Origin of the sequence: Pseudomonas sp. Fl5BN2 (assembly GCF_009908205.1) — a bacterium.
Lineage (GTDB): Bacteria > Pseudomonadota > Gammaproteobacteria > Pseudomonadales > Pseudomonadaceae > Aquipseudomonas.
This window is the reverse complement of record NZ_JAAARL010000006.1, coordinates 168837-223596: the sequence shown is the minus strand read 5'-3', so window position 1 is coordinate 223596 and position 54760 is coordinate 168837. Positions and strand designations below refer to the sequence as shown.

The window sequence follows — 54760 nt, the reverse complement described above, 5'->3', positions numbered from 1 at the left end:
GCGTGGGGCCTTGAAACGTCTCAGGTGCTTTCCCGAACCCGCAGTTCGAAGCCCATGTCCACCACCGGCTCGGCCACGCTGTTGCCGGCCAACAGGGTCAGCATCTGTTCCGCTGCGCGGCGGCCGATGGCTTCTCGTGGCGTGCTGATGCTGCTCAGGCGCGGCACCATGTGCTCCGAGGAAGGCAGGTCGTTGAAGCCCAGTACTGCCACTTGTTGCGGGACCTTGATCCCGCAGCGCATGGCTTCCAGCAATGCTCCTTGGGCCAGGTCGTCGTTGCCGAAGAAGATCGCATCGACCTGAGGCTGGCTTTGCATCAGTTGCAGGAACAGTTCTGCCCCCAGTCCTACGGATGATGGACGCGGGGTCAGCAGCTCCAGGTCGGGGTTGTAGAGCCCCGCCTGCTGCAGGGCACGGCGGAAACCTTCGCCGCGCAGCAGGGTGCGCTGGTCCAGTTGCGCACCGACGTAGGCCAGGTGTTTGCGCCCACGAGAAATCAGGTGCTGGGCGGCGGTCTCCCCGGCATTCAACTGCGAGAAACCGACGCAATTGAGCCCGGCACCGGAGTCCAGGTCCATCATGTAGACGCAGGGAATGTTGTTCGCCTCAATCATCCGCCGGGAACTCTCGGTGCGGTCGAAGCCGGTCAGCAGCAACCCCCGGGGCTGGTAGGTCATGTAGTTGCGCAGCAGGTTTTCTTCTTCGTCCCGGGAATAGTGGTAGTTGCCGATCAGCACTTCGAAACCCTTGGGTCGCAGCACCTGGTGAATGGCCTCCAGGGTTTCGATGAACAGCAGGTTCGACAGCGACGGCACCAGTACCACCACCGATTGGCTCTGGGCCGAGGCCAGGGCGCGGGCGGCGGAATTGACCACATAGTTCAGCTCCAGTGCCGCCTGCTGCACCTTTTCCACCAGCTCGGTGGCCACGCTGCTGATGCCGCGCAGGGCCCGGGAGGCAGTGATCGGGCTGACACCGGCCAGGCGTGCCACTTCGTTGAGGGTCGGGCGACCCGTGGTGCGGGTATTTTTATCGTTCTTCTGGGTGGTCATCAGACGGCTTGCCAAACAAAATTCAAGTCACTAAGGTAGCGCTGTCCTGAAACAGCTGCAATGCGTGAGCGAGGTGTGCCTGACCCTCGCTCTTTGGTTTGACGGACTATATACGCGGCAACCCACAAAAATGACAAGAAGGCGTCGGCAGACACTGTTTTTGTACTAGGGTTTTCAACTAGCGAAGGTAGCGCTGTCTGCGCGCTGAGGTGTTACATGAGTCAACCCATCACCGCCCTGGTCATCATGGGTGTTGCCGGCTGCGGCAAGTCCAGCGTCAGCCAGGCCCTGTGCCTGCGCAGCGGCGCCACGGCCATTGAAGGCGATACGTTCCATCCTGCTGCGAACATCGCCAAGATGAGTGCCGGAATTCCCCTCGACGACGACGACCGCGCCGGCTGGCTCGACAGCCTGTGCGATGAATTGCGTCGTACCCTGGCTGCCGGCGAGCGCCCAGTGCTGACCTGCTCGGCCTTGAAGCGCAAATATCGCGAGCGCCTGCGCGCGGCGACGCCTGGCCTGGGCTTCATTTTTCTCGAACTGACGCCGGCAGTCGCCGCCGACCGTGTGGCTCACCGGCCGGGGCACTTCATGCCTTCGACGCTGATCGACAGTCAGTTCGCCACCCTTGAATCCCCCGTGGGGGAGCCGCTCACCCTGGCGCTGGATGCCAGTACCCTGAGCGTCCAGCGCCTGGCCGAACTGGCCAACCAATGGTGGCTGGAGAATGGCCTTGAAACTTCACATTAAGTGCTGGCTGGAAAAAGGTAGCGCTATCCCACTCGGCCCTTGTTTTTAACGCTTTAATAAAAACAACAAACCGGAGGCAACCCCCCATGTTTGGCATGTCCCAAGAGACCTTTCTGCTGGTTGATGCAGTGGTCACTATCATCGGGCTGATCGTCTTGATCACCCGTTTCAAGCTGCATCCCTTCATTGCGCTGACCATTGCTGCAGGCTTTCTTGGCCTGACTTCGGGTATGCCGGTGGACAAGATCCTCAAGGCGTTCCAGGACGGCTTCGGCGGGGTGCTGGGTTTTGTCGGCATCATCCTGGCCCTAGGCACCATGCTCGGCAAGATGATGGCCGAGTCCGGCGGCGCCGATCAGATCGCGCAGACGCTGATTCGCTCGTTCGGTAAAGAGCGTGTGCAATGGGCGATGATGTTCGCCGCGTTCCTGGTGGGCATCCCGCTGTTCTTCGAAATCGGCTTCGTGTTGCTGATCCCGCTGGTGTTCATCGTTGCCCGGCGCACCGGTGTCTCGATCATCAAGATTGGTATCCCGCTGCTGGCCGGCCTGTCGGCGGTGCACGGCCTGGTGCCGCCGCACCCGGGGCCATTGCTGGCCATCGGGGTGTTTGGCGCGGATATCGGCAAGACCATTCTCTATGGTCTGATCGTTGCCTTGCCGACCGCGATCATTGCCGGTCCGATCTACGGCACCTTTATCGCCAAATACATTCCGGGCCACCCGTCCCAGGAACTGGTCGACCAGTTGGCGCGGGAAAATGAAAACACCAACCTGCCAAGCTTCAGCGTGACCCTGGTCACCGTGTTGCTGCCGGTGTTCCTGATGCTGCTCAAGACCTTTGCCGATGTGATGCTGCCGGACGGCCACTTCTTCCGCATCTGGATGGACATGATCGGTCACCCGATCAGTGCGCTGTTGCTGGCCTTGCTGCTGTCGCTCTACACCTTCGGTCACAAGCAAGGCATCGGTTCCAAGCAGATCCTCAAGCTGTTGGATGCGAGCCTGGCGCCTACTGCCGCGATCATCCTGATCATCGGTGCCGGCGGCGGCTTCAAGCAGATGCTGGTGAACAGCGGCGTGGGTGATGTGATCGGCCACATGGCGGTCAATGCACAGATCTCGCCGATCCTCCTGGCGTGGTTGGTGGCGGCGGTGATCCGTATCGCCACCGGTTCGGCCACCGTGGCTACCATCACCGGTGCTGGCATCGTGGTGCCGGTGGTGGGGATGATCCCGGGGGTCAATCGCGAGCTGCTGGTGCTGGCCACCGGCGCCGGTTCGCTGATCCTGTCCCACGTCAACGACGCGGGTTTCTGGCTGGTGAAGCAGTACTTCAACATGACCGTGGCCGAGACGTTCAAGACCTGGACTGCGATGGAGACCATCCTCTCGGTAGTGGGCCTGATCTTCATCCTGTTGCTGTCGCTGGTGGTCTGAAGCATTTCGTCGGCCAGCCAGTTGCTACAGGCTTCCATTGCCTTTTGTAGGACTGGCTGATCAACGAAAGACCGGTACGCCGGGCACAAAAAAACCGCATCGCTGCGGTTTTTTTGTGGCTGATGGTTTATCCGTTTTTCGGCACCAGGCCATCGGCGCGGAACATGCCGCGGATGCCACGCACGGCCTGACGGATCCGGTCCTGGTTCTCGATCAGGGCAAAGCGCACATGATCGTCGCCGTATTCGCCGAAACCCACACCCGGAGAAACACAGACCTTGGCTTTGGCCAACAGCTTCTTGGCAAACTCCAGGGAGCCCAGGTGCGCATAGGCCTCGGGGATCTTCGCCCAGACGTACATCGAAGCCTTGGGGTTCTCTACCATCCAGCCCAGTTCATGCAGGCCCTTGACCAGCACATTGCGCCGCTGCCGGTATTGCTCGGCAATGTCTTTCACGCACTGTTGATCGCCTTCCAGCGCGGCAATCGCCGCCACCTGCAACGGGGTGAAGGTGCCGTAGTCGTGGTAGCTCTTGATCCGCGCCAGGGCGTTGACCAGCTCCGGGTTGCCGACCATGAAACCGATGCGCCAGCCGGCCATGTTGTAGCTCTTGGACAGGGTGAAGAACTCCACCGCGATGTCTTTCGCTCCCGGTACCTGCATGATCGACGGGGCTTTCCAGCCGTCGTAGACGATGTCGGCGTAGGCCAGGTCGTGGATCACCAGCACGTCGTACTGCTTGGCCAGGGCGATCACTCGCTCGAAGAAGTCCAGCTCCACGCACTGCGCGGTGGGGTTGGAAGGGAAGCCGAGGATCATCATCTTCGGCTTGGGGATCGAGCCGCGAATGGCCCGCTCCAGTTCGGCGAAGAAATCCACTCCGGGCACCAGCGGTACCGAGCGCACCTGGGCGCCGGCAATCACTGCGCCGTAGATGTGGATCGGGTAGCTGGGGTTGGGCACCAGCACCGTGTCGCCCTGGTCCAGGGTGGCCAGCATCAAGTGCGCCAGGCCTTCCTTGGAACCAATGGTGACGATGGCTTCGCTTTCCGGGTCGATGTCGACCTCGTAGCGGTCCTTGTACCAACGGGAAATCGCCCGGCGCAGCCGTGGAATGCCTTTGGAGGTGGAGTAGCCGTGAGTGTCTTCGCGCTGGGCGACGGTGACCAGTTTCTCGACGATATGCGGCGGCGTGGGACCGTCGGGGTTACCCATGCTCAAGTCGATGATGTCTTCGCCGCGCCGACGCGCAGCCATCTTCAGCTCGGCAGTGATATTGAAAACGTAGGGGGGGAGTCGATCAATGCGCGCAAAGCGGCGCGGCGAACCTTGTTCGGCCATTGTTGCCTCGAAAAGACGTAAGCGCCCGGAACCGTCCGAGCGACGTTGGCCACTGCGGTGGCCTGCGGGGCAGACGATAAGGGCCGCAGCGGCGGCTTGTCCAGAGGGCAGGGAAATTTTTTTCAGCGTGCCGGGGCGATTTGCGAAGGCGCGGGGTTTGCCGCTATAACGTGCACGTTTTTTGCCTGCAATGGCCGCGCCCGACGTTTGCCTGATCCGTTTAAGCGGGTTGATCGCCAGTCGGCACCTCTTCGAACAACAGCGTCAAACGGGATGAATGATGGAGTTTACCAGCGGCTTCTTGCTGAGCCTTTCACTGTGCCTGGACATCGGCGTGGCCAATATCGCGATGATTACCCTGGCCATGCAGCGCGGCTATTTCCAGGGTTTCTGCCTGGGGCTCGGGACCTGTGTCGGTGACCTGATCTATGCGTTGCTGGCCCTGGCCGGAATGACCGTATTGCTGCAGTACGAAAGTGTGCGCTGGGTACTGTGGATCGGCGGTTCGGCGCTGCTGGTGTACTTTGCGGCGAAGATGATCTACGCCGCTATCCATCACAGCGCGGTGCTGGCCGAGGCCGCTGAGGCGGACAACGGTTCGCCGCGCCGGGAATTCTTCCGCGGGATTTTCCTGGCCATGTCGTCCCCCAGCGCAATCCTCTGGTTCGCCGCGGTGGGCGGCACGCTGATTGCCCGATCCGGGGGCAGCACGATTGCCGACTCCGGACTCTTCCTTGCCGGCTTCTTCTGTGCCGGGCTGGTCTGGACCATGGGCCTGTGCCTGGCCGCGACCCAGGGTGGCAAGCTTTTGGGAGACAAGCTGTTGCGCTATTCCTACCTGGCATCTGCGGCGATCTTCTGCTATTTCGCGGTGTACGTGATTCTGTCCGGCTACCAGGAGTTTATCGTTGGTGCCGGGGTCGCAGACCTTCCGGCGCTCTGATCCTGGCCTGGCTGATTGGCTTCTATACTTGCAGCCGAACCCATCTATTCAGCGGCAGGAGTGGCATTCATGGATGAGCAAAAACAGGGCGCAGGTCCAGAACCACGCTTCGAAAGGGAGCGTTTTTTGCTGATCGCAGGTTTTAGCGAGCGATTTACTCCGGCGACTCTCCAAGACATCGGCCAGTTGTGGCAACGCTTCATTCCCCATATCGGCAAAGTGCCGGGGCAGGTCGATGAGGTGACCTACGGCATCTGCTGCAATCCTGATGGCCAGGGCGGGTTCGAGTACATCGCCGGGGTCGAGATCAGCAAGCTCGACGACCTGCCCGAGCGTTATCGCTGGATCGAAATGCAGCCGCAGCACTATGCGGTGTTCGAGCATGGGGGCTCGTTGCAGGACTTGCCCCGGACCTTCGACTACATCTGGACAACCTGGCTGCCTCAGTCCGGCCGCGAGGCCGTTGATGCGCCGGGGTTCGAACGCTACAGCGCGGACTTCAATCCGGACACCGGTGCCGGTGTACTGGAGATCTGGCTGCCGCTGAAAAGTGCCTGAGGCGTTCGGGGGCGCTGGCCCGCCCCCGACACCCCGCTGCATCAATCTATACGCCGTCTTAATACCGCCCCCCGCAATCAGTGTCCGACCTTGATACGCCCTCACCTAACCTGCGTGGCGCAGAGGAGCGCGGGGATTTGCCGTCCACGCCTCCCTGCCGGGGCCCGTTCACGGGCGCCCTGACCGGTTGCGTCCGGGCCGCGAGCTGCGGTTGCGGCGCCGCCTCAATGGATTAAGGGGAGCTGCCTTGCTGACACTGGAATTCATCTACGGCGCCAGCGGCCTTTGCGCCGTGCTGCTGTTTGCCTACCTGGGTTACGCGTTGTTTCGTGCCGAGAAATTCTGATGAGCGCACTCAGCGTTTCCCAAGCATGTTCATTTGCCCGTCCGGGCTTTATCGAGAAAGGAAACCAGCCATGTACGACCTGATCTTCGTGGGCCTGTCCCTGGGGTTCTTTGTACTGACGGCCCTGGTCATCGTCGCCATGGGCAAGATTTGAGCGGAGCATCGACATGTTGAGTACTGTGCTGGAATACGCGGTGATCCTCGGGGTAATGACCGGGCTCGCCGTGCTCATGGGCAAATGGCTGACCCGGGTCTTCAGTGGCCATGGGCATGCCTTGCCGGAGCGGGCCACCTACCGCCTGCTGGGGATCGACCCCGGCGAAACCATGGGCTGGGCCCGTTATGGCTCGGCGCTGTTGCTGTCCAACGCGGCGATGATGCTCCTGGGCTACCTGATACTGCGCCTGCAGGGCATGACGCCCCTCAACCCCCTGGGGCTGGCGGCGCAAACCCCGGACCTGGCGTTCAACACCGCCGCGTCCTTTATCACCAACACCAACTGGCAGGCCTATTCCGGGGAAAGCAGCCTGTCGAACTTCAGCCAGATGGCGGTGATCACCTTCCTGATGTTCGTCGGTGCTACCGCCGGAGTGGTGGCGGCCGCCGGCTTCATTCGTGGCCTGAGCCGCTCCAACTCAGCGGATATCGGCAACTACTGGGTAGACTTCACCCGCACCCTGTACCGGGTGATGCTGCCGCTGTGCCTGCTGATGGCCCTGGTCTATGTCTGGCAGGGCATGCCCCAGACCCTCAACTCCCAGGTCCTGGCTACCACCCTGGAAGGTGCCCAGCAGCAGTTGATCGTTGGCGCAGTGGCGAGCTTCGAATCGATCAAGCACATCGGCACCAACGGCGGTGGCTTCTTCAGCATGAACGCGGCCCATCCGTTCGAGAACCCGACGCCGCTGACCAACGTCCTGCACATTCTCAGCATGTTGCTGATCCCTTCGGCATTGACCTACACCTTCGGCAGCATGCTGCTGCGCCGGCGTCAGGGCTGGGTGTTCTTCGGCACCTTCCTGGTGATGTTCGTCGGCTTCCTGGCCATCGTCTTCACCGCGGAGCAGGGCGGTAATCCGCTGTTGACCCAGGCGGGCGCCGACCAGCAACTGTCGGCGACCCAGAGCGGCGGCAACATGGAAGGCAAGGAGCTGCGTTTCGGCATCGCCGACACTGCGCTGTTCGTTACCACCACCACTGGCGCCACCACCGGTTCGGTGAACGCCATGCATGACTCGCTGACCCCCATGGGCGGTTTCGTGCCCCTGGCGCAGATGATGCTCAACTGCGTGTTCGGTGGTGATGGCGTGGGCTTTATCAACCTGATCCAGTACGCCCTGCTGACGGTGTTCCTGGTGGGCATGATGATCGGCCGCAGCCCGGAGTTTCTCGGCAAGAAGATCGAGGCCCGGGAGATCAAGCTGGTGATGCTCTCGGTGCTGGCGCACCCCATCTGCATCCTCGGCTTCACCGCCTTGGCAGCCCTGTGGCCGGACACGCTGAACAGCCTCAACAACCTCGGGCCCCACGGGTTCAGCGAGGTGCTCTACGCCTACGCCTCGGGCACCGCGAACAACGGTTCGGCGTTCGCCGGCCTGAATGCCAACACGCCGTTCTTCAACACCACCATCGGTCTGGCGATGCTCATGGGGCGCTTCTTCACCATGCTGCCGATGCTGGCCGTGGCCGGTTCCCTGGCGGCGAAAAAGAACATTCCGGCCGGCGCCGGCACCATTCCCACCGCGACTCCGCTGTTCATGTTCCTGGTGGTGTTCGTGGTGCTGGTGGTCGGTGGCCTGACGTTCCTGCCGGCGCTCGCGCTCGGCCCACTGGTCGAGCAACTGCAGTTGCTGGCCGGCCAGACCTACAAGTAAGGGGTTGTGATGACTACGCAAATGCAAACCCAAGGCACCACCTCGGTGCTGTTCAAGGGCCTGTTGCGCCCGGTGCTGGTGGCGGCGGTGTTCTTCATGCTGCTGACCGGGCTGGCCTATCCGCTGGCTGCCACCTTGTTGGCCAACCTGCTGTTTCCGTTCCAGGCACAGGGCAGCCTGGTAGAGCGTGACGGCTTGGTGGTGGGATCACGGCTGATCGGCCAGGGGTTCACCCGGCCGGAGTATTTCCAGGGCCGCCCGAGCATGACCCTCGGCAGCGATCCGCTGGACCCGAGCAAGAGCGTGCCCCAGCCCTACAACGCCGGGGCCAGTGGCGCCAGCAACCTGGGGCCCACCAGCCAGAAGCTGTTGGACAGTGTGGCGGCGCGTGTCGCCGCCTACCGCCAGCTCAATGGTCTGGCGGCGGACACTCCGGTACCGGTGGACGCGGTGACCGCCTCGGCCTCAGGCCTGGACCCGCACATTTCCCTGGCCAACGCCCAGTTGCAACTGAGCCGGGTCGCCCGCCTGCGGCAGGTGCCCCTGGTCGATCTGGAGGCGCTGCTGCAGGACCACAGCGAAAACCGCACCTTCGGCCTGCTGGGCGAGCCCCGGGTCAATGTGCTGCAACTGAACCTCGCGCTGGATGCCCTGGCACCCGTGCATTCCTCGCCGCTTGCGGCCAGTGAGTAAGAGACAGCGACCATGAGTAAGAACGCTCGTACACCTTTGTTCGACCGTGGGCTGTTGCTCACGGCGTGCCTGGATGCCGTGAAGAAACTGCTGCCCCAGGCGCAGTGGAAGAACCCGGTGATGTTCGTGGTCTACCTGGGCAGCCTGCTCACCACATTGTTGTGGTTGCAGTCCCTGGGCGGTGAGGGTGAAGCCCCTAGCGGCTTCATCCTCAGCATCACTCTGTGGCTGTGGTTCACCGTACTGTTTGCCAACTTCGCCGAAGCCCTGGCCGAGGGCCGCAGTCGAGCCCAGGCTGCGAGCCTCAAGGGCATGAAGCGCCAGACCCTGGCCAAGCTGTTGCAGCAGCCCAGGCACGGTGCCGCCTGGCTGCCCATGGCCGCCAGCGAACTGCGCAAGGACATGGTGGTGCTGATCGAAGCCGGCGACCTGGTGCCCCTGGACGGGGAGGTGATCGAAGGCGTGGCCACCGTGGACGAGAGCGCCATCACCGGCGAATCGGCACCGGTGATCCGCGAGGCCGGGGGCGATTTTTCCTCGGTCACTGGCGGCACCAAGGTGCTTTCCGACTGGCTGGTGGTGCGCATCAGCGTTAACCCCGGCGAGTCGTTCCTGGACCGTATGATCTCCATGGTGGAGTCCGCCAAGCGCCAGAAGACCCCCAACGAGGTGGCCCTGACCATTCTCCTGGTGGGCCTGACCTTGCTGTTCCTGCTGGTGATCGTGACCCTGAGCCCGTACTCGATCTTCGCCGTGGCCATGAGCGGCACCGGCAATGTGGTCAGTGCCACGGTGATGGTGGCGCTGCTGGTGTGCCTGATCCCCACTACCATCGGCGGGCTGCTCTCGGCCATCGGCGTGGCGGGCATGAGCCGGATGATGTCGGCCAACGTCATCGCCACCTCCGGGCGCGCGGTGGAAGCGGCGGGGGACGTGGACGTGCTGCTGCTGGACAAGACCGGCACCATCACCCTGGGCAACCGCCAGGCCAGCGCCTTCCTGCCGGCTCCGGGAATCAAGGACAGCGAGCTGGCAGACGCCGCGCAACTGGCTTCCCTGGCGGACGAAACCCCCGAAGGCCGGAGCATCGTGGTGCTGGCCAAGCAGAAGTTCGACATCCGTGGGCGGGACATCAATACCCTCGGTGCAAGCTTTGTGCAGTTCACCGCGCAGACCCGCATGAGCGGCGTCGACCTGCCGGACGGACGCAGCATTCGCAAGGGCGCGGCTGATGCCATTCGCCGGCATATCGAGGCTTTGGGGGGCAGCTTCCCGCCGGCGTTGCAGGCCAAGGTCGATGAAGTCTCGCGCCGTGGCAGCACGCCGCTGGTGGTCAGCGACGGCGCCCAGGCCCTGGGCGTGGTGGAACTCAAGGACGTGGTCAAGGGTGGGATCAAGGAGCGTTTTGCCGAACTGCGGCGCATGGGGATCAAGACCGTGATGATCACCGGCGACAACCGCCTGACGGCTGCGGCGATTGCCGTGGAAGCCGGGGTCGATGATTTTCTCGCCGAGGCGCGTCCCGAGGACAAACTGCAACTGATCCGCGACTACCAGGCCAAGGGCAAGCTGGTGGCCATGACCGGCGACGGCACCAACGACGCCCCGGCCCTGGCCCAGGCCGACGTGGCGGTGGCGATGAACAGTGGCACCCAGGCCGCCAAGGAAGCGGGCAACATGGTCGACCTGGACAGCAACCCGACCAAGCTGATCGAGGTGGTGGAAGTGGGCAAGCAGATGCTCATGACCCGGGGCGCGCTGACCACCTTCAGCGTGGCCAACGACGTGGCCAAGTATTTTGCTATCGTACCGGCCGCCTTTGTCGCCACTTACCCGCAGTTGGGCGCATTGAACGTGATGCACTTGACCAGCCCCAACTCGGCAATCCTCAGTGCGGTGATCTTCAATGCCCTGATCATCGTGTTCCTCATCCCCCTGGCGCTCAAGGGGGTGAAGTACCGGGCCATCGGTGCGGCGGCACTGCTCAACCGCAACTTGTTGATCTATGGTCTGGGCGGGGTGCTGGTACCCTTTGCCGGGATCAAGCTGATCGACATGCTGCTGGCCGGACTCGGCCTGGTCTGACAGGACTGAAACAACGCGGCGCTCCCTGGAGCGCCGCGTTGTTCATTTAAGGAAAATCATGGCTGTGCTCGATGCTATTAACCCGCCGCGTGACGGCCGCCCCGATCCTGATGCGTTGCTGGAAAAGCTGCACCAGGATGAACAGGCGGCCCAGCGCGGCAAGCTGCGGATCTATTTCGGTTCCAACGCCGGGGTCGGCAAGACCTGCGCCATGCTCACCGCCGCCCGCGACGAAGTGGCCCTGGGTCGCGACGTGGTGGCCGGGGTGGTGGAAACCCACGGCCGTCGGGAAACCGCCGAGCTGCTCCAGGGCCTGGAGGTGCTGGAGCGCCACAGCCTGATGCACCGCGATTACGCCTTGCCTGAATTCGATCTGGACGCCGCCTTGGCGCGACGTCCCTCGGTGCTGCTGGTGGACGAACTGGCCCACAGCAACGTCCCCGGCTCTCGCCATCCCAAGCGCTGGCAGGACGTGGAGGAGTTGCTGCGGGCCGGCATCGATGTGTGGACCACCCTCAACGTTCAGCACCTGGAAAGCCTCAACGACATCGTCAGCGGGATCATCGGCATCCGCGTGCGTGAGACCGTGCCCGATCACTTGTTCGATGAAGCCCACGAAGTGCTGGTGATCGACCTGCCGCCGGATGACCTGCTGCGCCGCCTCAAGGACGGCAAGGTCTACATGGGGCCCCAGGCCGAGCGCGCTTCACGCAACTTCTTTCGCAAGGGCAACCTGCTGGCCCTGCGTGAACTGACCCTGCGCCGCACCGCCGACCGGGTCGATGCGCAGATGCGCGATTACCGTCGCGAGCGTTCGATCAATGCCTTGTGGCCGGCTCGGGAGCGGTTGTTGGTGGGCGTGGCCGGTGACCCGGCGGATGAGCGCCTGGTACGTGAGGCCGCGCGCCTGGCGCAGAAGCTCGAAGCCGACTGGATCGTGGTGCATGTGGCCTCGGCGCAACGGGGCGGCCGTGGCACCGGCGCCGGCCGTTATGCCGCGGCCATGAAGACCCTGGCCCTGGCCGCCGAGTTTGGTGCCGAGACCGCCACCTTGCCCGGCCTGGATGTGGCCGAAGCCCTGGTGGCTTGCGCCCGTGAGCACAACGCCAACCGCCTGGTGCTGGGGCATTACCCGCGCAAGGTCTGGCAGTTCTGGCATCAGTCGGTGAGCGACCGCATCAGTCGCCAGCACCCGGAAATCGACCAGATCGTGATCGCCAATGGCCCCTTGAGCCGACGCCAGGCACCTGTGGAAAAGCCCGAGGCCGGTTTGACCCCCAGTCGCGCGCCGGCCTACCTGTGGGCCAGTCTTGCGTGTTTTGCCGCGACGGCGGTGGCGGCGCTGTTGTTGAAGGTTTTCGACCCAGCCAACGTGGTCATGCTGTTCCTGCTCACCGTGGTCCTGGTGGCCCTGCGCTATGGACGCGGCCCGGGTGTCTGGGCGGCGATGCTGGCGGTGTTGTGCTTCGACTTCTTCTTCGTCCAGCCGGTATGGTCGTTCACGGTCAACGACACCCAGTATTTTTTCACCTTTGCCCTGATGCTCGGCATTGCCCTGATCACCGGCCAGCTCACCGCGCGCCTGCGTCATCAGGCACGCACCGCTGCCGAGGGCGAGCGCCGCGCCACTTCCCTGGCCGGCCTGGCTCGGGAGTTGTCGGCGGCCCTGACCGAGGAGCAGATCTGCGCCATGGCCCTGCGCACCTTCAGCGGGGTGTTCGAGGCCCGGGTCGGGCTGGCACTGCCGGATGCCGACAATCGCGTGCGGGCCTTGAGCGCCAACGTCTTGGCAATTGACGAGAGTATTGCCCAGTGGGCCTACGACCATGGCCAGCCAGCAGGGCGGGGCACCGATACCCTGGCGGCGGCCAAGGGTTGCTATCTGCCGCTCAAGGCGCCAATGCGCGTGCGTGGGGTGCTGGTGCTGGAACTGGCGGACGCTGAACGGCTCAAGGAGCCTGAGGAACAACGCCTGCTGGAGGCTTGCATGAGCCAACTGGCGATTGCCCTGGAGCGGGTGCATTACGTCGAAGTGGCCCAGAGCACCGTGGTGCAGATGGAAGGCGAGCGCATGCGCAACACCTTGCTGGCGGCCATTTCCCATGACCTGCGGACCCCGCTGACCACCATCATCGGGGCTGCCGACGCGGCGTTGCCCCACGCTCCGAGTGGCGTGCTGCCGCAACTGTTGCGGGGCATTCACGATCAAGCCACCTCGATGCAGCGGCTGATCGAGAACCTGCTGGACATGGCGCGGATGCAAGAGCGCGGAGTGCGCCTGAACCGTCAGTGGAACTCGTTGGAAGAGATTGTCGGCAGCGCCCTGCGTCAATTGCGCGAGCCCTTGGCCAGGCATGAACTGCGGGTTGTCATGGCGCCACATCTACCCCTGGTGGAAGTGGATGCGCTGCTGTTGGAGCGGGTGCTGGTGAACCTGCTGGACAATGCCGCCAAGTACACCCCGGCCGGAACCCTGGTGCAGATCACTGCCCGCCAGGTCGACCAGCAGATCATTCTGCAGGTCAGCGACTCAGGTCCTGGCTGCCCCAAGGGCAGTTCCCCGGACAGCCTGTTCGAGGCCTTCAGCCGAGGCCAGCAAGAGTCCGCCGTGGCCGGAATCGGCCTGGGGCTGGCCCTGGCCAAACGCATTGTCGAAGCCCATGGCGGACGTATCGAGGCCCAGCCTCACGCCGATGCCGGGCTGAGTTTTGTCATTACCTTGCCGGCGGGACAACCGCCTTCCATGGAAGCCCTATGAGCAGCGCACGCATCCTGATCGTCGAGGACGAAGCCAATATCCGCCGCTTTGTCGGCATCGCCCTGGAGGACGAAGGTTTCCAGGTGTTCGAGGCCGACAGCGTCAAGCGCGCCCTGATCCATGCCGCCAGTCGCCAGCCGGACCTGGTGATTGTCGACCTGGGCCTGCCGGACGGCGACGGCAAGCAGCTGATCAGTGAGCTGCGGGGCTGGCTGGCGGTGCCGATCCTGGTGCTCTCGGCGCGGGATCGGGAAGACGAAAAAGTCGCCGCCCTGGATGCCGGCGCCGACGACTATCTGGTCAAGCCGTTTGGTGTGCCCGAGTTGCTGGCGCGGATTCGCGCGCAACTGCGGCGTCACGGCCAGAGCGGCACGGCGGCGACCACCAGCAAAGTGACCTTCGGCAGCATCGAGGTGGATCTGGCCACCCATGAGGTGCGTCGCGATGGGCAGTTGGTGCATCTCACGCCGATTGAATACCGCCTGCTCTGCGCGCTGATCCGTGGCCAGAGCCGGGTCCTGACCCATCGCCAGTTGCTGCTGGAAGTCTGGGGCCTGGACTATGTCGATCGCGCCCATTACCTGCGGGTACACATGGCTCATCTGCGGCAGAAGCTGGAGGCTGACCCGGCTCAGCCCCAGCACCTGATCACCGAGTTGCAGGTGGGCTATCGCCTGGTAGGGCTTTGATCCTGCGGCGCGGCGTCGGTCGGCGATTGCTTGCCGCCGCGGCGCTCATGCAGGAAGTCGATGTACAAGGTGATGCAACCGAAAGCGCTGATGCCGAACAACATCAAAAGGCCGATCTGGGTATTGCTCATGATCAAGGTCCTGTGGGCAAGACGCAGTAGCTCCGGCCTGTTGGGGCCGGCCACGAGGCGTCGGGGAACTGATAGATAATCCCTTGGCGCAGGCCTTGCCAGGGCTTATATGAAAGCTTTACGGCGCTGCTGGCGATCCCTATACGTTGCATACGCCAAGCCGCCGAGCCCCCAAGTATTGGTAGAATCGGCCATCATTCACCGACTTCAGGTTGCCACCCATGACCGCTTCGACCCCGCTGATCCGCACCGTCCTGAGCACTGACCTGGACCGCTGCTTCGCCATCGAAACCCTGGCCTATGAAGGTGACGAAGCCGCGACCCGGGAAAAGATCGCCACTCGCATCACTGCCTGGCCCGAGGGTTTTATCGTCGCCGAAGTGGATGGGCAGGTGGCCGGCTTCATCAACTCCGGCGCTACCTTCGAGGTGCAGATGGCCGATGAGGCGTTCAAGGAGCTGATCGGCCATGACCCGGCCGGCTCCGAAGTGGTGATCATGTCAGTGGTGGTGCATCCGGATTTCCAGGGCCTGGGCCTGTCTCGGCAACTGTTGCAGTCTTTCATCGCGCGCATGGGCGAGCAGGGTAAGGCGCGGATCCATCTGATGTGCAAGGAGCGCCATGTGCCGCTCTACGAGCGCTTCGGCTTCGTCTATATCAAGGCTTCGGAGTCGGACCACGGAGGCATGGCCTGGCATGAGATGGTGCTGGACCTGGCGGTGCAATGAACCCAAGGCCCCCTGGATACGGCCTTTCTCATGCTCGTGAACAGAGCCTGAGTGGATTCCCAGGCGTTAAAACGCCAGCACCATCCTGCGCTCATAACCGATCCGGCCCTTGTAGGCCTCGCCGTTTTCGACCCAGCCCAGCTTGAGGTAGAGGTTGAACGCCACCTGGTTGTCGGCGTCCACCGCCAGCATCAGGCCCTTGAGGTCCGGCCAGGTCTGGCGCGCGACGGCGGGCACGGCCTGCAAGCAGGCTTTGCCAAAGCCCTGGCCCTGGACCCGCTGGTCCACTTGCAGGGCATGCAGGGTGGCGCTGTCGGCATCCGCCCAGGCCGGCAGGCACGGTGGGCGCTTGAGCAGCAGGAAGGCCACCGGTAGTGCATTGCTGAGCAGGGCGAAGCCCTTGGCCGCGCCCTCCGGGGCATTGGCCAGGGTATACAGCGCGCCGTGAATGTCCCCTGAAAATGCCTTTTGCCCTGGCTGTAGTTCAAAGTTCAGCAGGTGCGCCCGCTGTTGGTTGTCGAGCTGTTCATAAGGCACGAGACGAGTGTTCACTGGCTGCGGAGGTTCAGGTGGGGAAGGTGCGGATTTTAGCGATTTTGCCTGGGCAGAAAATATTTTTCTGCGGCCTGTCGATTGCTCATATGCCCAGGCGACTAAGGGGGAGCTGAGCATTCCAGTGGCTAGTTGCTGGGGGCTCAGTAGGGATTCATTCCACTCTTGAGGGGCTTCGCCTTGCTCAACCCATCCACCGAATCGCCGATCCCCACGCTGATCGACAGCTGGCAACAGGCGGTGATCGCCACGGACATCGAGCGTACCATCAGCTACATCAAGGGCCGGCATCCGGCTCCGCATAGCCACTGCTGCAGGGGGTGATCGGCAGGGGCGGCATGCCGTACGAAGAGGATGCGCGATTGATCATCCGGGCGGGATATTCGAGCAGGATCACTCCAGCATCCAGCCCAGCAACCAACTCCCCGCCGGCCCCGGTGGATGCAGGCGCGACCAGAGGGCATCCACCGCCACCGTGCGTGGCCAGCCCCGGACTTTCAGTTCCTGCAGTCTGCCGGCGCCAAAGCCCTCCACCAGCCAGCGCGGCAACGGTGCCCAGCCAAAGCCGCCCTGGGCCATTTCCAGCAGCATCAGGTAGCTGGGGGCTGACCACACGCGCCCTTGGCTGCGGCTGTCATAGGGGTTGAGCACCGTCGCCAGGCGCAGTTCGCGGTGCTGGCGCAGGGCCTCCTGGTCGACGCGATCCAGTCGGGCCAAGGGGTGCTCGCGGGACACGAACAGGGACATTTCACCCCGCTCATCCATGGTCCGGTGGTCCAGGTCTGCCGGGTAGTCGGTCTGCATCTCGGCGAAGGCAATCTGGGCCCGGCCACTTTGCACCAGGGCGATCAGGTCTTCGCACTCGGCAATCAGGCATTCCAGTTCCAGGTCCGGGTAACGCTGCTCGAAGGCACTGAGGCAGCTTTCAAAGCGATCCGACTGATAGGTGTCGGAGAGGGCCACGGTAAGTTTCGCCTCTATACCCTGGGACAGCTGGCTGGCGACCATTTCCAGGCGACTGGTGGCGGCGAGGATTTCTTCCGCTCGCTGCAGCAGTACATGCCCGGCCGGAGTCAGGCCAGGTTTGCGGCTGGTGCGGTCGAACAGTTGTACATCAAGATCGATTTCCAGGCTGGCCACCGCAGCGCTGATGGTCGACTGACTCTTGCCCAGTTTGCGTGCAGCAGCGGAAAAGGAGCCTTGGGTCGCTGCCTGGACGAACGCCAGCAGCACTTCATGTGAGGCCATGAACTATCGCCTTGATCGATGGTTATTGGTTATGAAGTATCGACGTACTCCTGGAGAATCGCCAGTACATTCACTCAAGGAGCAAGGTAATGAGCCTGCACAAGTCCCTTACCGAACGTATTTTCCAGGCCGTGGGCTTTGAGCTGCTGGCGGTGCTGATCTGTACCCCGCTGCTGTCCTGGCTCATGGACAAGCCCATGGCCGACATGGGCCTGGTAACCATCGGCATCGGCCTTTTGGCACTGGTTTGGAACGTGGTGTTCAACGGTCTTTTCGATCGTCTGCTCAAGCGTCTGCGCCTGGCACGCAACGGCTGGACCCGGGTCTTGCATGCCCTGCTGTTCGAAGGCGGGCTGGTGGCGGTGGGGGTACCGCTGATTGCCTGGTGGTTGAATGTCAGCCTGTTGCAGGCATTCATTCTGGATATCGGCGTCCTGTTGTTCTTCCTGCCGTATACCTACCTCTACCACTGGGCCTACGATGTGCTGCGGGACAAGTGGCAGCAACAGCGCCTGGCCCACTGAGCAGGGATGAGTGCTGAGGTTCGCCGGCCCCGGTCTTAGTCGGCGAAAATCTCAGGGGCGCCTATTATGGCGTAGACGTTTGTGTCGAGCCCTCAGACAAAACTGGACAGCGTCCTCGAGTTTTTCTGAAACTGTGCCCCCGCACAGCCTGAGTAGGGGCGGTCACTGAACCTACTGCCCCATCGACTATCAGAAGACCATGACTATTTCCCGCAACTGGATCATCTGCGAACACTGCGATTCGCTGTACGAATCGGTACCGCTCGGTAAAGGCCAGACCGCCCAGTGTTCACGCTGTGGTGGGTTGTTGGCCCGTGCCCGGCATTTGAGTGTGCAGCAACTGTTTGCCCTGTCGATCACCGCTGGGTTGTTGTTCGTCTTCGCCAATCTGTTTCCGGTGGTCAAGATCAGCCTCGAAGGCCTGAGCAACGAAGCGACGCTTTGGCAATCGGTGGAAGCCCTGGCCCAAGGGCGCATCAGCCTGATTGCCGCGGTTACCGGCCTGACCATTATTCTCGCGCCCTGCCTGCAGATCATCCTGCTGTGCTGGGTGCTGGGGTTCGCCTGTATCGAGCGTGCTGCACCGGGCTTCAAGGCTTGCATGCGGGCCCTGGAGCATTTACGCCCATGGAGCATGCTCGAGGTCTGCCTGCTGGGAATCCTGGTGGCCATCGTCAAGCTGGCGGGCATGCTCGACGTGCATCCAGGGCTGGGACTGTGGGCCCTGGCGATGCTCACGGTGCTGATCATCCTGATTTCCGGCAAGGATATCCGCTACCTCTGGGATGACCTGGAGGGTCGCTATTGATGAGCGCGCCGCCCTACGCCCGGGACCACCAGTTGATGCTGTGCCACACCTGTGGCCAGGTCTGCCCGCAGTCCGTGCACCGCTGTCCGCGCTGCGATTCGGTGGTGCATGCACGCAAGCCCAACAGCCTGGCGCGCACCTGGGCATTTCTCCTGGCCAGCCTGATCTTCTATATTCCTGCCAATCTGCTGCCGGTGATGCACACCAAGATCTTTGGCAGCGCCAGTGAAAACACCATCATGAGCGGCGTGGTGGAATTCTGGAAAGCCGGCGCCTGGGACATTGCCCTGCTGATTTTCATTGCCAGCGTGGTGGTGCCCTGCATCAAGTTTTTCGTCCTTGGTACCTTGCTGGTGACCTGTCAGCGCCGTTCGCGCTGGGCCCAGCGTGAACGTGCCAAGCTATACCGCTTTATCGAACTGATTGGTTACTGGTCGATGCTCGATGTAGTGGTGGTGGCCCTGGTGGCGGCCCTGGTGCAGTTTCGTGCCCTGAGCTCCATCGATCCGCGCCTGGGCATTCTGTTTTTTGGTTTAGTGGTGGTGCTGACGATGTTGGCGGCCATGAGTTTCGATCCCCGGCTTATCTGGGATGTAGAGGTTGAAGATGTCTGATCATCCAGGTTCCAACGCAGCAACTCCCCAGCCTGCCCCAGGTGCCCCGGTGGTGCACACGCGACGCTTCAATGTCTCGCTGGTGTGGCTGGTGCCGATTGTCGCGGCCCTGGTGGGGCTGTCGATGGTGGTCCACAATTCGCTGTCGGCCGGCCCGGAAATCTCCATCAGCTTCCAGACCGCCGAAGGCCTGGAAGCTAACAAGACCCAGGTCAAATACAAGAACGTGGTGATCGGCAAGGTCACGTCCATCGCCTTGAGCGACGACCGCCGCAAGGTGCTGGCCAAGGTCGAGCTGGACCAGTCTGCCGAACCCTTCACCGCCGACGACTCGATGTTCTGGGTGGTCCGGCCGAGGATCGGCGCCAACGGTATTTCCGGGGTCGACACCTTGCTGTCGGGGGCTTTTATCGGCGCCGACGCGGGCAAGTCGGAAAAGCGCAAAGACAGCTTCAAGGGCCTGGAAACCCCACCACCCATCACCTATGGGCAGAAGGGCAAGCGCTTCACCCTGCACACCGATGACCTGGGATCACTGGACATCGGTTCGCCGATCTATTACCGGCGCATCGAGGTGGGGCAGGTGGTCTCCTACCAGTTGGCCAACAGCGGCAAGGGCGTGGATGTGAAGATCTTCGTCAATGCGCCCAATGATAAATACGTGACCACCGATACACGCTTCTGGAATGCCAGCGGGGTGGATGTGACCCTTGGTGCCAACGGCCTCAAGGTCAATACCGAGTCGGTGTCCTCGATCCTTTCCGGGGGGATTGCCTTCGTCGAGCCCAAGTACAGCCCCGATGCCAAGTCGGCCGAGGAGAACGCCGAATACACCCTGTTCGGCGACCAGGACACCGCGCTGGCCCCGCCCGATGGCGCGCCGTACTACATCCGCATGCGCTTCGACCAGGCCCTGCGTGGCCTGGCCGTCAATGCCCCGGTGGAGTTCCTCGGAGTGAACATCGGCAAGGTGGTGTCCATGGACCTGGACTATGACGAGCAGCGCAAATATTTCCCGACCCTGGTGGGCGCGGTGATCTATCCCGAACGCCTGGGCAAGGCCCATGAAAAACTGCTGAAGCAGACCGGCGGCGAAGACGAGGCCCGCGGTGCGCAACTGATCGGCACCTTTGTCAAGAGCGGTCTGCGGGCCCAGCCCCGCAGCGGCAACCTGCTGACCGGACAGTTGTACATCTCCCTGGATTTTGTCAGCAACGCCAAACCGGTGGCCTATGACCCTACCGTGCGGCCGCTGGAGATTCCCACCGTGCCGGGCAGCATGGACAAGCTGCAGGAGCAACTGCAGGCCGTGGTGGACAAGATCAGCAAGCTGCCGATCGACAGCATTGCCGCCAACCTCAATGGCAGCCTGGTGGAGATGCAGAAGACCTTGAAGCAGGTCAACGGCGAAGTGTTGCCGCAGATGCGCGACACCCTGGAGCAGTCGAAGAAGACCCTGGCCAGCGCCAACGAGAGTTTCTCCGAGGATTCGCCACAGCGTCAAAAACTCAGCCAGGCCATGGAGGAAGTGCAACGCACGGCACGCTCGGTGCGGGTGCTCAGCGACTTCCTCGGTCGTCATCCTGAAGCGCTGATTCGCGGGCGCATCAAAGACCACCAACCGGATGCCTATCAGTCGCCATCCTCCTCTGTTCGCGAATCCGTACCGGAAGCCCAGCCATGAAAACCCGTGCCTTGTTGTTGAGCCTGACCCTGGGACTTGCCGCTTGCAGCTCCGCGCCCACCCATTACTACACCCTGCTGCCGCCGGTGACTGAAGGCAGTGGCGGTGCTCGGGCCGGGGCCATGCAGTTCGAGATGTCCACCGTGCGCATCCCGGTCCAGGTCGACCAGCCACAACTGGTGGTACGCCAGGACAGTGGCTCCCTGGCGATCCTGGAAACCCAACGCTGGAGCGCACCGTTGGTGGATGAATTCCACGACGCCCTGGCCAGCCAGATGGAGCAGCAGCTGGGTACACGCAACCTCGAAGGCTTGCCGAAACAGCCTGGGCGTCCGGTGCTGTCGCTGCAGACCGATGTTCGGCGTTTCGAGTCCCTGCCTGGACGCTATGCCTTGATTGACGTGGTCTGGAGCCTGCGTGTGCGAGGCGATGGCGGCTCACCCCGCAGCCTGACCTGTAGCAGCCAGATTCGCCAGCCGGCAGGTGTCGAGCTGAGCAGTCTGGTACAGGCTCACCAACAGGCCATTGCGCAGTTGGCCAGGCAGATTGCCGCCACCGCGCAACACTGGAGCTGTCCCTGAAAGTGATTTCGTCGGCGTTGCCTCAGCGGCGGGTGGAGAGCTGCTGAGGGGCAAGGAACGCGTCGTGGAAGTAGTCGCGCAAGGCCTGCATCGCCGGGGTAAAGGCTCGTTCGCGGTGCCAGGCCAGGCCGACGCTCATCGGCGTGACCGAGTCGCTGACGCTGAGGGTCTCGATGCGTTTGCCCTCCAGGGACCAGGGCCGGTGCACCAGGTCCGAGAGGATCGCCACGCCGCTGCCGTTGGCCACCATGCTGCGCACCGCCTCCACCGAACTGGTACGCACCCGCACCCTGGGCTGTTGCCCCGCCTGTTCCCAATAACGCATGGCGCTCTGTTCGGCCTCATCGACGGTCAGCAGGATGAACGGCTCCTCGGCCACGTCCGCCAGGCTGACACTGGCTCGTTCGCACAAGTGATGATGGGCCGGTAGCCACAGCCGGCGCTCGGAGTTGAACAGGGTTTCCGAGACGATATCCGGGTGCGTCAGGTTGGCCGTGAGCACCACGGCCATGTCGAAACGTCCGGCCAGCAACCCTTGCTCGATGGCCTGGCGTTCCTGTTCGTGGAGTTCGATGGTGACATCCGGGTGCCAGTGTTCCAGGCGCTGCAGGTGGTGCGGCAGGAAGTAGCCGATCACGGTGTAGCTGGCTGCCAGGTGCAGCACACCGCTGGCCCGATAGTCCGGCAGTGGGCTGTTCAGCGCATCGTCGACGCTGCGCAGGATCACGTAGGCGCGGTTGAGAAAGTGCCGCCCGGCATCGGTCAGGCTCATGCCCTGGGCCGAGCGTACGAACAGCTGCACGGCCAGCATCGCTTCCAGCTCCTTGATCGCCGTGGTCACTGCCGACTGGGAGATATTCAAGTGGATCGCCGCTTGGGAGATCTGGCCGATCTCGGCGGTAGCAACGAAGTAGCGCACCTGGCGCAACGTCAGCGACATCGAAAAATCCTCAGGTTGCACACTGCGATTGAAAGGCGAAACGGACCTTTTAGTAGGCGCAGCCTACGCCAGCGCTTACCGATAGTGTTATCTGTTTTTCAGAAGAAGCTCTATCTGATAATAGATCTTCCCAAGGGGTTAAGGCCGTTCTAATTTCCATTGCACGAAGTCACGTAAGTTGGAGCAACAGTGATGCAGGCAGTGGATTTCAATTCGGACATGGGCGAAAGCTTCGGCCCCTGGACCATCGGCGATGGCGTTGATAACGAACTGATGGGCTTCATCAGTTCGGCCAATATCGCCACCGGCTTTCACGCCGGCGACCCCGGCACCATGCGTCGCACCATCGAGCAGGCCAAGCGCCTGGGCGTGGCCATCGGCGCCCATCCGGGATTCCGCGACCTGGTGGGATTCGGTCGTCGGCACATCAATGCCCCAGCCCAGGAGCTGGTGGATGACATGCTCTACCAACTCGGCGCCCTGCGTGAGCTGGCTCGGGTCCAGGGCCTCAAGTTGCAGCACATCAAGCCCCACGGCGCGCTCTATATGCATCTGGCCCGGGACGAGGAAGCTGCGCGATTACTGGTGGAAAACCTGCGCAAGCTGGAGCCGGAACTGCTGCTGTATTGCATGCCCAACTCGGTGATCTGGCACGTTGCCCAGGAGTTGGGGCACCCGGTAATCCGCGAGTTCTACGCCGACCGCGACTACGACCTCAGTGGTTCCATCGTCTTCACCCGCCAGGTGCGTGCCCTGGATCCGGCCGTGGTCGCGGCCAAGGTGCTGCGGGCCTGCCAGACCGGCCTGGTGCGCACGGTTGAAGGCGAGGATTTGTTCATCGAGTTCGACTCCATCTGCCTGCACAGCGACACCCCAGGTGCCCTGGATCTGGTGGAAGCCACCCGCACAGCGCTGGATCAGGCCGGCATCGAGGTCCGCCCACCGCGTTGAACTACGCCATTCCGACACATCGCGCACAGACGCGGGTTGCACCCGGGTTTTGAATTTTTGCCTGCCTTTCTACAACTATTCCAAGAGGAACAGACATGGCCGAACACAGTGTTATCACCCCATTGCCGGGCACGTTCTATCGCAAGGCTACCCCTGAGTCGGCGCCTTTTGTCGAGGTTGGCGCCAGCGTCAGCGCCGATACCGTGATCGGCCTGATCGAAGTCATGAAGCAGTTTTCCGAACTGACGGCCGGGAGCGCGGGCCAGGTCAGTGCTTTTCTGGTGGAAGACGGTGATCCGGTGGAACCGGGTCAGGTCGTCGCGACGCTCGAACAGTGAGGGCCGGAACATGACTCAGTCGATCAAGAAATTGCTGGTCGCCAACCGTGGCGAGATCGCCGTGCGCATCATCCGCGCGGCCAAGGCCCTGGGGATTCCCAGCGTCGCTGCCTGCAGCGAGGCGGATGCCGATTCCATGGCGGCGCGGATGGCCGATGAGGTGCAGATCATCGGTCCGGCCCGGGCCGATAAAAGCTACCTGAATGTCGAGGCGCTGCTCGGCGCGCTGCACCACAGTGGCGCCAATGCGGTGCATCCGGGCTATGGCTTTCTTGCGGAGAACGCCGGGTTCGCCGATGCGGTGGTCAAGGCCGGGGCGATCTTCGTCGGCCCCAGCGCCGAGACCATTCGCCGCATGGGCGACAAGGCACAAGCCCGGCGCACTGCGCAGGCTGCCGGGGTGCCAGTGGTGCCCGGTTCTGCCAGTGAACTCTTCGAGCTGGACGCGGCGCTCAAGGCCGCTGAGGCGGTGTGCTATCCGCTGCTGATCAAGGCCAGCGCGGGCGGTGGCGGCCGGGGTATCCGACTGGCCCAGGATGCAGCGCAATTGCGGGAGGAGTTTCCCCGGGCCCAGCGTGAGGCCCAGACCGCCTTCGGCAATGGCGCGGTGTACCTGGAGCGTTTTATCGGCCGGGCCCGGCACATTGAAGTCCAGGTGCTGGGGGACGGCAAACACGCGGTGCATCTGTTCGAGCGCGAGTGTTCGCTGCAGCGGCGCCGGCAGAAGATCTTCGAGGAAGCGCCGTCGCCAGTGCTCAGCGATGCCCAGCGTGAACAACTCTGCAGCAGCGCGGTACGCCTGACCGAGGCCCTGGGTTACCAGGGCGCGGGTACCCTGGAATACCTGTATGACGACAGCACCGGCGAGTTCTTCTTTATCGAGATGAACACGCGGATCCAGGTGGAGCACCCCATCAGCGAGCTGATCACTGGCATCGATCTGGTCCAGGCCATGCTGCGCATCGCCGGGGGCGAACCCCTGGGCCTGCGCCAGAGTGATATCCAGCTCAACGGCGCGGCCTTGCAGATGCGCTTGAACGCTGAAGACCCAGCGCGGGATTTCTTCCCCAGTCCAGGCAAGGTCGAACAGTTGATCTGGCCACAAGGGGTCGGAGTGCGGGTCGATAGTCATCTGTACCCGGGGTATTGTGTGCCGCCTTACTACGACTCGCTGCTGGCCAAGTTGATTGTCCACGGGCGTGACCGTGGCGAGGCGTTGGCCCGGGCGCGGATTGCCGTGGATCAGACCACTTTGACCGGCATGGCCAGTACCTTGTCGTTGCACCGCGAGCTGTTGGCCGAACCCTGGCTGCAGCGTGCCGACTTCCATACCGGGACCCTGGAAACCTGGCTGGCCGAGCGCCGCGCCGGAGGTGTTGCATGAGTCAGCCAATCCGTTACAGCTTCGGTGCCGATGAGCACTTGTTCGCCGAAGTCAGCGACAGCATGTCCCTGGAGGCGTTCTTCAAGGGCATGGCGGTGACCCGCGCGGTGGAGCGCCTGGCGTTGGATGGGGTGCTGGATGTGTGCCTGGCCAATGCCTCGTTCCAGATCCGTTTCGACCCGGATCGCATTGCTCCACACACTTTGTTGGAGGCGGTCCAGCAGGCCGAGGCGGGGGCAGTGGCCGAACGCAGCCTGCACACTCGGATCATCGAAATTCCGGTGCTCTACAACGACCCGTGGACCCATGAAACCCTGATGCGTTTTCGCGACCGGCACCAGGACCCCAGCGCCACTGACCTTGAGTACGCGGCACGGATCAACGGCCTGGCGGACGTCGAGGCGTTTATCGCGGCCCACAGCGGTGCCCCCTGGTTCGTCTCCATGGTGGGCTTTGTCGCCGGCCTGCCGTTCATGTTCCAGATGGTCGAGCGGGAGCGTCAGTTGCAGGTGCCCAAGTACCTGCGACCCCGCACCGACACGCCGAAACTGACCCTGGGCCACGGCGGCTGTTTCGGTTGCATCTACTCGGTGCGCGGTGCCGGTGGCTATCAGATGTTCGGGGTGACCCCGGCACCGATCTACGACCCGCAGCAGCAACTGGCTTATCTCAAGGCGCACATGGTGTTCTTCCGTCCGGGGGACATCGTGCAGTTCAAACCGATCGACCGTGAGGCTTACGACCAGGCAGTGGCCGAAGTGGAGGCCGGGCGCTTCGACCTGCGCATCCGTGAGGTGGAATTTTCCCTGGATGCCTTTCTTGCCGACCCGGTCGGTTATCCCAAGTCGCTGCAGGAGGTGCTGGCATGATCAAGGTCATCAAACCGGGCCTGGCCACATCGGTGCAGGACCTGGGTCGTGAAGGTTTCTATCACCTGGGTATTCCGCCGTCTGGCGCCCTGGATCAGTACGCCCTGAGTGCGGCCAACCAGTTGGTGGGCAACCCGGCGGGTGCTGCGGGGCTGGAATGCACCTTGCTCGGTCCCGAGCTTGAGTTCAGCGAAGATGCCCTGGTAGCGGTTTGCGGCGCGCACATGACGCCCAAGCTCGATGGCGTGGACATGCACCTGGATACCGCCTTCGCGGTCAAGGCCGGGCAAGTGCTGCGCTTCGATTTTCCCAAGGCCGGGGCCCGGGCCTATCTGGCGGTGGCTGGCGGCATTGATGTGCCGCTGGTACTGGGCAGCCGTTCCACCTACGCGCTGGGTGCCCTGGGTGGTTTCCAGGGGCGGCGGCTGGCGGTCGGGGATGAGTTGCCGGTGGGTGTCGACCACGGCAAGAGTCGTCCCGGTGCCAGCCTGCCCATGGCCCTGCGCCAAGCCCTGGGCGGTGAAATCACCCTGCGAGTGGTACCGGGTCTTTACTACGAGCGCCTGAGCGACGTGGCCAAGGCCAGCTTCTTCGCCGAACCCTGGACCGTGGGTTCGGAGGCGGACCGCATCGGCTACCGCTTCAAGGGGGGGAGCGCCTTGAGCTTCCAGCCCCGGGAGCAACCGTTCGGCGCCGGTTCCGATCCGTCGAACATCGTCGACAGCTGCTACCCGATCGGTTCGATCCAGGTGCCCGCCGGGCTCGAGCCGATTGTCCTGCACCGCGATGCGGTGTCCGGTGGCGGTTACGCGATGATTGGCACGGTGATCAGCGCCGACCTCGACCTGATTGGCCAGATGCAACCCAACCAGAAGGCCCGCTTCATTGCGGTGACCCTGGAAGAAGCGCTCGAAGCCCGGCGCTCCTATAAGAAAAAGCTCAGCTGTCTGAGCAAACTGTTTCCTTCCTGACTCTGCCCGCCGCATCGCGCGGGCTCTGCCAAACGGTACGCCAACGCCGCACTTCGGTGCGGTGACGGCTGCCCGCGCTTCAACCCTTGATTGGTTCTGGAGTTCACGCATATGGCAGCTTTATCGCAATCGAAGCAAACCGGGCAGGCCCCGGCCAGCGTTGCCGTGCCGAGTGAGGCACGCATGGGCCGGCTGTCCCTGACCATGGCCTGGTGGGCGGTGTGCAGCGCGATGTTCTACATCGTGGTCGGTGCCTCCCTGGCCCTGTCCTACGGTGCCCGCAACGCGCTGATCGGCATGCTGTTATCGGTCATCAGCTACGGCCTGGTGAACAGTGTGCTGAGCCGCTTCGCGATGCGTAGCGGGCTCTCGGTGGCGCTGTTTTCGCGGCTGTTGTTCGGCAGCAGCGGGGCTTGCCTGGCGACCTTGATCTTCTTCTCCACGGCGATCTACTACGCGGTGTTCGAAGGCTCGGTGATTGCCGTGGCGCTCCATCACCTGTACCCGCAACTGCTGTATCCACTGGCCGCGCTGTTGGTGGTGGCCTACAGCGTGCCGCTGATCCTTGGCAGCGTGCAGCACTGGCTGGACAAGCTCAACGGTGTGCTGCTGCCGGTGTACCTGGGGGGGCTGCTGTTCGCCGTGGGCTTGTCCGTCGCTCGTTACGGCTATCAGCCGCAATGGCTGGATTTCGGTCCGGCGAGTCCCAGTGGCTCAGGCTGGTGGGACTGCTTCGTGGCCTACATGGGGGTATGGATCCTGATGCTCTTTACCTTCGACTACGCGCGTTTCGGCAAGCCTGAGGACGCCGCCTACCATGGCCGCTGGAACTTCGGCATGCCGTTCTACGCGGTGACCTTCTTGCTCAATGGCGCTGCGGGGATCTACCTGGTGAGCAGCATTCCCCATGAAGGTGCACTGAATGAAGTCTCGGTGGTGATGGCCATCCTGCAGTTGATGGGCTTGTGGGGGCTGTTGTTCGTCTGGGCCACCCAGACCCGGATCAATACAGCCAACTACTACCTGGCGACCCTGAACATGCAGGCGTTTTTCGGCCGCTTCGGCGTGCGCGGCTCCTACCTGATGTGGGCGGTGGCGGTGGGGATCATTGTCTACGGCTTGATGCTGGCGGATGTGTTCGCCTATCTGCTCAAGGCCCTGGCGTATCAGGGGATCTTCGTGGTCGCCTGGGTCGGTGTGGCCTTGGCGCAGATCCTGCTGGGGCGCACCCAGGTCGCGGCCATCGACAGTGTCTCGGCGTTCAACCCAGTGGGGCTCACGGCCTGGTTCGGTGGCACGGCCCTGGGATTGATGCTGATGTGGGCGGGAGGCGGCCTGGCGAGCTTCTCGGCGCCGCTGACCGGGATCCTGGCCTTTGCCCTGCAGGCTGGCCTGTCGAGCCGCATTCGCGCAAGGCTGCCGGAGTCGGTGTAGCCACTGGCTCCGGTTGCGATAAGGCCCGGAGGGCCCTGGTTGCTGCTCTGCTGCCGAACCGCGGGCGTCCTTGCTACGGTGGGGCGCAGGCGGCAGCGGTTGCGGAGCCCTTAGAACAGTTGGGTGAATAGCCAGTACAGGCTGCCGGACAACAGGATCGCTGCCGGCAGCGTCAGCACCCAGGCCATGGCCAGGTTGCGGATGGTGCGCATCTGCAACCCGCCGCCGTTGGCCACCATGGTCCCGGCCACCCCCGAGGACAGTACGTGGGTGGTGGACACCGGCAGGCCGAACATGTCCGCCGCGCCGATGGTCAGCATGGCCACGGTTTCTGCCGAGGCGCCCTGGGCGTAGGTCAGGTGGGTCTTGCCGATTTTCTCGCCAACGGTCACCACGATGCGTTTCCAGCCCACCATGGTGCCGAGGCCTAGGGCGATGGCCACGGCGATCTTCACCCACAGCGGGATGAAGCGGGTGGCGTTGTCGATCTGTTGCTTGAACAGCTGCAGCTTGTCCTGGGTGTCCTGGTCAAAGTGGCCGACCTGGTTCTTGTCCATCAGGCGGATGGCTTCGCTGGTCAGGTACATGTCGTTGCGCACGTTGCCCATGGCTTCGGCCGGGACCTTGGCCAGCGAGCCGTAACCCTTCACTTCACTGCCGATGGCTCCGGCCAGGGCGGCCAGGGCCGGGATCAGCTCAGGCGTCGCCTCTTTAGTGCGCATGTATTCGGAGAGCACCGCACGAGGCTCGGCCGGGGCCGCTTGCGGGGCGCTTTTCACCAGGGCCTGCTGGGTGACTTCGGCCACGGCGGCGAACTGCAGTGCCTGGTCGGCGGGCATGGTGCGGTTCAGGGCGTAGGCCATGGGCAGGGTGCCCACCAGGATCAGCATGATCAGGCCCATGCCTTTCTGGCCGTCGTTGGAGCCGTGGGCGAAGGACACCCCGGTGCAGGTCAGGATCAGCAGGCCGCGAATCCACCAGGGGGGCGGGGTATTGCCCTTGGGTGCCTTGTACAGTGCACGGTTCTTGACGAACAGGCGCAGGGCCAACAGCAGTAGGGCAGCGAACAGGAAGCCGATCAGCGGCGAGAACAGCAGGGCGTAGCCGACCTTGGTGGCCTGGCTCCAATCCACGCCGCTGGTGCCGTCGCGGCCATGCATGAGTGCATTGGCCACGCCAACGCCGATGATCGAGCCGATCAGGGTGTGGGACGAGGACGCCGGCAGCCCCAGCCACCAGGTGCCGAGGTTCCACAGAATCGCGGCGATCAGCAGGGCGAAGATCATCGCGAAGCCGGAGGAAGAGCCAACCTGCAGGATCAGCTCCACCGGCAGCAGGGCGATGATGCCAAAGGCCACCGCGCCACTGGACAACAACACCCCGAGAAAATTGAACAGGCCGGACCAGACCACGGCGAACTGCGGCGGTAGCGAGTGGGTGTAGATCACCGTCGCCACGGCGTTGGCGGTGTCATGGAAGCCGTTGACGAACTCGAAGCCCAGGGCGATCAGCAAGGCCACGCCCAACAGCAGGAACGGGGTCCAGGTGGTGACCGTGGCGCCCAGTTCGTGCATGTCGTGCACCAGGCTGTAGGCGGTAAACAGCAAGCCCATGGCGAGTACGGCGAAGAACATCACCAGGGCAAACGGTCCGTTCTTTTTATCCAGATGCGGTTTGACGTCAAGGCTGGGGGATGCGGCAGTCAGGGACGGGGTGGCCATTGCTGGACAATCCTGTTGCTGGAAGGAGTGTCACCCATGATCGTTGCCAAATGTTACAGGGAGACTGCCTCAGGTCAGTGTTTACGCGATTGAGCCGTTCCGTTGATCCATTCGAGCCCGCCGCCATCATGGCGGCCATCGCAATCATCGCGTAGGAGCTGGCTTGCCAGCGAAGAGGCCCTTGAACCAGCCGCCGGCCTTGTGCTCGCCTTCGCCGGCAAGCCGGCTCCTACAGGGGGGAGTTTCAGTAGTCCTGACGCTTGCGGAAGGCCCAGCGTCCGGCAATCACGGTGAAGGTGGCCACCAGCGCCACCAGGATCCAGAAACCCTCCGGGTCGCCGGAGAGGGGAATACCGCCGACGTTCATGCCGAAGAAACCGGCGATGATGTTGATCGGCAAGGCCAGTACCGTGACCACGGTCAGGGTGAACAGGGTACGGTTGGTCTGTTCGTTGAGGTTGGCGGCGATCTCTTCCTGCAGCAGTTTGATCCGCTCTCCGAGGACCGTGAGGTCGTTGATGATCAGAGCGAATTCTTCGGTGGACTTGCGCAGCTCCTTGACGTCTTCCTTCTGCAGCCATTGCGGCGGGCGGTTCAGCAGGCGCAGCAGCGAGCCCGGCTCCAGGGCCAACAGCCGTTGCAGGCGCACCAGCACCCGGCGCATGGCCCCCAGTTCCGCCCGGTTGCTGGAGACCCTTGCCGCCAGCAGTTGGTCTTCGATCTGGTCGACGCTGAGGCTGGTCTTGCGCACGATCTGGGTCAGCACTTCGCCCTGGTCCCGCAGCAGGTGTGCCAGCAGTTCCAGGGGTGAGCGAAAGCGTTCCCCGGCCTTGACCGATGAGCGCAGCTTGTCCACCGAGTGCAGCGGTTGCAGGCGGGCGCTGATGATCAGGTTGCTGCGCACGCAGACCCACAGGGTGGAGATGTCCGAGGAGACCATGCTGCTGAAGTTGAACACCACGTCGTTGACCACTGCCAGCAGAGCCGAGTCGACATGTTCGATACGGGTCGAGCGCGAGCCTTCGTGCAGGGCTTCGAAGAACTCGTCCGGCAGTTGCAGGTGGGCCTTCATCCAGCGTTCGCAGGCAGCGTGGGCCAGGTTCAGGTGCAGCCAGAGGAATTCATTGCTGTCTTGCGGTTGTTGCAGGGCTTGCAGGGCCTTGGCGGAATCCAGTTCACGGCCGCGTTCACCGCTACGAAAGCTGAAACCGTAGAGCAGGCCAAACAGATCGGAATCGCGGTGACTCTGGTCGATGCTGTGATTCATGGGGTCTCGCAGGAGGGACAGTGCCTGGCGCGAATTTCACCGGTTCACTTGGACCCCATCATGGCAAGGCTCTTTGACAGTTTTGTGACGTTTTGAAGTGCACCATGGGCCGTGACATACCGATGGTCGGCGGCGCTCAAGATTATTTCGCGGGTGCCGATCACGCTCACATGCAATACGCAGTCGATCCGCCTCGAATGTGCCTGACAGGGATGTCAGAACCTACGCAAGCCCCATCGGGCCTGCTCTATCCCTGCTATGAGATTTCCTCGATGTTTTTGCAAAAATCCCTGAGAGCGCAAATTCTTGCCCTGCTGAGCGGTAGCCTGTTGGCGATGCTGTTGATCGCCCTGGCGAGCTTTCACTTGCTGTCCGGTGGCGTGCAGAGCTACCGCCAGTTGATCGAGGGCCCGCTGCACAGTTCGCAGTTGATTGATGAGGCCAACCTGCAATTCAAGAGTCAGGTGCAGGAGTGGAAGAACGTGCTGCTGCGGGGCAAGCAGCCCCAGGAGATGAACAAGTACTGGCAGTTGTTCGAAGATCGTCAGCGGGATGTGCAGAACATCCTCGGTCAGCTGGCGCAGACCCCGGGGCTCGATGCAGTCCTCAAGAGCCGGGTACAGCGTCTGGCGGAGGAGCACCGGCTGTTGGCTGCGGCCTATCAGAAGGGGCGTGATGCCTATGTTGCGGGCGGGGCTGATCCGAGTGCCGGCGACGCCGCAGTCAAGGGCGTGGACCGGGCTGCCAGCGAGCAGATGAGTGAGCTGGTGACCGAGTTGCGCAAGCACGGCGAACAGCAATCGCAAGAGATCAGCGCAGCGGCCGACCGTACGGTGTGGCTGGGCATCCTGGTGATGCTCGCTTCTGGCCTGCTGATCGGTCTGCTCAGCCTGTGGCTGGTCAACCGCAGCCTGGTGCAGCCGATCCGCGAGTTGATCGATTATGTTGCGCAGCTCAGCCGTGGGCAGTTCTCCCAGCGGGTGGCCAGCGAGCGCCAGGATGAGTTGGGCAAGCTGGCGATGGCCGCCAATACCTTGCGCGATTTCCTCGCCCAGACCTTCAGCAGCCTGCAGCGCAGCGCTTCGGACCTAGACAGCTCCAGTGGCGAGCTCAACTCCATCGCCACCTTGATGTCCCAGGGCACCAACGAGCAGTTCAGCCGCACCGATCAGGTGGCCACGGCGATGAACGAGATGTCCGCCACCGCCCAGGAAGTGGCGCGCCATGCTGCCGATGCTGCACGCGCAGCGGACGATGCCGACCAGTCGGCGCAGCAGGGTGAGCAGGTGATGCAGAGCACCATCCACACCATCACCCAGATGCGTGGCGAGATCGCCAACACCGCCTCGGTGATCCGTCGTCTGGAAGCCGACAGTGGGCGTATCGGCAAGGTGCTGGAAGTGATTCAGGGGATCGCCGAACAGACCAACCTGCTGGCCCTCAACGCCGCCATCGAAGCCGCCCGGGCCGGAGAGGCCGGGCGTGGTTTTGCGGTGGTCGCCGATGAGGTACGCAGCCTGGCCCAGCGCACTGCCGCCTCGATTACCGAGATCAACCAGATCATCCAGACCGTGCAGACCGGGGCGGTGGACGCGGCCCAGGCCATCGAGAGTGGCCAGTCCCGCAGCGAGCAGAGTGTGCAGCAGGTGACCCAGGCCGGGGCCATGCTGGAACGCATCACCGAGGCGGTGGAAGCGATTCGCGACATGAATCGGCAGATCGCGACCGCTGCCGAGGAACAGACCTCGGTGGCCGAGGATATTTCCCGCAACCTCACCGAGATCACCTCCATTGCCAGTACCAATCTCGACAACGTTCAGCGCACTGAAGCGGCAAGCCGCAATCTGCATGGCCTGTCGGCACAACTGAACGAGGTGACGGCGCGTTTGAGCGCCTGAGGCCAGTCTTCCTGTATCGGCCTGCTTACCAGGCCGATACACGATCACTCTCAAGTGGCCGGGGCGTTTGTCGATGATCGGGTATCTTCCCGTATCAGGACACATGCCATGGTCAGCATCACTTCGATCTCGATCAACCAGACCCAGGTCAGCCCGACCAAGACCAGTATCGCCGGCAGCGGCAGCGCTACCAGCGAGACCTCCGCTACCACCACTGGCAGCACGACCACCGCCAGCGCTAGCGGCAAGGCGCCGGCGGCAGGGGGCGCGGCTGCGGGCGGCAGTGCCAGCAGCGAGGATTCGAGCAGCGATTCGGTGAAGGCGTTGCGCAAGCAGGTCGCCGAGCTGCAAAAGCAACTGCAGGAGCAGCAACAGCAGTTGCAGGCGGCCCAAGGCAAGCAGCAAAGCGCCGATGCCAAGGCCGCTGCAGTGGCGGCCGCGCAGTCTCAGGTGGCCAGCACCAGTGCGTCTTTGCAGACCGCTACAGCGGCCTTGCTCCAGGCACTGCAGGACTCCAGTGGCAGCACTTCGGGATCCTTGGTCAGTACCAGGGCTTAAGCCTTCAGGCTCAGTGGCAGGCTGAAACTGAACACGGTGCCTTGCTGCGGGTTGGAGACCACTTCCAATTGTCCCCCGTGGGCTTGGGCGATCTGCTGGGCAATGTACAACCCCAGGCCAAGTCCGGCCTGGGGCGTGTCGCTGACCGGGCGTGAGTAGGGCTGAAACAACCGGGGCAGGACTTGCTCGGGGATCAGTCCCTGGTTTTTCACTCGCAGCACCAACTGTTCAGACTGCTGTTCTGCCTCGACCTCTACCACGCCCTGCGCCGTACCATGGCAGATGGCGTTGGCCACCAGGTTGGAGAGCAACTGGGCGATACGTTGGCGATCGCAGTGAATACCCTGCAGGTCGTCGATCCGGCACTGGATGGTGCGCTGTGGGTGCACGTTCTGCACTTCGGCGATCACATGGCGCAGCACCTGTTCCAGGTCGGGGCAGGGCGCCAGGTCCAGGGTAATGCCCGGCCCCAGGCGGCCTCTGGCGAAGTCCAGGACATCCTCCACCAACTGCGCGGCACGGTTGCTGCAGGCCAGGATATGCTGCACCAGGGGATCGGTGTCGGGGCTCTGGTGTTTGCGCAACAGGCGTTCGGCCCCGACGTTGATGGCGAACAGCGGGTTGCGCAGGTCGTGGCCGAGCACGGCGATGAACTGCTCGCGCAACTCGGCGGTATGCCGCTCCTGTTGCAAGGCCGCTTCGGTCTGTTGCTGGCTTTCCTCGGCCTCGATCTGCAGCGACAGCAAGCGCGCGAAGGACTCCATGGTGCTCTGGATAGCGCTGGCCTTGAGGGGCAGGGGACTCGGGTCGAGGGCACAGATGGTGCCGAAAAAACGTCCATCGGTGCGAAACACCGGAACCGAAATATAGCTTTCGAAGCCGTACAGGCGCGGGGTGTGATGGTTGTGGTAAAGCGGGTCTTCACTGGCCTTGTCGATCACCACCGAAACATGGGCCGCACGGATTTCGTGGCACAGGGTGGTCACCACATCCAGTTCGCCGCCGACCTTGAGGCCGAAGTCCAACTGATCGAGTACGGCACAGACGTGCCAGGAGTGCTCGGTGACCCGGGCCACGGCGGCGAAGCGCAAACCGGTCATTTCCCGGATGACCTGGAGCATCGCCGGGACTGCACTGATCCGGCCGATGGTGGCGATGTCGACTGCTATAAGGCCCATTTCTGTCTCTGCATGGAATCTCGACGCCCTGCTGCGTCGACGGCCTGGATGATTCTAGCGAGCCGGGCGCGACAGGGGGCAGATACCTGGGGCCTGGCGAGAAATTTGTTGCTGGCGGCGATTTTCCAGCGGCCTAAAAAAACCGCCGCGTCCCCTGTAACAGGGACGCGGCCGTTGTGCCGGGGGGCTTACTTGTCTTGCTTGTTGCTCAGGACCTTGCCGGTCTTGGCGTCCAGGTCCACGTCCCACTCGATGCCTTTGCTGTCACGCAGTTCCACTTGATAGACGTAGGCGCCGGTGGCGGTCTGCTCCAGCTCGGTGTCGGTAATGCTGGCAGCAGTGGTGCCGGGGTGCTGGGCCAGGGCGGTCTGGTTGAGCTTTTCCAGATCCATGATGGCGCCGGACTTGATCAGGCCCGGGATCAGGTCCGGACGCACATCGGCCTGGGCCAGGCCGGCAGTCAGGGTTAGGGCGGCAGCGGCAAACAGAGCGGAGAACTTGGTCATGGGTTGCTTCCTTGAGGTGATGGGTTTCGATGGGCACAGGTTAGTCGCTGCAACTTAATTCACCCTTAATTCAGGTCACGCTTTGCGCCGTTTGTTCAAGCCAGGAAGCCGGGGCCAGCCGCAAGCTGGCGTCTCCCTCTACAGGAGACAACGTGGATGAAACGAATGCTTGCGTGGTTGTACGCCCCCTTGTTCTTTGGCGGGTTCATCGGCACGGGTCTGTGGTTGATGAGTGGGGGCAAGACCTTCCCTGGCGGGTTGTTGCTGTTGTTCATAGTGGCGCTTGGAGTGTCATTCCTGGCTGAGTGGGGCTTGCCTTACGAGCCTGTCTGGAACCGCTCCCAGGGCGATCGGCTGCGGGACATTCTGCATGCCCTGGTCAATGAGAGCCTGAACGTCGTGGGCCTGCTGGCGCTGCCGGGGCTGGTGGCGCTGCTTGGTCATGAGGGGTTGTGGCCCCAGGATTGGCCGCTCTGGGGGCAGTTGCTGCTGGCGATAGTGATCGCCGATTGCGGTATTACTCTGGCTCATTACGCCAGCCATCGCTGGGCCTGGCTCTGGCGCTTGCATGCGGTGCATCACAGTGTGCCGCGCATGTACGGCTTCAACGGTTTGCTCAAGCATCCCCTGCACCAGCTACTGGAGGCTTCGGCGGGATTGCTGCCGCTGCTGGTGCTGGGCATTCCACTGCCGGTGGCACAATTGCTGGCCCTGGCCATCGCCATTCAATTGCTGTTGCAGCATTCCAATGTCGATATGCGCCTGGGGCCTCTGCGGTGGGTGTTCGCCTGGGCGCCGCTGCATCGTTTCCACCATATGAAGTACGGACGCGCCGGGGATGTGAATTTCGGCCTGTTCTTCAATCTCTGGGACTGGTTGTTGGGCACCGCGTTCTATCGGGACGACTACTCGATGCGCCAGGGTGACCTGGGCATCGGCAGCCGTGCGGATTATCCCGTCGATTACTGGCCGCAGTTACTGGAGCCGTTCAAGACCCCGCGCTACACGCCAGAACCCAAGGTGCCCGAAGCGCTGCGTCGCCGGGTCAATCCAGCAGGCGGGGCCTGAGGGTTTTCAACGCCTGGCTGGCCGTGACGCCGAACAGTGCCTTCAAGGTACGGCAGAAATGCGCGGTGTCGGCGAACCCGGCACCGTGAGCCGCCTGGGTAATGGCTTGGCCCCCCAGCAACAGGGCCATGGCCAGGCGCAAGCGCCTCCATAGCACCAGGCGCCGTACCGGTAGGCCGACATCACGGGCGAACAGCCTTTCCAGCTGGCTCAGGGACACATTCGCCTGGACGGCCAGTTGCGTGGCCGCAACCTTGTCGCCCGGTGCGGTGTCCAGCACCATCAGCGCCCTGGCGACACGGCGGTCGGCAATGGGCTGGCGTGGGCAGCGGCGCAACGCCGCTTCCAGGCCGGGCAATGAGGGGGCCGCGTCGCGGACAGCCATCTGCAAGCTTTCGGCAGTCAGCAGCAGTGGCTCGGCATAGACCGTGAAGACCCGGTCGGGGGCCTGGATGATCGCGTGGCGGTGCAAGGCTTCGATAAACAGGTAATGGCCGGTTTGCCGGGTGCCATCGAGCTCCAGCGTGACCGGCTGCTCGGGCGCGATGATCAGTTGATGGGCGTAGTGGGCATGGGGTGCAGTGCACCCCATGGTTCCGTGGATCAGGCCAAAGTCATGGCCCAACCAGAGCTCGCCGCTCCAGGGTGAGAGGGACATTCAGTAACCGCTGGCCTCCAGCAGTTGGGCAACGCTGGCTGTGGCCGGGCGCTTGAAGTACTTGAGCAGTTCGGCGCTGCGGTTGGTGAAGACGCCATCGACCCCGGCGTCCATGACTGTCTGGAAGTCCACTGGCTCGTCGATGGTGTAGACGTGCACCAGCAGGCCCTGGTCGTGGGTGTATCGATTCATCCAGGGTTGCACCAGGTCCGAGTAGCTCTGGTCGCCTCCTGCTGCCAGGGCTGCAGAGGGGCCAGTGCCAATGGCGCCCTGGGCCTTGGCGTAGTCGACCCAGCGCTTGAACTCGGCCTGGTCCTTGGGTTGCTGCTTGGCGTAGAACACGGCCTTGTCGGTTTCGCCGCTGTTGGCGAAGGTCTGGCCGGAGGCCGGTTCGATGCTGCCGGCGCCCACCCACAGCAGCAGGACTTTTGGCACCTTGGGCATTTCCTTGTGCAGCAACTCCAGGCTGTGTTTGTCGAAGGTCTGCAACACCACCTTGCCTTTGCCCTGGCCCACCGCCAGTTCGCTTTTCGCCAACTTGGAACCGGCCGGGCTCAGCCAGCCGCGGTCCTGGAGTTTTTCCTTGAGTTCGTGCTCGATGCCGGGGAACAGCTGGGGCTCCTTGGTTTCGATGTAGAGCCCGGGCTTGTGCTGCGGATTACCCTGGGCGATGTCGATGATTTCATCCAGGGTGAGGATCTTCAGGCCGGCAAAACCTGGCCGGGCACGATCCGGGTGGGCGTGGTTGAACCAACTGCCGGCGTCGAGGGTTTTCAGCTCGGCCATGGTGAAGGCGGTGGCCGGGCTGTCCTTGCGCTCGGGGAATTTTTGCGCCACATCGGTGGTGCGTTGCAGGTTGTTGTCGTGCAGGGCGAAGAGCACGCCGTCTTTGCTGCGCTGCAGGTCCATCTCAAGGTAGTCGGCGCCCAGATCGCGGGCCAGGCGGTAGGAAGCCGCAGTGGATTCGGGGGCGTCGAAGGAGGCTCCACGGTGGGCGATCACGGCCGGCTGCGGGATCCCCTGGCGGGCCGCGAGAGCATCTGGATCAGGCTGTTCAGAGGCCTGGGCCAGGCCGCAACCGAGCATCAGGCCCAGTATCAGGGCACAAGGGGTGAAGGTTGCTGGCATGCTCGAAATCCTTTCGTGGAGGCAAGTACAAGGAGATATCTTTTAGCAACTCAATGACGCTTGTGCTATCTGCGCAGCGATATAAATCCCTCTCATTTACAGGTTTGAGGGTTTTTTCCGGTGCTTTGCAGTACTCTTGGGCGCTGCAGTTTCCCCATCAGAGGGAAGCCTGAAAAGAGCTTTTTCCTTGCCTCGCGTGTAGACCATCGATCACCAGTCCTGCGGGACTCACAGTGAGGTTTACCATGAGCATCACCTCCGAACTCATCTGCCAGGCTGCCGATCAGCTCAAGGGCTTTGTCGGCTTCAATCGCAAGAGCGGGCGCTACATCGTGCGTTTCAGCGAAGACTCCTTCGGCATGGATGTGGCCGACGACGCCATAGTGCCGGCCAACGAATTTGTCTGGGCGCCGGTTTCCGATCAGGCCATGAGCCTCAAGCGCGAGCAGATCCAGTTGCTGCTGGATCAGAATATCGACGACCGGATCAATATCAGCGAACCGTTGCGGGTGTACATGCGCCGCAGCGACCTGCCGGAAATCCAGGCCGTGCGCAATCTGTTGTCGACCGCCGAGGGCTGACGCCATTCTTGACCCTGAACCGCTGTCTCCGGTGGCTCAGGGTCTTGCCTTACACGCCGAAGCTGTAGGCGCGTTCGACCTTGCTCACCCGGGTATGAAAATAGGTGTACCAGTCGACGCGACCACGCTCGCGGGTGGTGCTGTGTTCGGCGTGATGTTTCCAGGCACGGATTGCCGCTTCACTGTCCCAGTAGGACACCGTGATACCGAAACCATCCTCGCCCCGTGCCGATTCGACTCCGAGAAACCCCGGTTGCTGGCGGGCCAGCTCGACCATGCGTGCGGCTGCCTGGTCGTAGGCGGAATCCGCTTCGCGGCGCTGGGAGCTGAAGATCACCGCGTAGTAGGGCGGGGCGGGTGTCTGGCCGATCACGTGCGCGCCTCCAGGCAGGCGGTGAGCAAGGCGGTGGTCAGGGGCGGCGTGCACCCCTGGAGGGCGGCGCGCTCGGGTTGGAACAGGGTGGCGATGAAGAACGGATGGCCATCCAGTTCCACGGCCCGCAAGTCACCGGCCTGATCATGGCCACTGGGGCGCAGGGCGCCGCTGAGCAAGGGCCCGGCGAAGTCCGGGTTGACCCCGTAGCGGCAGCGATAACCCTCCTCGATGTCTTGGGTGCCGTAGGCCCTGGCGATGCGGCTGCCGGCTTGCAGTCGAATCTGCTCGTGGGCCTCCACCAGGGCGCAGCTCAAGGGAGTAAGCAGCACTCGCTCGGCGTCGGGCGCGATCTCGCCGTGTTCGGCATCGGCCCAGCCCAGCACATTGCGAGCGTATTCCAGAACCGCGTGTTGAAAGCCGCCGCAGGTGCCAAGGAAGGGGCGTTGCTGTTCCCGCGCCATGCGGATCGCCAGCAGTGTCCCATGGATATTCAGATAGGGGCTGCCAGGTACGCACCAGATGCCATCGAAGCCTTCCAGCTGTTCTGCGTGGGTCAGCGCCTGGGTGGCCAGCCACTGGTAATCCACACGAATCCCGATGTCGGCAGCAGCCCGATCGAGTGCCAGGGGAATCGCCTGGTGCGCGGTGATCTGCGGATCATAATCCCCCACCAAGGCGATACGGATGGTTGGTGTCGGTACGCGTGCGTGCATGGGGCTCTCCCGTTATGGCGCTGACTTGTCGATTGCCTGAGGCCACTATAGATTGGCGCTTACGCAATCAATATTGGCGTTTACCCAAGTGATCAATGCAGCCACGCACTATCAATTGGACTATCCCGACCTGTCGCTGATTCTCGCCCTGGTCCGTGGCGGCTCCCTGGCCCGGGCTGCAGCCCTGCTCAAGGTCGATGTCTCGACGGTGTTTCGTGCCGTGCGCCGGCTTGAAGCCGGGCTCGGTCAGCAACTGTTCGACAAGAGTCGCGCTGGCTATCTGCCCAGCAGCCTGGCCCAGGCCTTGGCGCAGCAGGCCGAGCAGGCAGAACAGGCCCTGGATGCAGCGCGGATCGGTGTGGCCCAGGGCGGTGAGGTGATCAGCGGTACAGTACGCCTGACCTGTACCGACTCGGTGTTGCAAGGCCTGTTGCTACCGGCCCTGGCGCAGTTCATGCCGCAGTATCCGGCGCTGGTTATCGAGCTGTGTACCTCCAACGATTTCGCCAATCTCAACCGGCGCGATGCGGATATTGCCGTGCGCCTGACCGCGACACCGCCCGAGCATCTGGTGGGGCGCTGCCTGGGCGCGGTGTCATATCGCGTGTGCGCCAGCCCGGCGTACCGGCAACGGGTCGATTGCAGCGATCTGTCACACGTGGCGTGGATAGCGCCGGATGACTTTCTTCCCGATCACCCCACCGTGGCCTGGCGTCGCCAGCAGTGGCCCGGCGTACAGCCCAGCTACCGTTGCAACAGCATGTTGTCGGTAACCGAGCTGGTGCGTGCCGGCCTGGGGGTTGCCGCGCTGCCGGACTTTCTGGTTGGCAGCGGCGGACTGGAAGCGTTGGGCGAGCCAGTGGGTCATGAAACAGCCCTGTGGCTGCTGACCCGTCCGGACTGTCGGGCCCTGCGCTCGGTGGTGACGCTGTTCGATGAGCTGGGGCGCCACTTGCGTTGGGCCTGAAATCCTCAGGCCTGCGGTGGATCCTTGCGCACGAAGTGCTCGTGCATTTCGCTGGTGAGGGTCTCGATGCGTTCGGTCAGTTCTTTGGTCATTTCCGTCAGGCGGGTGTTCTGTTCCAGCAGAGCCATCAGTTGTGTGGTGGTCTGTGCGGCCTGGGCCTGGCGCTCGCTGTTGGCAACGGCCAGGGCTTCACGGTGTTGCGCATCCGCGTCAGCTTGGGCCTTGTCCCGGGCTGCCTGGCGAGTCTGGGCCAGGAGAATCAGCGGGGCGGCGTAGGCCGCTTGCAGGCTGAAAGCCAGGTTCAGGAGGATGAAGGGATAGACGTCGAACTGGGTGACTCCAGCCAGGTTCAGGGCGATCCAGACCACCACGATCAGGGTTTGCGCGCCGAGAAAGGTCGGGGTGCCGAAGAACCGTGCAAAGGCTTCGGCCTTCAAGGCAAAGCTGTCGTTGCCGAAGGTCGATGCCAGGTGGGCGTGGGCGCGGTGAAAGCGCAGATGGTCGATGACCGGGTCGGTTTTTTCCGGGGTGTCGCTGGAACTCATGATGGCCTCCGCCAGGCTCTGGGACGTCGGGTCACTATAGCCCCGAGGCTCGGCCCGGGGGCACTGTCGACCTGCGCAAAAGTGATCCTCAGGGTGTGCTGCGCGCGCCGGCGAACATGCTCACAGCCTGCACCGCATCACTGGCTCCATCGCGAATCTGCAGGATCACCGTACCGGCCTGATCCGCCAACTGGACACCCTTGGCCGCCCGCTCACGGGTGCCATCCATGCTCTTGATGGCTTGCAGCGTTTCGTTCTGGATCATCTCGATCATGCTGGAGATTTCCGCCGTCGAGCCACTGGTGCGTGAGGCCAGTTGCCGGACTTCATCGGCCACCACGGCAAAGCCGCGACCCTGCTCCCCGGCCCGGGCGGCCTCGATGGCAGCGTTGAGGGCCAGCAGGTTGGTCTGGTCGGCAATCGCGCGGATGGTGTTGACGATCGCGGTGATCTGCTCGGAGCGTTCACCGAGTTTGGCGATCAGCGATGAGGAGTCTTCGATGTTATCGGCGATCTGGCGCATTTCGCTGGCGGCCTGCTGGATCACCTCGGTGCCTTGCTCGGCGACTTTACGGGTTTCGACCGAGATGTGATAAGCCTGGCTCGCGCTTTGGGCGTCCTGCTCGTGTTTTTCCACCTGCTGGGTAACGTCGGCAGCGTACTTGACCACCTTGTACAGGCGCCCGCTGGCGTCGTAGACCGGGTTGTAGTTGGCTTCCAGCCACAGTGTGCGTCTGTGCTTGTCGATCCGTTCGAACTGGCCGTTGAAGAACTCGCCCTTGTTCAGGCGGCTCCAGAAGTCCTGGTAGGCGCTGCTGTTGACCAGGTCGGGTTTGCAGAACATCCGGTGATGTTTGCCCAGGATTTCGTTCAGGCTGTAGCCCGTGCGGCTGAGGAAGTTGGCGTTGGCGCTGATGATGCTGCCGTCGAGGTTGAATTCGATTACCGCCATCGCCCGGTCAATGGCTTCCAGTTTGCTCCGGGCCTCGACTTCCGCTTGCACCTTGGCGGTGACGTCGAGTGCGTATTTGACTACTTTGTATACCGCGCCGGATTCGTCCCGAATGGGGTTGTAGCTGGCTTCCAGCCACAGGCTCTGCCCGGTGCTGCCGAGGCGCTCAAAGGTCCCCGATTCGAAGCGGCCGTCTTTCAGGCGCGCCCACAGTTGCTGATAGTCACTGCTGCGGGCGTATTCCGGGGTGCAGAACAGGCGATGGGGCTGGCCGATCACTTGATCTTCTCGATAACCCAGGGTCTTGAGGAAGTTGTCGTTGGCGCGCAGTACGTTGCCCTGCAGATCGAACTCGATCACGGCCATGGAGCGGTCGATAGCGTCCAGCATGCGCGCTTGTTCGGTGATGGTTTGGCGCTGGGAATCGATGGTCTTGTTGTGACGGTTGAATAACATGTTGGCTGCTCTATGGGAGAAACGTTGCGTCGATCCCTATTGAGTGCGCCGGTATGCCGAAAGCTCCCTGGCGTTCGGCACTATCTGCTCAATGCCAGCGCTCCATGACTGACAGACAAATTCGCAGCGATGCAACGGGCGACGCTTCGGGCGAGCGCCGCTGGCCGTATCAAGAGGTGAGTTAACGGCTGCGAATCGATTGGGTTGGGTGGATTGGCTATGGCAGCAATCCTCCATAGGAGGTTGTTACGCCGCAGCAAAGTGGCGGCATTATGATGGCGGAGGCGCTGAAAAATCCAAATAAACTTGTACAAAAATATTTTTTGCTTCTTTTTTGTACAAGTTAATAGGGCGCTTATGCCATTTGTGTCTGCTCGAAATGGGACTTGCCAGCATTGTTGGCGGTCTGGTTGCGCCCACCGTTCTTCGCCAGATACAGGGCTTTGTCCGCAGCATTGAGCCAGCTGGAAGGGTCCTGGAAGTCAGGGCTGAAAGCGGCCAGGCCGATGCTCAGGCTGACCTTCAGCTCGGGTACTTGGGGGTGTCGGTACTGGCTGAAGATCTGGCGCAGGCGTTCCATGACATCAAGCGCCTGCGACTGGCTCATGCGCGGCAGGATCACGCAGAACTCATCGCCACCGTAGCGCCCGGCGAGGTCGTCATGACGCAGATTGCGCCGCAGTTCGCTGCTCAAATGGCGCAGCACCGTATCGCCGATGATGTGGCCGTAGGTGTCATTGATTGCCTTGAAGTGGTCGATGTCGATCAGCGCGATGCTGGCTTCCATCTGCCGTTGTTGGCACTTGTGGAACTTGATGTGCAGCAGGTCTTTCCAGGAGCCGTGATTGAGCAGGCCGGTGAGGCTGTCGGTGCGGCTCAGGGCACTCAGGGCACGCTTGTGTTCGGACAGCTTGATTGCCAGCCGGTAGCAGACTATGCCCACTGCCAGCGGGTAGAGGGTCAGCATCGGCAGGCAGGCATAGATCTGCAGCGCGGTGATCTGGGTATTGAAGCTGGCGCCGAACAGCGCCCAGGACAACAGCACTCCGGCAAACTGGCTGAGACTGCCACGGATGAACAGGCGCAAGCCGCCCGCGGCCACGTTGTTCATGGCCATCATCGACAGGATGGTCACCGCCGGCAGGGGGTTGAACTGCATGGTGGCGGTCCAGAATCCGCCCATCAGCGAGTCATACAGCAGGTTGCGGCGTTCCGCCTGGTAGGGAAAGGCCGAACGGGTGGAAAGTTGATAGGCCAGATGAGGCCAGACCAGGCCATTGAACACAAGCAAGGCCCATGTCCAGTTGGGCAGATCCAGGGGATAGAGGGTGGCGAAGACGCTGATGGCGCCAATTCCCAGGCCGATAATCCTTGGCCGATAAATGCGCCGGGCAAATGAAAGCCCTTTGCCGCGTTGATTTTCCATAAATTCCTGCACTGGATTTTGTACTGAAACACCTGGTGGTGTTTTTACGGCATGGCCGCTTGTCGGATCACTCTGGTGAATATTGTCATTTATTCCAATGAGAATAATCAGTGTCCTTCGAAGCCATTTCACAGTGGCCAGGAACGTGATCCGGCCGGATGTACCCAGATTCAGGCCTGGTAATGGGCGAGGAACATGTCCAGAGCCGACTCAATGACCTGAGTCTGCATATCCGCTGCGAGGGGAGGCTGGCCTAGAGTGATCTGAGGCCAGAAGGCAAAGCTTTTGAGCAGTCCGTGCATTTGCAAAGCAGCGAATTCCGGGTCCACTGGCTTGAGGCGGCCGTCGGCCAGGGCGGCGCGAATCCACAGGGTCAGGCCTTCTTCCCGTTCGCCCAGGCGCGCCACCATGTTTTGCGCCCGTTCCGGTGAGTGGATGGCTGCAGCGATGGCCACGCGGGCCAGATCGAGGAAGTTGTCGTCCGCCAGCAGCTGTAGCTTGGCCCGCAGTAGTTTCTCCAGCTGCCCGCGCAGGGGCAGGTCGCTGCGGTAGGCGATTTCCGATTGCGCGCTGATGCTGGCCCAGAGCTTATGCAGAATTTCAGCAAACAGCTCTTCCTTGCTGGGGAAGTGGTTGTACACCGTGCGCTTGGAAACCCCGGCCGTCGCGGCAATCTTGTCCATGCTGGTGACTTCGAAACCGCTGGCGCGGAATTCGTTGATCGCCGCCTGGATGATGGCCTGGCGTTTGAGGTCGGTGAGGCGCTTCGGGGCTGTCATAAGTTGGGTTCGGTGAGGGTGGATGGTGAAAACACTCGGCAGTCTACTTCGTCTTAATTCTGTTGCAATGTAGAAACTACACTGTGTAGTGTAGTTTTCTTGAAAACACTGATTGGCGGCTGATGCTTGCGTGCCTTGGCCAGTAGATCGTCCCGCAGAGCAACCTCGGAACCTTGTTGCGTTCCATGGAGTTATTTCAGTCATGGCCACTCTCTCGTCCAGCATCACCCGTGCTCCCCGTCAGGAAACCTCGCGCCAGGAGCAGGGTGCCTTTCGTAATCACGCGCCGGTGCGTCGTGCCAGCTTCGGTAAAACCCTGCAGATTTTCTGGAACATGCTGTTCCACAAACCCAGCAATACCCGTCCGGCCGGAGTCATACCGGTGCAGCCATTGACCCGCGAGCAACTGCAGGCGGCGCCTAATCACAGTGTCTTTCGCCTTGGGCACTCCACGGTGTTGCTGAAAATGCGCGACAAGTTCTGGATCACCGACCCGGTGTTTGCCGAACGTGCCTCACCGGTGCAGTGGGCCGGTCCGAAGCGCTTCCACCAGCCGCCCATCAGCCTGGATGCGCTGCCGGAGATAGAGGCGGTGATTCTTTCCCACGATCATTACGATCACCTGGACCACCAGACGGTGCTGACCCTGGCGAACAAGACCCGGCACTTTCTGACCCCGCTGGGGGTTGGAGATACCTTGATCAAATGGGGCGTGCCGGCGGCCAAGGTCCGACAGTTGGACTGGTGGCAGGGCTGTGAAGTCGACGGCATCCGATTTGTTGCCACGCCGTCGCAACATTTCTCCGGGCGCGGCCTGTTCGATGGCAATCACACCTTGTGGGCATCCTGGGTGATGATCGACGGACCGACGCGGATTTTCTTCAGTGGCGACACCGGTTACTTCGACGGCTTCAAACGCATTGGCCAGCAATACGGTCCGTTTGACCTGACACTGATGGAAACCGGGGCCTACAACGTCGAATGGCCACACGTACATATGCAACCGGAGCAAACCCTGCAAGCTCATATCGATCTGCAGGGCCGTTGGCTGCTGCCGATTCACAACGGCACCTTCGATCTGGCCATGCACGCCTGGCACGAGCCCTTCGACCGCATCCTGGCCTTGGCTTGGGAGCGCAGCATCAGCATTACCACGCCGCTGATGGGCGAAGCCTTCAGCCTGGCACAACCCCAGCGGGGAGGAGCCTGGTGGCTCGAGGTGGAAGGTGCCCAGGAGCAGGTGAGCGTCGAGTCTGCTTGATCCGGGCCTGGCGCCGATGTGGCAGGGCGAAGACAGGCGAGGTTGTAGTAGCCTGCTGGATGTCCGCCGCAAAGGAGTGGCGTCATGGCCAACAGAATCCACATTTTCGGCGCGTCCGGCTCCGGGACCACGACTCTGGGGCGGGAGCTGGCCGAGCATCTGCGCTGCAAGCACTTCGACTCCGATGATTTCTACTGGCAACCCAGTGCCAAGCCCTTCAGTTGCCGGCGCCCTCGTGAGGAGCGGATCCATAAGCTGCAAGCCCAGGTACTGGCGGAGCCGGACTGGGTCCTGTCCGGCTCGCTCTGTGGTTGGGGGGATGTGCTGATTCCCAGTTTCACCCTGGCGGTGCTGGTGCAACTGGACCCTGAGGTCCGCCTGCAACGATTGCGTGCGCGGGAGTTCCTGCGTTACGGCGAGCAGATCTTCGAAGGTGGCGAGCGCTACGCCGCGACCGAAACCTTCCTTGCCTGGGCTGCTGGTTACGACGACGGTGGCCACGGAACCCGCAGTCTGCGTCGTCATGAAACCTGGATCCAAAACCTGGCCTGTCCAGTCATGCGCCTGGACTCGACCCACCTGTCAGCGCCGGCCTTGCGTGATCAACTGTTCAAGGCGCTGGCTCATTCGAGCATGGCGTAGTCAGGGCGCTCCATGGGGTTGGGGGTGGCACCCTTGATGTTCATGCCGCGGCCGGGAGTAAAGCCCGGGAAGAACACCAGGCCCTGGGCTTCAAGACAGAACGCCAGAGCCAGGCGGGTTACGTCACGCACCTCGTAACCGGCCTCGAAGCGCTGGATGGCTTGCACCGAGACTGCGGACTCGCTGGACAGTTGGTCCATGTCCCAATCCAGCATGTCCCGGGCTTGGGCACAGTGCTGCGGGGTGAATTGATAGAGGGCGATACGTTCCAGGGTGATTTTCATCGCTAGAGAGGCCATGGTTTTCTCCGGGAGATTAGGCAGTACGTTGGCTTTATACTGGTTATTTGTACAGTTGTTTTGTTCCCGGATCAAATCCAATTTTCGCCACTGCGCGAGCCTTTGGTCACAAGGTTTTTCCCGGGTCCAGTTGCCCTGGGTTCAGGTAGCTGGTGGGAGATTGCCCCAGCACCCGGCGGAACATGGTGGAGAACGCGCCGGGGCTGTCATAGCCCAGCTCCAGGGCTATGCGCGTCACTGGCTCTGCCGCTGCCAGCCGTGCCAGGGCCTGGATTACGCAGGCCTGTTGGCGCCATTGCACGAAGCTCATGCCGGTCTGTTGGCGGAACCAGCGATTGAAGGTCCGCAGGCTGACATGCAACTGGCCTGCCCAGTGCGTGGGGGGTTGGTGGATATCGGGCTGTGCAAGGAAGGCCTGGCACAGCGCCAACAAGCGGCCATCAGCCGGCAAGGGAATGTGCAGCGGCAATGCGGGGCAGCGCTGCACTTCGTACAGCATAAGGTTGACCAACAGCCCATCACGTCCGTCTGGATCGTACTCCAGGGGCATTTCCACCGACTCCAGGAGCAGTTGGCGCAACAGCGGCGAAATATTGATGACCTGGCAGCTGCTGTTATCCAGAGGCGCGGCGGCAGGTTCGATGTACAGGCTGCGGGTGCTGACCCCGAGCATCAGTACCTCATGCTCCACCCCCGGTGGAATCCACACTGCACGTTGGGGCGGTACGACCCAATTACCCTGGTCGGTACTCACTTGCATGACCCCGGTGGCGCCATACAACAGTTGCGCGCGTCGGTGGCGGTGGCGCGGCAGGCGTTGTCCATCGGCATAGTCTGTGCCGATGGACAGCACCGGGCGTGGCGTTTGATCCAGTTGCTCGATGGAGATGTTGCGCATGCCGACCCACTCCGTGCTTGGCGTAAACGCAAACATTATTGGCTGACTTGCTGAAGCCGGCCAAGTCGCAGCGTTCTATTGTCCAGGGCTTCTTCCTCTGACGGACGCTGCTCGATGTTCTACCTACTGCTGGCACTCTTTGGTTGCTTGACCGGCATCAGCTCCGTGCTGTTCGGCTTTGGCGGCGGGTTTGTGGTGGTGCCCCTGCTGTACTGGATGTTGTTGGGCAGCCAGGGCGCCGACTCCGTAGCAGGGCAGTCGGCGATGCATATCGCGGTGGCCACCTCGACCTGCGTGATGATCGTCAATGCCCTGGTTGCCAGCCGTCGGCATCAGCGCGCCGGCAATCTCATCCGTCATTACCTGTGGCCCCTGGGGGGCTACATCGGTTTGGGGGCAATGTTCGGCGCGGCCGGGGCCATGTGGGTCAGCGGCGAGCTGATTCGCTATGCCTTTATTGTCTACCTGGGAGTCACCGTCGCCGATTGCCTGCTGCGTCGCGGTTTTCTTGAGCAATCGAAACGACAGCAGTTGCGTCGCCTGGGAGCCGGCGAAACCCTCTTCGGCGGTGTAGGAATAGGCATCATCGCCACCTTTCTCGGTGTAGGCGGCAGCGTAATGACTGTCCCTTTATTGCGTCGGTGCGGTCTGAGCATGACCCAGGCCACTTCCATGGCCAATCCCCTGAGCGTGCCTGTGGCATTGGCAGGCACCACTACCTATATGGCCTTGGCAGGTTTCAGTCGGTTTGACCTTGGCCCCTGGTTTGTCGGTTATGTCGACCTGCTGGCGTTTCTGGTGTTGACCCTTGGCTCGCTGCTGGGGATTCGTCTGGCCGCGCCCTGGATCGGCCGGATCCCCGACCGCGTGCATGCCCGGGTGTACGTAGGCCTGTTGTTGCTGGTGCTGTTCTGCATGTGCTTGCAGTGATAGCAACCTCACGCTTGGTGGCTCGATTGTTCTGGGCCTGTGGCTCATTATCGCCTTGCACTCAGTTCAACAGGGAGTACAGCCTGGGGTTACTGCGTCTCCAACCCCGGTGCCTCACGAATAATGAAGTGATCCAGGTTTTCGAGATTGGCGCTGAACACTCCGAAGCTCGCTTCGGGATTTTTCTTGCTCGGCACCTGCTTTAACTCCGGGGTGACGCCATAGAAGAAGCAATACAGCTCTTTGTCGCTGTCGATGGCGTGCTTGATCTCCTCGAGGAAAGCGCTGCGCTTGCGGTAGTTCTCCACCAGTTTCTTGCTCAGGTAGACGTTGACCGAATAAGGCTTCTTCTTGCTCTCGCCGTCTTCCTTGAACCAGACCTTCTGTTCGAAGTCGATGCGAAAACTCTGGGTGTAATCCTTGATCTGCTTGATCTTGCCCCAGTAGATCAGTCCCTTGTTGTCCTGCAGGTACTCGATCTTCTTGAAGAACGAGGCATAGGACGCGCTGTGCTCGCCGATCTTCAGCGGCATGCGCTTGAGTAGCTCCTTGTCGTCGATGTTCGACACAAAGCATTCCACTGGATGGGCGAAGACACTGGTCTTGTCCGGAGTGCTGTCGCGCCCGGTGTGCTGTGTGCGAGCGTTGCTCGGGATGGCTTGCGGATTGTCTCGCGGCGTATCCACCGTGACTGTCGGGCTGGTGGGCTGGCGTACGTAGACGCGGCGGGCCAGTAGCAACTCGCAAGGAAAGTGTTCCTCTCGATCATCTTCGGCCGCTACCCCCTCCATGCTGCCGGTACCTTTGCTGACACCGTAAGGACAGCCTTCTATATGAAGCGTGGCGGGCAGGTTCTTGAAGTGCGGGGTGCGGATGTAATTGACGTTCTTGGCATTGAAAGTGCCCAACTCATTGGCGGCATCGAACGCTGCGCGGCACTCATCGTGGGGGCACTGAAAGCTTTCCTTGGCCGAATCGAAAGCCATGGTTTCATCGAAATTCAGATCCCGCACGTCATAGATCGACAGCTTGTCGTCGAGGCTGATGCAGTAGGCGGTATCGAATTTCATGCGCGCTTGGATCCTTAAGCAGGGGAGGGCTCTTTATAGCGGCAGGCCTTGAGGTCTGCACGAACTTTGTCTTTTCAGTCTCACGAGGTTGGCCGTGTGGCCCATGCAAGCACCAAGAATTTTATCTGCTTCGCAGACGAGGTGAACAGTACGGCTATGAGTCGCCTGCTCGTCCTGTGATTCGGTTGGGATATGATGTGCCCCTCCATACTCCGAATAAACCTTCAGGTCCCCATGCCCCACAACGCCCTCTATACCGACCTTTCGGGTTATTACGATCTCATGTGCGCCGATATCGATTATCTGGCGCAAAGCCAGTGTGTTCTGCGGTTGCAGCAGCTATTTGGTAATGGGGGTAAGCGGCACCTTGATCTGGCTTGCGGGACTGGGCCGCATGTCCGTCATTTCATTGATGCCGGTTACCAGAGCGCTGGGCTCGATATCAATCAGCCGATGCTCGATAGAGCTACCCTGCGCTGCCCAGAAGCGCAGTTCTCGCTGCAGGATATGTGTGGTTTTACAGTGACTGAGCCGCAGGATCTGATTACCTGCTTTTTGTATTCCATTCATTACAGTGCTGGCATCGAACGGCTTGAGGCCTTGATCGCGAGCGTGCATCGCGCATTGGAAGACGACGGTGTGTTCTGCTTCAACGCAGTGGACAAGAACATGATCGACAACAATTCGTTCGTCTCTCATTCCGCCCTGCACGATGACGGTCTTTTCAGTTTCAGCTCCGCTTGGAACTACCCGGGTGTTGGCGAACAGCAATCGTTGAAGTTGCGTATCGAAAGAACGATGGCTGATGAAACCCAGGTTTGGCATGACGAGCATCCCATGGTAGCGGTGAGCTTCGACGAGATAAAAACGCTGTTGCGGCCCTACTTTGAGGTTCATGTACTTGAGCATGATTACGAAAAGCTCACTCCTTGGAGCACAACATCCGGGAATGCGATATTTGCCTGCGTAAAAATCTGAGGCGGGTTCGCTGCTGCACATCCGGGTGGATTGGCTCTGGCAGCCGTGAGTTCGCGGCGTGAGCCGAGTCGCTGGGTGGGGCGGGGGCGAGTCCGAAATACCTTCACCGACTTTTCGCGCATATCGACAGCCTGACCAGCAGTCGTATCGGATAGGAGGCAAGGGACGTAGCTCCTAGTCAGGTTTCTTTCGAACAAAAAAGGGCTGCCATTTGGCAGCCCTTTTTTTGGTGCATCGGTTTCGCGTTTAGGGAAACGGTTTCACGATACAACGATCTTGAGCAATCAATCCCAGCTCAATGCGCCGCCAGTCTGATACTCGATTACCCGAGTCTCGAAGAAGTTCTTCTCTTTCTTCAAGTCCATGATCTCGCTCATCCATGGGAACGGGTTGGTGGTACCTGGGTACTCTTCCTTCAGGCCGATCTGCGACAGGCGACGGTTGGCGATGAACTTGAGGTAGTCCTCCATCATTGCCGCGTTCATGCCCAGTACGCCGCGCGGCATGGTGTCGCGAGCGTATTCGATTTCCAGTTGGGTGCCCTGGAGAATCATCTGGGTGGCTTCTTCCTTCATGTCGGCATCCCACAGGTGCGGGTTTTCGATCTTGATCTGGTTGATCACGTCGATACCGAAGTTCAGGTGCATGGATTCGTCACGCAGGATGTACTGGAACTGCTCGGCGACACCGGTCATTTTGTTGCGACGGCCCATGGACAGGATCTGGGTAAAGCCGCAGTAGAAGAAGATGCCTTCCAGAACGCAGTAGTAGGCGATCAGGTTGCGCAGCAGTTCCTTGTCGGTGTCGACAGTGCCGGTTTCGAACTTCGGATCGGAGATCGAACGGGTGTACTTCAGGCCCCAGGCGGCTTTCTTCGCGACCGATGGAATCTCGTGGTACATGTTGAAGATCTCGCCTTCATCCATGGCCAACGATTCGATGCAGTACTGGTAGGCGTGGGTGTGGATCGCCTCTTCGAACGCCTGGCGCAGGATGTACTGGCGGCACTCCGGGTTGGTGATCAGGCGGTACACGGCCAGCACCAGGTTGTTGGCAACCAGGGAGTCGGCGGTGGAGAAGAAGCCCAGGTTGCGCATGACGATGCGACGCTCGTCGTCGGTCAGGCCTTCCGGGTCTTTCCAGAGGGCGATGTCGGCGGTCATGTTGACTTCTTGCGGCATCCAGTGGTTCGCGCAGCCGTCCAGGTACTTCTGCCAGGCCCAGTCATATTTGAATGGCACCAGTTGGTTGAGGTCGGCGCGGCAGTTGATCATGCGCTTTTCATCAACGGCGACACGGGCGGAAGAACCTTCCAGCTCGGCCAGGCCTTCGGCGATGTCGAGTTTGTCCAGGGCGGCCTTGGCGCGGGCAACGCCAGCGGAGTCGTTGGCGGTCACGGCGCGGGCTTCGAGAGCGGCGGCACCTCCGGCGCTGTCGAGGCGGTCCATGTTGGCTTCAGAAGCGTGGCCGGCGTTGGCGCCTTTGACCGCGACTTCGCCTTCTTCTTTGTCGAATTCGTCCCAGCTCAGCATGACGTGTCGTCTCCTGCTTGAGGGCCAGATGCCCGTGTGAAAACAAAAGGGTTGGCTTTTCACACGGCGCTACTGGCCGCGTTAAATCATAAGAAATCGTTGGTTGCAGCATGAACGCAGGCAATAAACGAGGAATTCGTGTCCGGGTGCTCTGCGGCTGCTGTCGGGCGGAGCTGAGGGTGTCGGCTCTTGCGCGGGATTCAGCAGGTGGTTTTCATCCGGTAAGGGAATGTTGCAGGCCCGTTTTGAAGACGCATTATAAGGAAATTTTCAGGGTCGTGGGGCGACCGATGGGCGCAGGCGAGCTCGAGAAGGGCGGGGACTGAGGGCAGAGTGCGGGTTTACAAGGCTTTGGCCGCTGAAGATTTTTTTTTGCCCTTGAAAAAAATATCAGCAAGTGGCCAAAAAATAGCCAATTTTACTAGATGTTGTGTTTTTGCAAGCCGTTTTCCTGTTTTTGACACAACTGAAATCGATCTGAATCGAGTGTTGAAATCGTCAACATGGCTCGCTTGAGGTTGCTTGAATGGCGACGATCGGAGCCCTGGGTGGCGATGCTTGCATGGCGGGTATCACCTTCATCTGCTGCGGTGAGCATCCTGGGTCAGAGCGCGTGCGATTGCCGTGCTCGCACGTCGAGGAGGCGATGCCTTTGAGCGTCCCGGCGCGGGGCGGCTATCGGGGCATCTTTGCCGCAAGAGGGATTTCTTGCGGCCGGCAGTCTCAAGGTCGGTGCAATGAACTTGGCAATTAGCCGTTAGAACAACCGTTGCCCATTACGCGGTATTGAAGAATATGCCGTTGACCTTTCGAGTCTTCATATTCCATACGCGCTGGTACAACTTCGCATACTTCTGGAACTTCGCTCATGGAGATAACTTTGGCGATGTCCAGATCGGTGGAGTAAGTGTATTCCTCTACCGGTACTTGCTGGTTGGCGACATCAGTCGGGATCTCATCAGCCATCGCGGTAGCGCACAGACTGCTGAGGGCCAGAACTAATAAAGCTTTCATTTGCGTTTTACCTTTCTAAGGTCGTGTGGGGTCACGCAGTCTTTGTAGGGCTGCGTGTGGAACTGGAGTAGAAGTTTGATTAACTGCCTTCGTGGGGGCTGCAACTTGGTTAATCAGATTGCCTGTTTGGCGAGGCTGATTTTAGGCCTGAGATCAGCGGCCATATAGGCGTACTTTTGATAAACACTTTTGACAGTTTTTGTAACAATCGCCGAAAAACCCCTGTTCGAGGATCGATTTCAACTTTTTTGCTTGGCACGAATGGCGCTGTAAGCAGCGCTTTTGAAGGGCTGCGGAAAATATCGGGGTATTTCGCAGGGGGTTGTTACTACCATCGTCGAATGGTTCTATAGGCGCCCCCCGGCTACAACGGGGTCATACAAAAACAACTATGTCACCGAGGTAAGAAAGATGAGTGCGGCTTCTCTGTATCCCGTTCGTCCCGAGGTTTTGGCCAATACGCTGACTGACGAGGCGACCTACAAGGCCATGTACCAGCAGTCGGTTGTGAACCCGGACGGTTTTTGGCGCGAGCAGGCCAAGCGCCTCGACTGGATCAAGCCTTTTACCACGGTGAAGCAGACGTCCTTTGACGACCATCATGTCGATATCAAGTGGTTCGCCGACGGCACCTTGAACGTCTCCTACAACTGCCTGGATCGCCATCTCGCCGAACGTGGCGATCAGCTCGCGATCATCTGGGAAGGTGACGATCCTTCCGAAAGCCGCAACATCACCTACCGCGAACTGCATGAAGAAGTCTGCAAGTTCGCCAACGCCCTGCGTGGCCAGGACGTGCACCGCGGCGACGTGGTAACTATCTATATGCCGATGATCCCCGAGGCGGTGGTGGCCATGCTGGCCTGTACCCGTATCGGCGCGATCCACTCGGTGGTGTTCGGCGGCTTCTCGCCGGAAGCCCTGGCCGGTCGCATCATCGACTGCCGCTCGAAAGTGGTGATCACCGCCGACGAAGGCATTCGTGCCGGCAAGAAGGTCCCGCTCAAGGCCAATGTCGACGACGCCCTGACCAACCCGGAAACCAGCAGCATCCAGAAGGTCATCGTGTGCAA

The 54760-nt window shown here is 61.8% G+C and carries 57 protein-coding genes and 2 pseudogenes (2 of these 59 only partly in view); 35 read left to right on the top strand and 24 right to left on the bottom strand.

What is annotated here, in order from left to right:
- A protein-coding gene (locus tag GV819_RS10885) for a LysE family transporter (RefSeq protein WP_161756076.1) crosses the window boundary here: on the top strand, nucleotides 1-14 show its final stretch. 607 nt of this gene lie to the left of the window's left edge; the window shows 14 of its 621 coding nt (coding positions 608-621); its start codon lies beyond the left edge, outside the window; it ends in the stop codon at nucleotides 12-14.
- Nucleotides 15-20: 6 nt separating this feature from the next.
- Here GV819_RS10885 and GV819_RS10880 read toward each other — a convergent pair whose 3' ends face one another.
- Entirely contained in the window at nucleotides 21-1052 is a 1032-nt protein-coding gene (locus tag GV819_RS10880) for a LacI family DNA-binding transcriptional regulator (RefSeq protein ID WP_161756202.1), read from the bottom strand.
- A gap of 216 nt (nucleotides 1053-1268) precedes the next feature.
- On the opposite strand from GV819_RS10880, the gene GV819_RS10875 reads away from it, so the two are divergent.
- Nucleotides 1269-1802 carry a gluconokinase gene (locus GV819_RS10875; protein WP_161756075.1) on the top strand — a complete coding sequence of 178 codons (534 nt, stop codon included), beginning with the start codon at nucleotides 1269-1271 and terminating at the stop codon, nucleotides 1800-1802.
- Nucleotides 1803-1888: 86 nt separating this feature from the next.
- Nucleotides 1889-3241: a GntP family permease gene (locus GV819_RS10870; RefSeq protein WP_161756074.1), complete on the top strand. Its 1353-nt coding sequence runs from the start codon at nucleotides 1889-1891 to the stop codon at nucleotides 3239-3241.
- Between the two features lie 127 nt (nucleotides 3242-3368).
- Here the strand turns inward: GV819_RS10870 and alaC are convergent, their stop codons facing one another.
- A complete protein-coding gene (alaC, locus tag GV819_RS10865; protein ID WP_161756073.1) occupies nucleotides 3369-4583 on the bottom strand; it encodes an alanine transaminase in 1215 nt (404 codons plus the stop codon).
- A gap of 280 nt (nucleotides 4584-4863) precedes the next feature.
- Between alaC and GV819_RS10860 the strand changes: the two genes are divergently transcribed.
- The 9 genes from GV819_RS10860 (at nucleotide 4864) to GV819_RS10825 (ending at nucleotide 14529) form a co-directional block, all read left to right on the top strand.
- On the top strand, nucleotides 4864-5526 hold the full coding sequence (locus GV819_RS10860) for a LysE family translocator (protein ID WP_161756072.1): 663 nt from the start codon (nucleotides 4864-4866) through the stop codon (nucleotides 5524-5526).
- A 69-nt stretch (nucleotides 5527-5595) separates the two neighbouring features.
- Complete coding sequence (locus tag GV819_RS10855; protein ID WP_161756071.1) at nucleotides 5596-6084, top strand: GyrI-like domain-containing protein; 489 nt, start codon at nucleotides 5596-5598, stop codon at nucleotides 6082-6084.
- A gap of 247 nt (nucleotides 6085-6331) precedes the next feature.
- A complete protein-coding gene (gene kdpF / locus GV819_RS10850; RefSeq protein WP_161756070.1) occupies nucleotides 6332-6430 on the top strand; it encodes a K(+)-transporting ATPase subunit F in 99 nt (32 codons plus the stop codon).
- A 25-nt stretch (nucleotides 6431-6455) separates the two neighbouring features.
- Nucleotides 6456-6584 carry a hypothetical protein gene (locus GV819_RS33165; RefSeq protein WP_256667455.1) on the top strand — a complete coding sequence of 43 codons (129 nt, stop codon included), beginning with the start codon at nucleotides 6456-6458 and terminating at the stop codon, nucleotides 6582-6584.
- Nucleotides 6585-6597: 13 nt separating this feature from the next.
- Nucleotides 6598-8304 (top strand): potassium-transporting ATPase subunit KdpA, encoded by a 1707-nt coding sequence (gene kdpA / locus GV819_RS10845; RefSeq protein WP_161756069.1) that lies wholly within the window; start codon nucleotides 6598-6600, stop codon nucleotides 8302-8304.
- Between the two features lie 9 nt (nucleotides 8305-8313).
- A complete protein-coding gene (gene kdpC, locus GV819_RS10840; protein ID WP_161756068.1) occupies nucleotides 8314-8997 on the top strand; it encodes a potassium-transporting ATPase subunit KdpC in 684 nt (227 codons plus the stop codon).
- Nucleotides 8998-9009: 12 nt separating this feature from the next.
- Complete coding sequence (gene kdpB / locus GV819_RS10835; RefSeq protein ID WP_161756067.1) at nucleotides 9010-11082, top strand: potassium-transporting ATPase subunit KdpB; 2073 nt, start codon at nucleotides 9010-9012, stop codon at nucleotides 11080-11082.
- Between the two features lie 58 nt (nucleotides 11083-11140).
- Nucleotides 11141-13840 carry a sensor histidine kinase gene (locus GV819_RS10830; protein ID WP_161756066.1) on the top strand — a complete coding sequence of 900 codons (2700 nt, stop codon included), beginning with the start codon at nucleotides 11141-11143 and terminating at the stop codon, nucleotides 13838-13840.
- Nucleotides 13837-14529 carry a response regulator gene (locus GV819_RS10825; protein ID WP_161756065.1) on the top strand — a complete coding sequence of 231 codons (693 nt, stop codon included), beginning with the start codon at nucleotides 13837-13839 and terminating at the stop codon, nucleotides 14527-14529. Before GV819_RS10830 ends, GV819_RS10825 begins: the two co-directional genes overlap by 4 nt.
- Here GV819_RS10825 and GV819_RS32935 read toward each other — a convergent pair.
- On the bottom strand, nucleotides 14508-14660 hold the full coding sequence (locus GV819_RS32935) for a hypothetical protein (RefSeq protein ID WP_178124791.1): 153 nt from the start codon (nucleotides 14658-14660) through the stop codon (nucleotides 14508-14510). The genes GV819_RS10825 and GV819_RS32935 overlap by 22 nt on opposite strands.
- 221 nt (nucleotides 14661-14881) lie before the next feature.
- Here GV819_RS32935 and GV819_RS10820 point away from each other — a divergent pair, with 221 nt between their 5' ends.
- Nucleotides 14882-15388: a GNAT family N-acetyltransferase gene (locus tag GV819_RS10820; protein WP_161756064.1), complete on the top strand. Its 507-nt coding sequence runs from the start codon at nucleotides 14882-14884 to the stop codon at nucleotides 15386-15388.
- Nucleotides 15389-15454: 66 nt separating this feature from the next.
- Here the strand turns inward: GV819_RS10820 and GV819_RS10815 are convergent, their stop codons facing one another.
- Entirely contained in the window at nucleotides 15455-15940 is a 486-nt protein-coding gene (locus GV819_RS10815; RefSeq protein ID WP_161756063.1) for a GNAT family N-acetyltransferase, read from the bottom strand.
- A 180-nt stretch (nucleotides 15941-16120) separates the two neighbouring features.
- Here GV819_RS10815 and GV819_RS10810 point away from each other — a divergent pair, with 180 nt between their 5' ends.
- Nucleotides 16121-16264, top strand: coding sequence for a hypothetical protein (locus GV819_RS10810; protein ID WP_161756062.1), 144 nt, complete (start codon nucleotides 16121-16123; stop codon nucleotides 16262-16264).
- Between the two features lie 69 nt (nucleotides 16265-16333).
- On the opposite strand, the gene GV819_RS10805 is transcribed toward GV819_RS10810, so the two are convergent.
- A complete protein-coding gene (locus GV819_RS10805) occupies nucleotides 16334-17188 on the bottom strand; it encodes a LysR family transcriptional regulator (protein WP_161756061.1) in 855 nt (284 codons plus the stop codon).
- Between the two features lie 89 nt (nucleotides 17189-17277).
- Here GV819_RS10805 and GV819_RS10800 point away from each other — a divergent pair, with 89 nt between their 5' ends.
- The 5 genes from GV819_RS10800 (at nucleotide 17278) to GV819_RS10780 (ending at nucleotide 21399) form a co-directional block, all read left to right on the top strand.
- The gene (locus tag GV819_RS10800; RefSeq protein ID WP_161756060.1) at nucleotides 17278-17712 is read left to right on the top strand and encodes a multidrug/biocide efflux PACE transporter; all 435 of its coding nucleotides are present in this window, start codon (nucleotides 17278-17280) and stop codon (nucleotides 17710-17712) included.
- Between the two features lie 199 nt (nucleotides 17713-17911).
- A complete protein-coding gene (locus GV819_RS10795; protein ID WP_161756059.1) occupies nucleotides 17912-18520 on the top strand; it encodes a paraquat-inducible protein A in 609 nt (202 codons plus the stop codon).
- Nucleotides 18520-19134, top strand: a complete 615-nt coding sequence (locus GV819_RS10790; protein WP_161756058.1) for a paraquat-inducible protein A — start codon at nucleotides 18520-18522, stop codon at nucleotides 19132-19134. The genes GV819_RS10795 and GV819_RS10790 overlap by 1 nt, the downstream gene beginning before the upstream one ends.
- The gene (locus GV819_RS10785) at nucleotides 19127-20818 is read left to right on the top strand and encodes an intermembrane transport protein PqiB (RefSeq protein WP_161756057.1); all 1692 of its coding nucleotides are present in this window, start codon (nucleotides 19127-19129) and stop codon (nucleotides 20816-20818) included. Before GV819_RS10790 ends, GV819_RS10785 begins: the two co-directional genes overlap by 8 nt.
- On the top strand, nucleotides 20815-21399 hold the full coding sequence (locus GV819_RS10780; protein WP_161756056.1) for a PqiC family protein: 585 nt from the start codon (nucleotides 20815-20817) through the stop codon (nucleotides 21397-21399). Before GV819_RS10785 ends, GV819_RS10780 begins: the two co-directional genes overlap by 4 nt.
- A 22-nt stretch (nucleotides 21400-21421) precedes the next feature.
- On the opposite strand, the gene GV819_RS10775 is transcribed toward GV819_RS10780, so the two are convergent.
- Nucleotides 21422-22339 carry a LysR family transcriptional regulator gene (locus GV819_RS10775; protein WP_161756055.1) on the bottom strand — a complete coding sequence of 306 codons (918 nt, stop codon included), beginning with the start codon at nucleotides 22337-22339 and terminating at the stop codon, nucleotides 21422-21424.
- A 192-nt stretch (nucleotides 22340-22531) separates the two neighbouring features.
- On the opposite strand from GV819_RS10775, the gene GV819_RS10770 reads away from it, so the two are divergent.
- The 6 genes from GV819_RS10770 (at nucleotide 22532) to GV819_RS10745 (ending at nucleotide 28286) form a co-directional block, all read left to right on the top strand.
- Nucleotides 22532-23290, top strand: a complete 759-nt coding sequence (locus tag GV819_RS10770; protein WP_161756054.1) for a 5-oxoprolinase subunit PxpA — start codon at nucleotides 22532-22534, stop codon at nucleotides 23288-23290.
- 95 nt (nucleotides 23291-23385) lie between these two features.
- On the top strand, nucleotides 23386-23628 hold the full coding sequence (locus GV819_RS10765) for an acetyl-CoA carboxylase (protein WP_161756053.1): 243 nt from the start codon (nucleotides 23386-23388) through the stop codon (nucleotides 23626-23628).
- Nucleotides 23629-23638: 10 nt separating this feature from the next.
- Nucleotides 23639-25012, top strand: a complete 1374-nt coding sequence (locus GV819_RS10760; protein WP_161756052.1) for an acetyl-CoA carboxylase biotin carboxylase subunit — start codon at nucleotides 23639-23641, stop codon at nucleotides 25010-25012.
- Nucleotides 25009-25881: a 5-oxoprolinase subunit B family protein gene (locus GV819_RS10755; protein WP_161756051.1), complete on the top strand. Its 873-nt coding sequence runs from the start codon at nucleotides 25009-25011 to the stop codon at nucleotides 25879-25881. Before GV819_RS10760 ends, GV819_RS10755 begins: the two co-directional genes overlap by 4 nt.
- The gene (locus GV819_RS10750) at nucleotides 25878-26852 is read left to right on the top strand and encodes a biotin-dependent carboxyltransferase family protein (protein ID WP_161756050.1); all 975 of its coding nucleotides are present in this window, start codon (nucleotides 25878-25880) and stop codon (nucleotides 26850-26852) included. The genes GV819_RS10755 and GV819_RS10750 overlap by 4 nt, the downstream gene beginning before the upstream one ends.
- A 111-nt stretch (nucleotides 26853-26963) precedes the next feature.
- Nucleotides 26964-28286: a purine-cytosine permease family protein gene (locus GV819_RS10745; protein ID WP_161756049.1), complete on the top strand. Its 1323-nt coding sequence runs from the start codon at nucleotides 26964-26966 to the stop codon at nucleotides 28284-28286.
- 110 nt (nucleotides 28287-28396) lie between these two features.
- Here the strand turns inward: GV819_RS10745 and GV819_RS10740 are convergent, their stop codons facing one another.
- Together GV819_RS10740 and GV819_RS10735 are read right to left on the bottom strand one after the other, a co-directional pair.
- Nucleotides 28397-30007: an inorganic phosphate transporter gene (locus tag GV819_RS10740; RefSeq protein ID WP_161756048.1), complete on the bottom strand. Its 1611-nt coding sequence runs from the start codon at nucleotides 30005-30007 to the stop codon at nucleotides 28397-28399.
- Nucleotides 30008-30251: 244 nt separating this feature from the next.
- The gene (locus GV819_RS10735) at nucleotides 30252-31274 is read right to left on the bottom strand and encodes a transporter (protein ID WP_161756047.1); all 1023 of its coding nucleotides are present in this window, start codon (nucleotides 31272-31274) and stop codon (nucleotides 30252-30254) included.
- 272 nt (nucleotides 31275-31546) lie between these two features.
- Between GV819_RS10735 and GV819_RS10730 the strand changes: the two genes are divergently transcribed.
- Nucleotides 31547-33172 carry a methyl-accepting chemotaxis protein gene (locus GV819_RS10730; RefSeq protein WP_161756046.1) on the top strand — a complete coding sequence of 542 codons (1626 nt, stop codon included), beginning with the start codon at nucleotides 31547-31549 and terminating at the stop codon, nucleotides 33170-33172.
- A gap of 108 nt (nucleotides 33173-33280) precedes the next feature.
- A complete protein-coding gene (locus GV819_RS10725; RefSeq protein WP_161756045.1) occupies nucleotides 33281-33730 on the top strand; it encodes a hypothetical protein in 450 nt (149 codons plus the stop codon).
- Here GV819_RS10725 and GV819_RS10720 read toward each other — a convergent pair.
- Nucleotides 33727-34908 (bottom strand): GAF domain-containing sensor histidine kinase, encoded by a 1182-nt coding sequence (locus GV819_RS10720; RefSeq protein ID WP_161756044.1) that lies wholly within the window; start codon nucleotides 34906-34908, stop codon nucleotides 33727-33729. The two genes, GV819_RS10725 and GV819_RS10720, sit on opposite strands and share 4 nt — an antisense overlap.
- Before the next feature lie 188 nt (nucleotides 34909-35096).
- Nucleotides 35097-35414, bottom strand: a complete 318-nt coding sequence (locus tag GV819_RS10715; protein WP_161756043.1) for a PepSY domain-containing protein — start codon at nucleotides 35412-35414, stop codon at nucleotides 35097-35099.
- A 156-nt stretch (nucleotides 35415-35570) separates the two neighbouring features.
- Here GV819_RS10715 and GV819_RS10710 point away from each other — a divergent pair, with 156 nt between their 5' ends.
- Entirely contained in the window at nucleotides 35571-36482 is a 912-nt protein-coding gene (locus tag GV819_RS10710; protein ID WP_161756042.1) for a sterol desaturase family protein, read from the top strand.
- On the opposite strand, the gene GV819_RS10705 is transcribed toward GV819_RS10710, so the two are convergent.
- Nucleotides 36460-37140: a helix-turn-helix transcriptional regulator gene (locus tag GV819_RS10705; RefSeq protein ID WP_161756041.1), complete on the bottom strand. Its 681-nt coding sequence runs from the start codon at nucleotides 37138-37140 to the stop codon at nucleotides 36460-36462. The genes GV819_RS10710 and GV819_RS10705 overlap by 23 nt on opposite strands.
- Nucleotides 37141-38268, bottom strand: coding sequence for a glycerophosphodiester phosphodiesterase (locus tag GV819_RS10700; protein ID WP_161756040.1), 1128 nt, complete (start codon nucleotides 38266-38268; stop codon nucleotides 37141-37143).
- A gap of 245 nt (nucleotides 38269-38513) precedes the next feature.
- On the opposite strand from GV819_RS10700, the gene GV819_RS10695 reads away from it, so the two are divergent.
- On the top strand, nucleotides 38514-38849 hold the full coding sequence (locus GV819_RS10695) for a DUF2025 family protein (protein WP_161756039.1): 336 nt from the start codon (nucleotides 38514-38516) through the stop codon (nucleotides 38847-38849).
- Nucleotides 38850-38898: 49 nt separating this feature from the next.
- On the opposite strand, the gene GV819_RS10690 is transcribed toward GV819_RS10695, so the two are convergent.
- Together GV819_RS10690 and GV819_RS10685 are read right to left on the bottom strand one after the other, a co-directional pair.
- Entirely contained in the window at nucleotides 38899-39222 is a 324-nt protein-coding gene (locus tag GV819_RS10690; RefSeq protein WP_161756038.1) for an antibiotic biosynthesis monooxygenase family protein, read from the bottom strand.
- A complete protein-coding gene (locus GV819_RS10685; RefSeq protein WP_161756037.1) occupies nucleotides 39219-39938 on the bottom strand; it encodes a CTP synthase C-terminal region-related (seleno)protein in 720 nt (239 codons plus the stop codon). The genes GV819_RS10690 and GV819_RS10685 overlap by 4 nt, the downstream gene beginning before the upstream one ends.
- Before the next feature lie 88 nt (nucleotides 39939-40026).
- Here GV819_RS10685 and GV819_RS10680 point away from each other — a divergent pair, with 88 nt between their 5' ends.
- A complete protein-coding gene (locus GV819_RS10680; protein WP_161756201.1) occupies nucleotides 40027-40905 on the top strand; it encodes a LysR family transcriptional regulator in 879 nt (292 codons plus the stop codon).
- Between the two features lie 5 nt (nucleotides 40906-40910).
- On the opposite strand, the gene GV819_RS10675 is transcribed toward GV819_RS10680, so the two are convergent.
- The 5 genes and pseudogenes from GV819_RS10675 to GV819_RS10660 all read right to left on the bottom strand — a co-directional run bounded on the left by GV819_RS10675 (nucleotide 40911) and on the right by GV819_RS10660 (nucleotide 45063).
- Nucleotides 40911-41450 (bottom strand): DUF1003 domain-containing protein, encoded by a 540-nt coding sequence (locus GV819_RS10675; RefSeq protein ID WP_161756036.1) that lies wholly within the window; start codon nucleotides 41448-41450, stop codon nucleotides 40911-40913.
- An 88-nt stretch (nucleotides 41451-41538) separates the two neighbouring features.
- A pseudogene (locus tag GV819_RS33715) lies at nucleotides 41539-41976 on the bottom strand (methyl-accepting chemotaxis protein); the annotation flags it as partial.
- A 108-nt stretch (nucleotides 41977-42084) separates the two neighbouring features.
- Nucleotides 42085-42768, bottom strand: a pseudogene (locus tag GV819_RS33710) (PAS domain-containing protein); the annotation flags it as partial.
- Nucleotides 42769-43213: 445 nt separating this feature from the next.
- Nucleotides 43214-44284, bottom strand: a complete 1071-nt coding sequence (locus tag GV819_RS10665; RefSeq protein WP_161756034.1) for a diguanylate cyclase — start codon at nucleotides 44282-44284, stop codon at nucleotides 43214-43216.
- Nucleotides 44285-44454: 170 nt separating this feature from the next.
- Nucleotides 44455-45063: a TetR/AcrR family transcriptional regulator gene (locus GV819_RS10660; RefSeq protein ID WP_161756033.1), complete on the bottom strand. Its 609-nt coding sequence runs from the start codon at nucleotides 45061-45063 to the stop codon at nucleotides 44455-44457.
- Between the two features lie 202 nt (nucleotides 45064-45265).
- On the opposite strand from GV819_RS10660, the gene GV819_RS10655 reads away from it, so the two are divergent.
- Nucleotides 45266-46324 carry an MBL fold metallo-hydrolase gene (locus GV819_RS10655; RefSeq protein ID WP_161756032.1) on the top strand — a complete coding sequence of 353 codons (1059 nt, stop codon included), beginning with the start codon at nucleotides 45266-45268 and terminating at the stop codon, nucleotides 46322-46324.
- A gap of 84 nt (nucleotides 46325-46408) precedes the next feature.
- Nucleotides 46409-46966 (top strand): AAA family ATPase, encoded by a 558-nt coding sequence (locus GV819_RS10650; protein ID WP_161756031.1) that lies wholly within the window; start codon nucleotides 46409-46411, stop codon nucleotides 46964-46966.
- Here the strand turns inward: GV819_RS10650 and GV819_RS10645 are convergent.
- Both GV819_RS10645 and GV819_RS10640 read right to left on the bottom strand, forming a co-directional pair.
- Nucleotides 46948-47265 (bottom strand): XRE family transcriptional regulator, encoded by a 318-nt coding sequence (locus GV819_RS10645; protein WP_161756030.1) that lies wholly within the window; start codon nucleotides 47263-47265, stop codon nucleotides 46948-46950. The genes GV819_RS10650 and GV819_RS10645 overlap by 19 nt on opposite strands.
- A gap of 106 nt (nucleotides 47266-47371) precedes the next feature.
- Entirely contained in the window at nucleotides 47372-48163 is a 792-nt protein-coding gene (locus tag GV819_RS10640; RefSeq protein ID WP_161756029.1) for an AraC family transcriptional regulator, read from the bottom strand.
- A 114-nt stretch (nucleotides 48164-48277) separates the two neighbouring features.
- Between GV819_RS10640 and GV819_RS10635 the strand changes: the two genes are divergently transcribed.
- Complete coding sequence (locus GV819_RS10635) at nucleotides 48278-49093, top strand: sulfite exporter TauE/SafE family protein (protein WP_161756028.1); 816 nt, start codon at nucleotides 48278-48280, stop codon at nucleotides 49091-49093.
- A gap of 89 nt (nucleotides 49094-49182) precedes the next feature.
- Here GV819_RS10635 and GV819_RS10630 read toward each other — a convergent pair whose 3' ends face one another.
- Complete coding sequence (locus GV819_RS10630; RefSeq protein WP_161756027.1) at nucleotides 49183-50163, bottom strand: hypothetical protein; 981 nt, start codon at nucleotides 50161-50163, stop codon at nucleotides 49183-49185.
- Between the two features lie 234 nt (nucleotides 50164-50397).
- On the opposite strand from GV819_RS10630, the gene GV819_RS10625 reads away from it, so the two are divergent.
- Complete coding sequence (locus tag GV819_RS10625; protein WP_161756026.1) at nucleotides 50398-51141, top strand: class I SAM-dependent DNA methyltransferase; 744 nt, start codon at nucleotides 50398-50400, stop codon at nucleotides 51139-51141.
- Between the two features lie 284 nt (nucleotides 51142-51425).
- On the opposite strand, the gene GV819_RS10620 is transcribed toward GV819_RS10625, so the two are convergent.
- Complete coding sequence (locus GV819_RS10620) at nucleotides 51426-52673, bottom strand: ribonucleotide-diphosphate reductase subunit beta (RefSeq protein ID WP_161756025.1); 1248 nt, start codon at nucleotides 52671-52673, stop codon at nucleotides 51426-51428.
- A 750-nt stretch (nucleotides 52674-53423) separates the two neighbouring features.
- The gene (locus GV819_RS10615) at nucleotides 53424-53687 is read right to left on the bottom strand and encodes a DUF2790 domain-containing protein (protein ID WP_161756024.1); all 264 of its coding nucleotides are present in this window, start codon (nucleotides 53685-53687) and stop codon (nucleotides 53424-53426) included.
- A 411-nt stretch (nucleotides 53688-54098) separates the two neighbouring features.
- On the opposite strand from GV819_RS10615, the gene acs reads away from it, so the two are divergent.
- On the top strand, nucleotides 54099-54760 hold the beginning of the coding sequence (gene acs / locus GV819_RS10610; protein ID WP_161756023.1) for an acetate--CoA ligase. The gene runs 1294 nt beyond the window's last position; 662 of the gene's 1956 nt are visible here — the first part of the coding sequence; the start codon lies at nucleotides 54099-54101; the stop codon falls past the right edge of the window.

Bases quoted from the DNA above. Each gene is read 5' to 3' on its own strand.
- GV819_RS10735 (WP_161756047.1), bottom strand. From the start codon at position 31,274: ATGAATCACAGCATCGACCAGAGTCACCGCGATTCCGATCTGTTTGGC.
- GV819_RS10760 (WP_161756052.1), top strand. From the start codon at position 23,639: ATGACTCAGTCGATCAAGAAATTGCTGGTCGCCAACCGTGGCGAGATC.
- GV819_RS10800 (WP_161756060.1), top strand. From the start codon at position 17,278: ATGAGCCTGCACAAGTCCCTTACCGAACGTATTTTCCAGGCCGTGGGC.
- GV819_RS10665 (WP_161756034.1), bottom strand. From the start codon at position 44,284: ATGGAAAATCAACGCGGCAAAGGGCTTTCATTTGCCCGGCGCATTTAT.
- GV819_RS10750 (WP_161756050.1), top strand. From the start codon at position 25,878: ATGATCAAGGTCATCAAACCGGGCCTGGCCACATCGGTGCAGGACCTG.
- GV819_RS10830 (WP_161756066.1), top strand. From the start codon at position 11,141: ATGGCTGTGCTCGATGCTATTAACCCGCCGCGTGACGGCCGCCCCGAT.
- GV819_RS10615 (WP_161756024.1), bottom strand. From the start codon at position 53,687: ATGAAAGCTTTATTAGTTCTGGCCCTCAGCAGTCTGTGCGCTACCGCG.
- GV819_RS10765 (WP_161756053.1), top strand. From the start codon at position 23,386: ATGGCCGAACACAGTGTTATCACCCCATTGCCGGGCACGTTCTATCGC.
- GV819_RS10700 (WP_161756040.1), bottom strand. From the start codon at position 38,268: ATGCCAGCAACCTTCACCCCTTGTGCCCTGATACTGGGCCTGATGCTC.
- GV819_RS10715 (WP_161756043.1), bottom strand. From the start codon at position 35,414: ATGACCAAGTTCTCCGCTCTGTTTGCCGCTGCCGCCCTAACCCTGACT.
- GV819_RS10645 (WP_161756030.1), bottom strand. From the start codon at position 47,265: ATGGCCTCTCTAGCGATGAAAATCACCCTGGAACGTATCGCCCTCTAT.
- GV819_RS33165 (WP_256667455.1), top strand. From the start codon at position 6,456: ATGTTCATTTGCCCGTCCGGGCTTTATCGAGAAAGGAAACCAGCCATG.
- GV819_RS10855 (WP_161756071.1), top strand. From the start codon at position 5,596: ATGGATGAGCAAAAACAGGGCGCAGGTCCAGAACCACGCTTCGAAAGG.
- GV819_RS10795 (WP_161756059.1), top strand. From the start codon at position 17,912: ATGACTATTTCCCGCAACTGGATCATCTGCGAACACTGCGATTCGCTG.
- GV819_RS10780 (WP_161756056.1), top strand. From the start codon at position 20,815: ATGAAAACCCGTGCCTTGTTGTTGAGCCTGACCCTGGGACTTGCCGCT.
- GV819_RS10720 (WP_161756044.1), bottom strand. From the start codon at position 34,908: ATGGGCCTTATAGCAGTCGACATCGCCACCATCGGCCGGATCAGTGCA.
- kdpC (WP_161756068.1), top strand. From the start codon at position 8,314: ATGACTACGCAAATGCAAACCCAAGGCACCACCTCGGTGCTGTTCAAG.
- GV819_RS10635 (WP_161756028.1), top strand. From the start codon at position 48,278: ATGTTCTACCTACTGCTGGCACTCTTTGGTTGCTTGACCGGCATCAGC.
- GV819_RS10650 (WP_161756031.1), top strand. From the start codon at position 46,409: ATGGCCAACAGAATCCACATTTTCGGCGCGTCCGGCTCCGGGACCACG.
- GV819_RS10640 (WP_161756029.1), bottom strand. From the start codon at position 48,163: ATGCGCAACATCTCCATCGAGCAACTGGATCAAACGCCACGCCCGGTG.
- GV819_RS10755 (WP_161756051.1), top strand. From the start codon at position 25,009: ATGAGTCAGCCAATCCGTTACAGCTTCGGTGCCGATGAGCACTTGTTC.
- GV819_RS10785 (WP_161756057.1), top strand. From the start codon at position 19,127: ATGTCTGATCATCCAGGTTCCAACGCAGCAACTCCCCAGCCTGCCCCA.
- GV819_RS10705 (WP_161756041.1), bottom strand. From the start codon at position 37,140: ATGTCCCTCTCACCCTGGAGCGGCGAGCTCTGGTTGGGCCATGACTTT.
- GV819_RS10625 (WP_161756026.1), top strand. From the start codon at position 50,398: ATGCCCCACAACGCCCTCTATACCGACCTTTCGGGTTATTACGATCTC.
- GV819_RS10730 (WP_161756046.1), top strand. From the start codon at position 31,547: ATGTTTTTGCAAAAATCCCTGAGAGCGCAAATTCTTGCCCTGCTGAGC.
- GV819_RS10660 (WP_161756033.1), bottom strand. From the start codon at position 45,063: ATGACAGCCCCGAAGCGCCTCACCGACCTCAAACGCCAGGCCATCATC.
- GV819_RS10745 (WP_161756049.1), top strand. From the start codon at position 26,964: ATGGCAGCTTTATCGCAATCGAAGCAAACCGGGCAGGCCCCGGCCAGC.
- GV819_RS10805 (WP_161756061.1), bottom strand. From the start codon at position 17,188: ATGGCCTCACATGAAGTGCTGCTGGCGTTCGTCCAGGCAGCGACCCAA.
- GV819_RS10695 (WP_161756039.1), top strand. From the start codon at position 38,514: ATGAGCATCACCTCCGAACTCATCTGCCAGGCTGCCGATCAGCTCAAG.
- GV819_RS10790 (WP_161756058.1), top strand. From the start codon at position 18,520: ATGAGCGCGCCGCCCTACGCCCGGGACCACCAGTTGATGCTGTGCCAC.
- GV819_RS10825 (WP_161756065.1), top strand. From the start codon at position 13,837: ATGAGCAGCGCACGCATCCTGATCGTCGAGGACGAAGCCAATATCCGC.
- GV819_RS10630 (WP_161756027.1), bottom strand. From the start codon at position 50,163: ATGAAATTCGATACCGCCTACTGCATCAGCCTCGACGACAAGCTGTCG.
- GV819_RS10875 (WP_161756075.1), top strand. From the start codon at position 1,269: ATGAGTCAACCCATCACCGCCCTGGTCATCATGGGTGTTGCCGGCTGC.
- GV819_RS10685 (WP_161756037.1), bottom strand. From the start codon at position 39,938: ATGCACGCACGCGTACCGACACCAACCATCCGTATCGCCTTGGTGGGG.
- GV819_RS10775 (WP_161756055.1), bottom strand. From the start codon at position 22,339: ATGTCGCTGACGTTGCGCCAGGTGCGCTACTTCGTTGCTACCGCCGAG.
- GV819_RS10675 (WP_161756036.1), bottom strand. From the start codon at position 41,450: ATGAGTTCCAGCGACACCCCGGAAAAAACCGACCCGGTCATCGACCAT.
- GV819_RS10860 (WP_161756072.1), top strand. From the start codon at position 4,864: ATGGAGTTTACCAGCGGCTTCTTGCTGAGCCTTTCACTGTGCCTGGAC.
- GV819_RS10740 (WP_161756048.1), bottom strand. From the start codon at position 30,007: ATGGCCACCCCGTCCCTGACTGCCGCATCCCCCAGCCTTGACGTCAAA.
- alaC (WP_161756073.1), bottom strand. From the start codon at position 4,583: ATGGCCGAACAAGGTTCGCCGCGCCGCTTTGCGCGCATTGATCGACTC.
- GV819_RS10880 (WP_161756202.1), bottom strand. From the start codon at position 1,052: ATGACCACCCAGAAGAACGATAAAAATACCCGCACCACGGGTCGCCCG.
- GV819_RS10820 (WP_161756064.1), top strand. From the start codon at position 14,882: ATGACCGCTTCGACCCCGCTGATCCGCACCGTCCTGAGCACTGACCTG.
- GV819_RS10710 (WP_161756042.1), top strand. From the start codon at position 35,571: ATGAAACGAATGCTTGCGTGGTTGTACGCCCCCTTGTTCTTTGGCGGG.
- GV819_RS32935 (WP_178124791.1), bottom strand. From the start codon at position 14,660: ATGAGCAATACCCAGATCGGCCTTTTGATGTTGTTCGGCATCAGCGCT.
- GV819_RS10620 (WP_161756025.1), bottom strand. From the start codon at position 52,673: ATGCTGAGCTGGGACGAATTCGACAAAGAAGAAGGCGAAGTCGCGGTC.
- GV819_RS10870 (WP_161756074.1), top strand. From the start codon at position 1,889: ATGTTTGGCATGTCCCAAGAGACCTTTCTGCTGGTTGATGCAGTGGTC.
- kdpB (WP_161756067.1), top strand. From the start codon at position 9,010: ATGAGTAAGAACGCTCGTACACCTTTGTTCGACCGTGGGCTGTTGCTC.
- GV819_RS10725 (WP_161756045.1), top strand. From the start codon at position 33,281: ATGGTCAGCATCACTTCGATCTCGATCAACCAGACCCAGGTCAGCCCG.
- kdpA (WP_161756069.1), top strand. From the start codon at position 6,598: ATGTTGAGTACTGTGCTGGAATACGCGGTGATCCTCGGGGTAATGACC.
- GV819_RS10770 (WP_161756054.1), top strand. From the start codon at position 22,532: ATGCAGGCAGTGGATTTCAATTCGGACATGGGCGAAAGCTTCGGCCCC.
- GV819_RS10655 (WP_161756032.1), top strand. From the start codon at position 45,266: ATGGCCACTCTCTCGTCCAGCATCACCCGTGCTCCCCGTCAGGAAACC.